General features: G+C 60.8%; 63 protein-coding genes and 2 tRNA genes. 14 read left to right on the forward strand and 51 right to left on the reverse strand.

The genetic code is table 11. The features are described from left to right. The 5 genes from PXK01_RS18075 to PXK01_RS18095 all read right to left on the reverse strand — a co-directional run bounded on the left by PXK01_RS18075 (position 1) and on the right by PXK01_RS18095 (position 3,910). Positions 1–73, reverse strand: a tRNA-Arg gene (locus tag PXK01_RS18075). A gap of 89 nt (positions 74–162) precedes the next feature. After that, positions 163–239, reverse strand: a tRNA-Arg gene (locus PXK01_RS18080). A 54-nt stretch (positions 240–293) separates the two neighbouring features. Beyond that, positions 294–1,715: a sensor histidine kinase gene (locus tag PXK01_RS18085; protein WP_274861165.1), complete on the reverse strand. Its 1,422-nt coding sequence runs from the start codon at positions 1,713–1,715 to the stop codon at positions 294–296. 15 nt (positions 1,716–1,730) lie between these two features. Continuing rightward, on the reverse strand, positions 1,731–3,149 hold the full coding sequence (locus tag PXK01_RS18090; RefSeq protein WP_274861166.1) for a dihydrolipoyl dehydrogenase family protein: 1,419 nt from the start codon (positions 3,147–3,149) through the stop codon (positions 1,731–1,733). A 2-nt stretch (positions 3,150–3,151) separates the two neighbouring features. Continuing rightward, positions 3,152–3,910 carry a TVP38/TMEM64 family protein gene (locus PXK01_RS18095; RefSeq protein WP_274861167.1) on the reverse strand — a complete coding sequence of 253 codons (759 nt, stop codon included), beginning with the start codon at positions 3,908–3,910 and terminating at the stop codon, positions 3,152–3,154. A gap of 345 nt (positions 3,911–4,255) precedes the next feature. On the opposite strand from PXK01_RS18095, the gene rpmH reads away from it, so the two are divergent. From rpmH to yidD, 3 genes are read left to right on the forward strand one after another with little or no spacing between them, the layout of a single operon-like run. Continuing rightward, the gene (rpmH, locus tag PXK01_RS18100) at positions 4,256–4,390 is read left to right on the forward strand and encodes a 50S ribosomal protein L34 (RefSeq protein WP_008554144.1); all 135 of its coding nucleotides are present in this window, start codon (positions 4,256–4,258) and stop codon (positions 4,388–4,390) included. 28 nt (positions 4,391–4,418) lie between these two features. After that, complete coding sequence (gene rnpA, locus PXK01_RS18105) at positions 4,419–4,844, forward strand: ribonuclease P protein component (RefSeq protein WP_274849464.1); 426 nt, start codon at positions 4,419–4,421, stop codon at positions 4,842–4,844. Positions 4,845–4,895: 51 nt separating this feature from the next. Further along, positions 4,896–5,144, forward strand: coding sequence for a membrane protein insertion efficiency factor YidD (yidD, locus tag PXK01_RS18110; RefSeq protein ID WP_274849463.1), 249 nt, complete (start codon positions 4,896–4,898; stop codon positions 5,142–5,144). Positions 5,145–5,169: 25 nt separating this feature from the next. Here yidD and PXK01_RS18115 read toward each other — a convergent pair whose 3' ends face one another. Next, positions 5,170–6,123: an alpha/beta fold hydrolase gene (locus PXK01_RS18115; protein WP_274849462.1), complete on the reverse strand. Its 954-nt coding sequence runs from the start codon at positions 6,121–6,123 to the stop codon at positions 5,170–5,172. A 120-nt stretch (positions 6,124–6,243) separates the two neighbouring features. On the opposite strand from PXK01_RS18115, the gene ttcA reads away from it, so the two are divergent. The 5 genes from ttcA (at position 6,244) to yihA (ending at position 12,088) form a co-directional block, all read left to right on the forward strand. After that, positions 6,244–7,131: a tRNA 2-thiocytidine(32) synthetase TtcA gene (ttcA, locus tag PXK01_RS18120; RefSeq protein WP_274849461.1), complete on the forward strand. Its 888-nt coding sequence runs from the start codon at positions 6,244–6,246 to the stop codon at positions 7,129–7,131. A 66-nt stretch (positions 7,132–7,197) separates the two neighbouring features. After that, on the forward strand, positions 7,198–8,742 hold the full coding sequence (locus PXK01_RS18125; protein WP_274861169.1) for a putative bifunctional diguanylate cyclase/phosphodiesterase: 1,545 nt from the start codon (positions 7,198–7,200) through the stop codon (positions 8,740–8,742). A 135-nt stretch (positions 8,743–8,877) separates the two neighbouring features. After that, complete coding sequence (gene yidC, locus PXK01_RS18130) at positions 8,878–10,689, forward strand: membrane protein insertase YidC (protein ID WP_274861170.1); 1,812 nt, start codon at positions 8,878–8,880, stop codon at positions 10,687–10,689. Continuing rightward, positions 10,686–11,438: an MOSC domain-containing protein gene (locus PXK01_RS18135; protein WP_274861171.1), complete on the forward strand. Its 753-nt coding sequence runs from the start codon at positions 10,686–10,688 to the stop codon at positions 11,436–11,438. Before yidC ends, PXK01_RS18135 begins: the two co-directional genes overlap by 4 nt. After that, entirely contained in the window at positions 11,438–12,088 is a 651-nt protein-coding gene (gene yihA / locus PXK01_RS18140) for a ribosome biogenesis GTP-binding protein YihA/YsxC (RefSeq protein WP_274861172.1), read from the forward strand. The genes PXK01_RS18135 and yihA overlap by 1 nt, the downstream gene beginning before the upstream one ends. A gap of 15 nt (positions 12,089–12,103) precedes the next feature. On the opposite strand, the gene PXK01_RS18145 is transcribed toward yihA, so the two are convergent. After that, positions 12,104–12,832 carry an SDR family NAD(P)-dependent oxidoreductase gene (locus tag PXK01_RS18145; RefSeq protein ID WP_274849456.1) on the reverse strand — a complete coding sequence of 243 codons (729 nt, stop codon included), beginning with the start codon at positions 12,830–12,832 and terminating at the stop codon, positions 12,104–12,106. A gap of 123 nt (positions 12,833–12,955) precedes the next feature. On the opposite strand from PXK01_RS18145, the gene argB reads away from it, so the two are divergent. The 3 genes from argB (at position 12,956) to PXK01_RS18160 (ending at position 15,094) form a co-directional block, all read left to right on the forward strand. Continuing rightward, complete coding sequence (gene argB, locus PXK01_RS18150; protein WP_274849455.1) at positions 12,956–13,816, forward strand: acetylglutamate kinase; 861 nt, start codon at positions 12,956–12,958, stop codon at positions 13,814–13,816. Between the two features lie 109 nt (positions 13,817–13,925). After that, the gene (locus PXK01_RS18155) at positions 13,926–14,600 is read left to right on the forward strand and encodes a ferredoxin (RefSeq protein ID WP_274861173.1); all 675 of its coding nucleotides are present in this window, start codon (positions 13,926–13,928) and stop codon (positions 14,598–14,600) included. After that, a complete protein-coding gene (locus PXK01_RS18160) occupies positions 14,597–15,094 on the forward strand; it encodes a SixA phosphatase family protein (RefSeq protein WP_274849453.1) in 498 nt (165 codons plus the stop codon). The genes PXK01_RS18155 and PXK01_RS18160 overlap by 4 nt, the downstream gene beginning before the upstream one ends. Before the next feature lie 70 nt (positions 15,095–15,164). Here the strand turns inward: PXK01_RS18160 and PXK01_RS18165 are convergent, their stop codons facing one another. The 8 genes from PXK01_RS18165 to crcB all read right to left on the reverse strand — a co-directional run bounded on the left by PXK01_RS18165 (position 15,165) and on the right by crcB (position 22,647). Beyond that, entirely contained in the window at positions 15,165–15,914 is a 750-nt protein-coding gene (locus PXK01_RS18165) for an amino acid ABC transporter ATP-binding protein (RefSeq protein WP_446728391.1), read from the reverse strand. Positions 15,915–15,944: 30 nt separating this feature from the next. Next, positions 15,945–17,243: an amino acid ABC transporter permease gene (locus tag PXK01_RS18170; RefSeq protein ID WP_274849451.1), complete on the reverse strand. Its 1,299-nt coding sequence runs from the start codon at positions 17,241–17,243 to the stop codon at positions 15,945–15,947. Between the two features lie 3 nt (positions 17,244–17,246). Continuing rightward, complete coding sequence (locus PXK01_RS18175; RefSeq protein ID WP_274849450.1) at positions 17,247–18,479, reverse strand: amino acid ABC transporter permease; 1,233 nt, start codon at positions 18,477–18,479, stop codon at positions 17,247–17,249. A gap of 125 nt (positions 18,480–18,604) precedes the next feature. Continuing rightward, a complete protein-coding gene (locus tag PXK01_RS18180; RefSeq protein ID WP_274849449.1) occupies positions 18,605–19,621 on the reverse strand; it encodes an amino acid ABC transporter substrate-binding protein in 1,017 nt (338 codons plus the stop codon). Positions 19,622–19,846: 225 nt separating this feature from the next. After that, positions 19,847–20,554 carry an ATP12 family chaperone protein gene (locus tag PXK01_RS18185; RefSeq protein ID WP_274849448.1) on the reverse strand — a complete coding sequence of 236 codons (708 nt, stop codon included), beginning with the start codon at positions 20,552–20,554 and terminating at the stop codon, positions 19,847–19,849. Positions 20,555–20,558: 4 nt separating this feature from the next. Further along, positions 20,559–21,227: an HAD-IA family hydrolase gene (locus tag PXK01_RS18190; protein WP_274849447.1), complete on the reverse strand. Its 669-nt coding sequence runs from the start codon at positions 21,225–21,227 to the stop codon at positions 20,559–20,561. Continuing rightward, the gene (locus PXK01_RS18195; RefSeq protein ID WP_274849446.1) at positions 21,224–22,270 is read right to left on the reverse strand and encodes an RluA family pseudouridine synthase; all 1,047 of its coding nucleotides are present in this window, start codon (positions 22,268–22,270) and stop codon (positions 21,224–21,226) included. Before PXK01_RS18195 ends, PXK01_RS18190 begins: the two co-directional genes overlap by 4 nt. Then, the gene (gene crcB, locus PXK01_RS18200) at positions 22,267–22,647 is read right to left on the reverse strand and encodes a fluoride efflux transporter CrcB (protein WP_274861175.1); all 381 of its coding nucleotides are present in this window, start codon (positions 22,645–22,647) and stop codon (positions 22,267–22,269) included. The genes PXK01_RS18195 and crcB overlap by 4 nt, the downstream gene beginning before the upstream one ends. Positions 22,648–22,810: 163 nt before the next feature. Here crcB and PXK01_RS18205 point away from each other — a divergent pair, with 163 nt between their 5' ends. After that, a complete protein-coding gene (locus tag PXK01_RS18205) occupies positions 22,811–24,184 on the forward strand; it encodes a multicopper oxidase family protein (RefSeq protein ID WP_274861176.1) in 1,374 nt (457 codons plus the stop codon). A gap of 6 nt (positions 24,185–24,190) precedes the next feature. Here PXK01_RS18205 and PXK01_RS18210 read toward each other — a convergent pair whose 3' ends face one another. The 11 genes from PXK01_RS18210 to PXK01_RS18260 all read right to left on the reverse strand — a co-directional run bounded on the left by PXK01_RS18210 (position 24,191) and on the right by PXK01_RS18260 (position 33,913). Next, a complete protein-coding gene (locus PXK01_RS18210) occupies positions 24,191–25,507 on the reverse strand; it encodes a replication-associated recombination protein A (protein WP_274849443.1) in 1,317 nt (438 codons plus the stop codon). A 3-nt stretch (positions 25,508–25,510) separates the two neighbouring features. Then, positions 25,511–26,896, reverse strand: a complete 1,386-nt coding sequence (locus PXK01_RS18215) for a trypsin-like peptidase domain-containing protein (RefSeq protein ID WP_274861177.1) — start codon at positions 26,894–26,896, stop codon at positions 25,511–25,513. 131 nt (positions 26,897–27,027) lie between these two features. After that, positions 27,028–27,888 (reverse strand): hypothetical protein, encoded by an 861-nt coding sequence (locus PXK01_RS18220; protein ID WP_274849441.1) that lies wholly within the window; start codon positions 27,886–27,888, stop codon positions 27,028–27,030. 230 nt (positions 27,889–28,118) lie between these two features. Further along, the gene (gene rplQ / locus PXK01_RS18225; RefSeq protein WP_274849440.1) at positions 28,119–28,544 is read right to left on the reverse strand and encodes a 50S ribosomal protein L17; all 426 of its coding nucleotides are present in this window, start codon (positions 28,542–28,544) and stop codon (positions 28,119–28,121) included. A gap of 138 nt (positions 28,545–28,682) precedes the next feature. Continuing rightward, positions 28,683–29,699 (reverse strand): DNA-directed RNA polymerase subunit alpha, encoded by a 1,017-nt coding sequence (locus PXK01_RS18230; protein ID WP_274849439.1) that lies wholly within the window; start codon positions 29,697–29,699, stop codon positions 28,683–28,685. Between the two features lie 115 nt (positions 29,700–29,814). After that, entirely contained in the window at positions 29,815–30,204 is a 390-nt protein-coding gene (gene rpsK, locus PXK01_RS18235) for a 30S ribosomal protein S11 (protein ID WP_192965437.1), read from the reverse strand. 15 nt (positions 30,205–30,219) lie between these two features. Next, positions 30,220–30,588, reverse strand: coding sequence for a 30S ribosomal protein S13 (gene rpsM / locus PXK01_RS18240; protein WP_274849438.1), 369 nt, complete (start codon positions 30,586–30,588; stop codon positions 30,220–30,222). 357 nt (positions 30,589–30,945) lie between these two features. Continuing rightward, positions 30,946–31,587, reverse strand: coding sequence for an adenylate kinase (locus tag PXK01_RS18245; RefSeq protein WP_274849437.1), 642 nt, complete (start codon positions 31,585–31,587; stop codon positions 30,946–30,948). Further along, the gene (gene secY / locus PXK01_RS18250; RefSeq protein ID WP_274849436.1) at positions 31,584–32,948 is read right to left on the reverse strand and encodes a preprotein translocase subunit SecY; all 1,365 of its coding nucleotides are present in this window, start codon (positions 32,946–32,948) and stop codon (positions 31,584–31,586) included. Before secY ends, PXK01_RS18245 begins: the two co-directional genes overlap by 4 nt. 110 nt (positions 32,949–33,058) lie before the next feature. After that, positions 33,059–33,529 (reverse strand): 50S ribosomal protein L15, encoded by a 471-nt coding sequence (gene rplO, locus PXK01_RS18255; protein ID WP_274849435.1) that lies wholly within the window; start codon positions 33,527–33,529, stop codon positions 33,059–33,061. 168 nt (positions 33,530–33,697) lie between these two features. Further along, positions 33,698–33,913 (reverse strand): DUF1127 domain-containing protein, encoded by a 216-nt coding sequence (locus PXK01_RS18260; protein WP_274861179.1) that lies wholly within the window; start codon positions 33,911–33,913, stop codon positions 33,698–33,700. A 299-nt stretch (positions 33,914–34,212) separates the two neighbouring features. Between PXK01_RS18260 and PXK01_RS18265 the strand changes: the two genes are divergently transcribed. After that, positions 34,213–35,952, forward strand: a complete 1,740-nt coding sequence (locus tag PXK01_RS18265) for a tetratricopeptide repeat-containing sulfotransferase family protein (RefSeq protein ID WP_274861180.1) — start codon at positions 34,213–34,215, stop codon at positions 35,950–35,952. Positions 35,953–36,067: 115 nt separating this feature from the next. On the opposite strand, the gene rpmD is transcribed toward PXK01_RS18265, so the two are convergent. The 24 genes from rpmD to rpsJ all read right to left on the reverse strand — a co-directional run bounded on the left by rpmD (position 36,068) and on the right by rpsJ (position 47,895). Beyond that, positions 36,068–36,256 (reverse strand): 50S ribosomal protein L30, encoded by a 189-nt coding sequence (gene rpmD, locus PXK01_RS18270; RefSeq protein ID WP_274849432.1) that lies wholly within the window; start codon positions 36,254–36,256, stop codon positions 36,068–36,070. A 12-nt stretch (positions 36,257–36,268) separates the two neighbouring features. Beyond that, complete coding sequence (gene rpsE / locus PXK01_RS18275; RefSeq protein WP_274849431.1) at positions 36,269–36,838, reverse strand: 30S ribosomal protein S5; 570 nt, start codon at positions 36,836–36,838, stop codon at positions 36,269–36,271. A gap of 123 nt (positions 36,839–36,961) precedes the next feature. Next, entirely contained in the window at positions 36,962–37,321 is a 360-nt protein-coding gene (rplR, locus tag PXK01_RS18280; protein WP_274849430.1) for a 50S ribosomal protein L18, read from the reverse strand. An 11-nt stretch (positions 37,322–37,332) separates the two neighbouring features. Then, positions 37,333–37,866, reverse strand: coding sequence for a 50S ribosomal protein L6 (gene rplF / locus PXK01_RS18285; RefSeq protein WP_274849429.1), 534 nt, complete (start codon positions 37,864–37,866; stop codon positions 37,333–37,335). A 12-nt stretch (positions 37,867–37,878) separates the two neighbouring features. Then, positions 37,879–38,271: a 30S ribosomal protein S8 gene (gene rpsH / locus PXK01_RS18290; RefSeq protein WP_008554600.1), complete on the reverse strand. Its 393-nt coding sequence runs from the start codon at positions 38,269–38,271 to the stop codon at positions 37,879–37,881. A gap of 13 nt (positions 38,272–38,284) precedes the next feature. Then, the gene (rpsN, locus tag PXK01_RS18295; protein ID WP_065271461.1) at positions 38,285–38,590 is read right to left on the reverse strand and encodes a 30S ribosomal protein S14; all 306 of its coding nucleotides are present in this window, start codon (positions 38,588–38,590) and stop codon (positions 38,285–38,287) included. 18 nt (positions 38,591–38,608) lie between these two features. Further along, positions 38,609–39,172, reverse strand: a complete 564-nt coding sequence (gene rplE, locus PXK01_RS18300) for a 50S ribosomal protein L5 (protein ID WP_274849428.1) — start codon at positions 39,170–39,172, stop codon at positions 38,609–38,611. Next, positions 39,165–39,476 (reverse strand): 50S ribosomal protein L24, encoded by a 312-nt coding sequence (rplX, locus tag PXK01_RS18305; protein WP_274849427.1) that lies wholly within the window; start codon positions 39,474–39,476, stop codon positions 39,165–39,167. Before rplX ends, rplE begins: the two co-directional genes overlap by 8 nt. 2 nt (positions 39,477–39,478) lie before the next feature. Continuing rightward, on the reverse strand, positions 39,479–39,847 hold the full coding sequence (rplN, locus tag PXK01_RS18310) for a 50S ribosomal protein L14 (protein WP_005621870.1): 369 nt from the start codon (positions 39,845–39,847) through the stop codon (positions 39,479–39,481). Between the two features lie 100 nt (positions 39,848–39,947). After that, positions 39,948–40,178: a 30S ribosomal protein S17 gene (gene rpsQ / locus PXK01_RS18315; RefSeq protein ID WP_008555996.1), complete on the reverse strand. Its 231-nt coding sequence runs from the start codon at positions 40,176–40,178 to the stop codon at positions 39,948–39,950. 12 nt (positions 40,179–40,190) lie between these two features. Further along, positions 40,191–40,391, reverse strand: coding sequence for a 50S ribosomal protein L29 (gene rpmC / locus PXK01_RS18320; RefSeq protein WP_274849426.1), 201 nt, complete (start codon positions 40,389–40,391; stop codon positions 40,191–40,193). A gap of 217 nt (positions 40,392–40,608) precedes the next feature. After that, the gene (locus tag PXK01_RS22030) at positions 40,609–40,971 is read right to left on the reverse strand and encodes a type II toxin-antitoxin system death-on-curing family toxin (RefSeq protein WP_446728463.1); all 363 of its coding nucleotides are present in this window, start codon (positions 40,969–40,971) and stop codon (positions 40,609–40,611) included. 13 nt (positions 40,972–40,984) lie between these two features. Further along, positions 40,985–41,170, reverse strand: a complete 186-nt coding sequence (locus PXK01_RS18325) for a hypothetical protein (protein WP_274861182.1) — start codon at positions 41,168–41,170, stop codon at positions 40,985–40,987. An 81-nt stretch (positions 41,171–41,251) separates the two neighbouring features. Further along, complete coding sequence (locus PXK01_RS18330) at positions 41,252–41,872, reverse strand: TIGR02466 family protein (RefSeq protein WP_274861184.1); 621 nt, start codon at positions 41,870–41,872, stop codon at positions 41,252–41,254. Positions 41,873–41,985: 113 nt separating this feature from the next. Beyond that, on the reverse strand, positions 41,986–42,399 hold the full coding sequence (rplP, locus tag PXK01_RS18335; RefSeq protein ID WP_192965371.1) for a 50S ribosomal protein L16: 414 nt from the start codon (positions 42,397–42,399) through the stop codon (positions 41,986–41,988). A gap of 12 nt (positions 42,400–42,411) precedes the next feature. Beyond that, complete coding sequence (gene rpsC / locus PXK01_RS18340) at positions 42,412–43,122, reverse strand: 30S ribosomal protein S3 (protein ID WP_274849423.1); 711 nt, start codon at positions 43,120–43,122, stop codon at positions 42,412–42,414. Then, positions 43,122–43,502 carry a 50S ribosomal protein L22 gene (rplV, locus tag PXK01_RS18345; RefSeq protein WP_274849422.1) on the reverse strand — a complete coding sequence of 127 codons (381 nt, stop codon included), beginning with the start codon at positions 43,500–43,502 and terminating at the stop codon, positions 43,122–43,124. The genes rpsC and rplV overlap by 1 nt, the downstream gene beginning before the upstream one ends. 3 nt (positions 43,503–43,505) lie before the next feature. After that, a complete protein-coding gene (gene rpsS / locus PXK01_RS18350) occupies positions 43,506–43,784 on the reverse strand; it encodes a 30S ribosomal protein S19 (protein ID WP_058335693.1) in 279 nt (92 codons plus the stop codon). A 3-nt stretch (positions 43,785–43,787) separates the two neighbouring features. Then, positions 43,788–44,630, reverse strand: a complete 843-nt coding sequence (rplB, locus tag PXK01_RS18355) for a 50S ribosomal protein L2 (protein ID WP_274861185.1) — start codon at positions 44,628–44,630, stop codon at positions 43,788–43,790. Between the two features lie 298 nt (positions 44,631–44,928). Next, entirely contained in the window at positions 44,929–45,765 is an 837-nt protein-coding gene (locus tag PXK01_RS18360) for a hypothetical protein (protein ID WP_274861186.1), read from the reverse strand. Positions 45,766–45,929: 164 nt separating this feature from the next. Continuing rightward, positions 45,930–46,226, reverse strand: a complete 297-nt coding sequence (locus tag PXK01_RS18365; RefSeq protein WP_192965366.1) for a 50S ribosomal protein L23 — start codon at positions 46,224–46,226, stop codon at positions 45,930–45,932. After that, positions 46,223–46,840: a 50S ribosomal protein L4 gene (gene rplD / locus PXK01_RS18370; RefSeq protein WP_274849419.1), complete on the reverse strand. Its 618-nt coding sequence runs from the start codon at positions 46,838–46,840 to the stop codon at positions 46,223–46,225. Before rplD ends, PXK01_RS18365 begins: the two co-directional genes overlap by 4 nt. Beyond that, positions 46,837–47,562: a 50S ribosomal protein L3 gene (rplC, locus tag PXK01_RS18375; protein ID WP_274861191.1), complete on the reverse strand. Its 726-nt coding sequence runs from the start codon at positions 47,560–47,562 to the stop codon at positions 46,837–46,839. Before rplC ends, rplD begins: the two co-directional genes overlap by 4 nt. A gap of 18 nt (positions 47,563–47,580) precedes the next feature. After that, positions 47,581–47,895 carry a 30S ribosomal protein S10 gene (gene rpsJ, locus PXK01_RS18380; RefSeq protein ID WP_058289455.1) on the reverse strand — a complete coding sequence of 105 codons (315 nt, stop codon included), beginning with the start codon at positions 47,893–47,895 and terminating at the stop codon, positions 47,581–47,583. A 357-nt stretch (positions 47,896–48,252) separates the two neighbouring features. Between rpsJ and PXK01_RS18385 the strand changes: the two genes are divergently transcribed. Then, positions 48,253–48,888, forward strand: a complete 636-nt coding sequence (locus PXK01_RS18385; protein WP_274861187.1) for a hypothetical protein — start codon at positions 48,253–48,255, stop codon at positions 48,886–48,888. A 231-nt stretch (positions 48,889–49,119) separates the two neighbouring features. Here PXK01_RS18385 and PXK01_RS18390 read toward each other — a convergent pair. Continuing rightward, a partial coding sequence (locus PXK01_RS18390; protein WP_274861189.1) for an EF-Tu C-terminal domain-related protein occupies positions 49,120–49,776 on the reverse strand: 657 nt, incomplete at its 5' end.

Raw genomic sequence — 49,776 nt, forward strand, 5'->3', positions numbered from 1 at the left:
GGACCGAGGAGGATTCGAACCCCCGACCCCTTGATTCGTAGTCAAGTACTCTATCCAGCTGAGCTATCGGTCCACTGCTGCGGGATTAAGGCTCCCGGCGTGGCCTGCATTTCGCGTGCCACCTGGCCTATCCGAACCTGCCGCGACCGGCGGTTCGTGTAGTGGCGGACCGAGGAGGATTCGAACCCCCGACCCCTTGATTCGTAGTCAAGTACTCTATCCAGCTGAGCTATCGGTCCACTGGAGGCGGGGTTTAATCCTACCCGGTGAGACGCGCAACCCCAAAAACGAATTTAGTTCACAGCCGCCCGGCGCGGTGAAGAAGTTCCCATATAGGTGCCGTCACCTTTTGGCAGGCAGATCTCGAAAACCGTGCCCGACGGCCCGGTTTGCCGCATGTAGACCGCACCGCCATGGCCGCGCGCCAGCTCCTGGGCAATGGCAAGGCCAAGGCCGCTGCCCCCCTTGCGCGCCCCGCCCTGAAAGGGCGTAAAGAGATTGTCCTGCGCCTTCTTGGGCAGGCCCGGCCCGGTATCCTCGATTCGGATCAGCCAGGATTCCTCCTCGTCGCGCGCGGTGATGGTGATCAGCCCCGGCTTACCGGTGGCCGCAATGGCCTGGCGCGCGTTGCGAACCAGGTTCATCACGATCCGGAACAGCTGCTCGTGATCGGCACGCACCATCATGTCGCTTGGAACCGCAGCCGCGATTTCAACCTCGGTTCCACTGGCGGCCAGTGTTTCACTTTCGGCCACATCGCTCGCGATTTCATGCAGAGCCACCCTGGAAAAGGTCGGCGCCGGTTCTTCGGCGCGGCCAAAGGCAAGGGTGCCCTCGCACAAGGACACCGCGCGGGTGATCGAGTTCACCAGCTTGGGCGCCAGCCTGCGCACCAGGGGATCCTCGCTGGTTTCAATGCGGTCGGTGAACAACTGCGCCGAAGTCAGGATATTGCGCAGATCGTGGCTGACCTTGGCCACGGCGCCCCCAAGCTGCGCCAGCCGTTCCTTTTGCTTCAGCGCATGAGTCAATTCGGTCTGCAGCTGCATCAGCGCCTCTTCGGCCTCGCGCAGCTCGGTCACGCCGGCATTGGGCTGGATGATACCACGGGCATCCTCGGGCGCGGCTGCATAGCGCTGCATATAGCCCACGACCCCCTTGATCGGGCGCACCAGGAACACCCGCACCGCCATGAACAAGAGCAGCGCCGTGAAGACCGAGATCACCGCCGACAGCACCAGGATGCGCAGGCCATAATCGATCATCGCCGCGCGCAAGGGGGCCGTCTCCATGGTGATCTCGATCAGCAACCCCGCCTCGCGCACCGGCGCGCCGATCACACGGATGATGCGGTTGCCCGGTGTCACCATGCGTTTCATCGCATCGGCAATCAGGGTAAACGGCCCCGCCATGCGCAGATCGAAGGTGGCCTCGATGGGCTGCGGAATCGGGGAAGACAGCACCAGCTGCCGCATTTCATCCCGGCGCAGAACCACGTTGAAGACCCCGGCATTCTCCAGCAGCTCGGCCTCCAATTCCGTCTCCAGCATATCGTCGGCCAGTAGCGCAAGCGAGGCGATCTGCGCCCGCTCCAGCCGGTCCGCCAGGTAATCGAGGCGGAAACGGGAGACGGAGGGCACAAAGATCATGACTTCGGCCAGCATCACGAAAATCGTGGTCAGAACCAGGAATCTGCCCGACAGCGTATTCAGCATTGCGCCCCTTTCGGACTAGGGGATCCAGCGTTGCACGAACCGGACCACGCGTTCAACCTTGGGATTATCAAATAGACGGGGAGAGAAATAGGCACCGGCCGCCCGTTTGTTAACCTCTCCGATCGTCGGATAGGGCGGGACCATCGCCGCGACCTGGCTCATCTTCATCCTATTGGCCAGAACCAGGGACCAAAGATTGATCAGCTCCCCCGCTTGATGGCCCACGATTGTCACCCCGACAGGGCGCCCCTTGAGCACCATCACCTTGATGAACCCCTTGGCCTTGCGCTCGGCCAGGGCGCGGTCGTTGTGGCTGAAATCGAACCGCGTGACCTCAAGCCGTTCGCCATGTTGCGCGCGCGCTTCGGCCTCGCTCAGGCCGACCTGTGCCAGTTCCGGATCGGTATAGGTGGCGCGGGGGATATGGGCGGTCCTGGCCTTTGACGGTAGGCCAAACAGGCTGGAGCGGATAATCACCCCGGCATGATAGCCCGCCACATGGGTGAACTGCAGCCCGCCCGCCACATCGCCAATGGCATAGACCCTGCGATTGGTGGTGCGCAGGCTGTCATCGACCTTGATGCCGGTCTTGGTCCGGTCGATCCCGGCCTTCGTGAGATCCAAGCGTTCTACGTTGGCCTTGCGCCCGACCGCGACCAGAAGATGCGTCCCCTTGAAGAGGCGCCCATCCCTGGTTTCCACCTCAAGCGCACCCGCCTGCCCGCGCACCTCGGCGGCAAGGGCCTGCTCGGCAATCTCGACACCTTCGCCGCGCAGATGATCCAGCACGACCTTGGCGGCTTCGGGATCATCCCGGCCCAGCGCGGCGCCGCCTTCAATCACGGTGACCTTGCAGCCGAGCCGCACATGGGCCTGCGCCATCTCCATGCCGATGGGACCACCGCCAATGATCAGCAGATGATCCGGGCGCTCGCGCAGGTCGAACAGGGTTTCGTTTGTCTCATAAGGCACCTGATCGAGGCCGGGAATCGGCGGCACCAGCGGCGCGGATCCCGTTGCGATCACCACCCTCCGCGCTTTGATAACATGGTCGCCCGCTTCCACTTCGCGCGGAGAGATGAACCGGCCGAATTCCCGGATCACCCGCACGCCGAAGCCCTCGAACCGCTCCTGGCTGTCCACCGGAGCAATGGTTTCGATGACGTCGCGCACGTGATCTTTGGCGGCCGCGTAGTCCACCTGCGGCAGCTGATCGGCAACTCCAAAGGCGCTGGACTGCGCCTGACCATAGGCCGCCTTACCACTGGCCAAGAGCGCCTTGGAGGGCACGCAGCCATAGTTCAGGCAATCGCCACCCATCTTGTGCCCTTCCAGCAGGACCACATCAGCCCCCATCTGGCTGGCCCCGGCGGCGACGGACAGCCCCCCGGACCCGGCGCCGATCACCAGAAGATCACATGTGATACGGCTCATGATCAGGCCTCCGGCGTGTTGCGAGGCGGTTTGCCGCGCAGGGATTTCACGATGATCGGCATGGCGGCCAGCACGCAGAGGCCCAAAATCGGGCCGATCACATGCGGCTCCCACAGCAGCGACAGGTCCGGGTCTTCGCCGCGATCAAAGACCGCGCCGACGCCGACGCCGATCCAGGTAAAGACGATGGCGCCCGGAATGATCCCCACCGCAGTGGTCCACAGGAAGTTGCCGAACTTCACCCCCACCATGGCGGGCAGCAGATTCGCCACGAAGAACGGCACCGCAGGCACCAACCGCAACAGCAACAGCACTTCGACCTCGTTCTGGCGCAGCGCGTTCTTCAGCATCTGCACCCGGCCTTCGGCGGCCTCGAACCGGGCCGAGAGCATCTCTCCCAATCCCCAGCGCGCCGCCAGGAAGATCCCAGCCGCTCCGATGGTGGCCGAGACGACATTCAGCGCGGTGCCCGTGGCGAGACCAAAGAGGAAGCCCCCGGTCACCGAGGCAACCGCGGCCCCCGGCAGCGAGAAGACGACCATCACGATGTAGATGACGGCAAAGGCTGCAGCGAGGCCCAGCAAGTTCTGATCACGGAACCCCAGCAGCGCCTCGCGATTGTCGCGCAGCGTGTCAAAGGTCACATAGTCTTTCAGCGTCGCCGCACCGATGACGGCAACGATGACCACAAGGATCAGGGGCAAATGCCGGGCCAGGCCGGTCTTCTGCACGCCGGTTTGTGGATCATTGTCGTTGCTCATGGCCTTGCCCTTGTTGTCTCGTCTCGTTTCATAGGGCCAATATGGCGCCTGTGCACGTCCGAGGCATAGCAGTTCACGCCCGCTTGATCACCGGGCATCGTTTTTGTGAGGTTTTCCGCCATTGGCGCCGCTGTTCTGAAATATTCTGTGCCACCGCCGCCCGGCGCGGGCTATGCCCGGAGGCTTTTTTGACATAAATATTGCAATCGGGTGCGAAAAGCCGCGAAAAACCCGGCCAATGGGTTTGACTTGCCGCCCGATCCCTCCTAAAGACCGGGCTTCGAGATTTGACCCCGGCAGGCGATTCCGCGCCGCGCCCGATGACATGATGTGGAGACCGGAGCGATGAAACGCACCTATCAGCCTTCGAACCTGGTTCGCAAACGCCGCCACGGCTTCCGTGCGCGCATGGCCACCAAAGCAGGCCGCAAGATCCTGAACGCACGCCGCGCACGCGGTCGCAAAGAGCTGAGCGCATAATAGCGCCACACAAGCTCGCGTTGACGGAATGACACCGCCGAAGGCCCCCAATGTTGGTTCTGCCGACAAGAGGGATATGCCTTCGGCGGTTTCCGTTTGCCCGGATCAATCCGGCTCCCTCCCCGACATCAAGGTTCTGACCAAGCGCCGCGACTTCCTTGCGGCCGCCCGCGCACGCCGCCAGGGCAGCAAGGGCATGATGGTGCAGGGCAGCAATCGCCGTGATGAAGGCGGGATTCGCGTCGGCTTCACCTGTTCCAAGAAGGTCGGAAATGCGGTCGCCCGCAACCGTGCCAAACGCCGCCTGCGCGAAGTGGCCCGGATGGTGCTGCCCACCCATGGCCGCCCCGGCTGGGACTACGTGCTGATCGGCCGCGCCGAAGATACCGCCCAGCGCCCGTTCGAAGAGCTGAAACGTGATCTGATCTACGCGCTGCGGAAAATTCACGGCTAAGCGGCGCCGCGCGGGCTTTTGCTCTGCCAGCGCCACACCTATCTAAGCGTCATGTCGCCCTTTGCCCGCCTCCTTGCCCTGCCCGTGCGCGCCTATCGGCTGCTGTTCAGCCCCTGGGTTGGGCACAACTGCCGTTATCAGCCCACCTGTTCGGCCTATGCGCTGGAAGCGCTGGAAAAACACGGCGCCATCAAGGGCGGCTGGCTGACGCTGCGCCGAATCGGGCGATGCCACCCCTTGGGCGGCGATGGCTATGACCCGGTGCCGGGCAGTGATCCCGAGCACGACAGCAAGACCTGATACGCAGCACCAGTCCGCCATCTCCTTACCACAGCGCCAAACCTCCCGAGGTGGTGGGCGCGCGGGTCGGGATCACATGCCGGTCCAGCTTGCCCAACAAGGTATGATAGAGATCCTCGTAGAACCGAGGGCTGTCGAAATGCCAGCGATGGGCAATGCCCGGATCCTCTCCGAAATCGTCGCGGTTCACCTTGTAATACTCGCCACAATAAAGGTTCACGGCCTTGTCCGGCGTATCCTCGGGAAGCCCCACCCGCCCCAGACGTCGGGACAGGCCCACGCGTTTGACCTCGGAAATCGACAGCACATCGTCGAACGGGCTGAAATAGCTGGTGATCCTGACGGATCTGCGGAACAGGGACGAGGTCGACGGGCTGCCCGTTTTCATCGATTTCTGCGAGATATCGGCCGCCACCATCGCGACCTGGCTGACAATCCAGGCGTTCTGCGCCGTGGCGTGATCGTCATCGGCATAGTCAAACGCCTCCCGCAACAGGAAGCAGCCCATCGAATGGGCCAGCGCATGGATGTTGTAGGCGCAATCGGGCCGCTGCAGTCGCGACAGCGGCCTGATCCCATGGGTGAACAACTTGTCCGCTGCAAGGCGCGCATCGCGGCGGTCCGAGCAATAGCCCAGGACCGATCCGTCGCTCGGCCAATCATAGCTGATCAATGTCCCTTGAAACCCATGCGCTTCCAGCCCGGCCCGGATTTTCCGGTGACGCTCCAGCATGTCGAATTGATCGGTATTGAACCCGTGTACGAAGACGACGATATGCCCCTTTTCAACCAGCTCCCCCGCGTCGTTGCGGATGGCCCCCGCACTCTCCTGCACCGCAGCCATCCAGGCTGCGGACCTGATCTCGTGATCGCGATGCAGCTTGTCTGCACCCGCAGGCACCGCCAGATATTTGACGCCGCCAAGGGCATTTGAATAGGCATCGCCATTGCGTCCGCGCACCGAAAGCAAATAATCCATCAATCATTCTCCCTGAAAATGCGCATAGGGTAGCACAATTTTAACGTGCGGCCGAGCCTGCGGTGCACTCACGCTTGCTTTTTCCTTGGCAAAACCACCTTCACAGGCTAGGGGGCCATCATGCTGGACACTGATCTTGACGAAATCCACCCGCTGTTTGCCGGTGCCCCATCCACCACCGAGTTCAAGAAGCTGCGCAAGCGCATCGTGCGCTACGCGCGCGAGGCGATTGACCAATACGGTATGGTGGAGCGTCGCGCCGATGGCAGCACACCGCGCTGGCTGGTCTGCCTGTCGGGCGGCAAGGACAGCTACACGCTGCTGGCGGTTCTTTACGAGCTGAAGTGGCGCGGGCTGTTGCCGGTGGACCTTCTGGCCTGCAACCTGGATCAGGGCCAGCCGGGGTTTCCGGCAACCGTGCTGCCGGAATTCCTGGAAAAGATGGGGGTACCGCACCGGATCGAATACCAGGACACCTACAGTATCGTCGTCGACAAAGTGCCGCAGGGGCGCACCTATTGTGCGCTCTGTTCCCGTCTGCGACGCGGCAACCTCTACCGGATTGCCCGCGAGGAAGGCTGCTCGGCTGTGGTACTGGGACACCACCGCGACGACATTCTGGAAACCTTTTTCATGAACCTGTTCCACGGCGGCCGCCTCGCGACCATGCCGCCCAAGCTGGTCAATGAAGAGGGAGATCTCTTCGTGTTTCGCCCGCTTGCCCATGTGGCCGAAGCCGATTGTGAAAAGTTCGCGAAAGCAATGAATTACCCGATCATTCCCTGCGATCTTTGCGGCAGCCAGGATGGCCTGCAGCGCCAGCAGGTGAAACAGATCCTCGACCAGTGGGAATCAAACAGCCCCGGTCGCCGTCAGGTGATGTTCCGGGCGCTGATGAATGCCCGCCCCTCCCACCTTCTGGACCCGAAGCTGTTCGATTTTGCGGGGTTGGACCTGAAAAACCCCCGTGAAACCGCAGAATCCGACGAAATTCCCTTGCTGCGTTAACTCCGCGGTCAGAAGCAGCCCCTAATCTCAGCCTGCACACCCGTGCTGAAGGTGAAAGGTCTGCTCATGCCCAATATCCACTCAGGTCTGCTGGCCCGTATGCGGAGAAAGATTGCACCGGCGCTGTTTACGCCTCCCGTGCTGGCCTTTCTCCCTGCGTTGACGCTTGCGACCTTCTGGCTTGGCGGTGAAGCGGCCCTGCTCTGGGTTGCCTTGGGTCTTCCGGTCCTGTTTGCCGCACTTGGTGGCTTTGATCGCTCCCGCAGCCTCGGCACGCCCCGCGACAGCATCACCGGCATGATCCTGCGCGAAGGCTTTGAACATGAGGTCTCCCAGGTGTTCGAGGACACCGCCGATACCGGGTTGCGCTCGGTTCTCTACCTGGTCGAAATCGACGATTTCAAGGATCTGGTGGATCGCTACGGCCAGGAAGCCGGGGATCAGATCATTCAGCGCTGCGGTGATCGCATTGCCAGCACCCTGCGCAACAAGGACACCGTGGCGCGGATCGGCGACAGCAAGTTCGGGATCTGCCTGACACCGGTGTTGCAGCTTGATCTGGAATCCTGCGTGCAGCTGTCCGGCCGCATGCAATCCGCCGTGGAAGAGCCGATTTCGCTCGACGGCACCTCTGTCTACGTGTCCTGCTCCATCGGCTTCTGCCTGCGCAGCCGCGCCCCCGGTGCCAAACCTGCAGATTGGACCGCTGCCGCCGCAACCGCGCTGGCCGATGCACAGCAGAACGGTCCTTCGGGTATCCGGGTCTATTCGGCCGATATCTATCACCGCAACAAGGCGCGCTGCAATCTGCGCGACGAGGCGGCAGAGGCCCTGGAAAGCGGCCAGATCGTGCCCTGGTTCCAGCCGCAGATCTCGACCGATACCGGCCGCGTGTCGGGGTTCGAGGCGCTGGCCCGCTGGATGCACCCGGTACGCGGGCTGATCCCGCCGAACAGCTTCATGCCTGCGCTGGAAGAAGCCGGGCTGATGGAGCGGCTGAGCCAGGTCATGCTGTTTCACTCGCTGACCGCGATCAAGGCCTGGGATGCGGCGGGCGTCGAAGTCCCCTCGGTTGGCGTGAACTTTGCCACCCAAGAACTGCGCAACCCCGGTCTCGCCGACAATATCCGCTGGGAGCTCGAGCGATTTGACCTTGCCCCCGACCGCCTGTCGGTGGAGGTACTGGAAACCGTGATGACCGACCAGCCCGACGATGTGGTGACCCGCAATATCGCCGCGCTCAGCGCCATGGGATGCCGCATCGAACTGGACGACTTTGGCACCGGCCATGCCTCGATCTCGGCAGTGCGGCGCTTCAATATCTCGCGGATCAAGATCGACCGTTCCTTCGTGATGAAATCGGACCGCGACCCCGAACAGCAAAAGCTGATCGCAGCGATCCTGACCATGGCCGAGCGGCTGGAGCTGGAAACCCTGGCCGAAGGTGTAGAGACCGTGGGCGAACATGCGCTCCTGTCGCAACTGGGTTGCGATCACGTTCAGGGCTTCGGGATCGGGCGACCGATGCCCTTTGAGCAGACCCTGGACTGGATCACCGCGCATCAGGCAAAACTGCAGGACGCCCCGGTGATCGGACGCCAAAACCCCTGATCCACAGGAAATCTGGGTGAATCCCCGCGTCGGCGGCGCTATGACGCCGCCGATTTTCCCGATTCCACTTGACCTTTGGGGTCCACCCCTGTTGAACCACACCCTGTCATTCCATGCACGAGGTGGCGGTCCCCAATGGACGATCAGAACAAGAATCTCATTCTCGCAACAGCGCTCAGCTTCCTGGTGATTCTGGGTTGGTACAGTTTCTTCCCGCCGCCCGAGCCGGAGCAGACGCCGGAACCGGTCGCAACTGAGACCGCGCCCGCCAGCGCTGCCGCCCCCGCGGCAGGTATCGCGCAAGGCGACAACACCGTCCCCGCGCAGGCGAGCGAAGAGGCCACGGCCCCACGTGCCGCACGCCTTGCGATCGACACCCCCCGCCTGGCCGGCAGCATTTCGCTCCAGGGTGGGCGCATCGACGACCTGGCGCTGAAGGACTACCGGGTCTCGCTGGAAGAGAATGCGGATATCGTTCACATCCTGTCCCCCGTGGGGGAACCGGAAGCCTTCTATGCGCTTTACGGCTGGGCACCGGGCACCGGGCTTGGCTTTGATGACGTGCCGGGCGCCAATACCATCTGGTCTGCAGATGAGGGCCAGACCCTGACGCCGGACAGCCCCGTCACCCTGACCTGGGACAACGGCAAGGGCCTGACCTTCGCCCGGACCATTTCGGTGGATGAGGATTACCTGTTTTCCGTCACCCAGTCGGTTCAGAACGCCAGCGGCGCCACCGTGGCGCTTGCCCCCTATGGAACGCTGGCGCGCCATGGCGAACCGTCCAGTCTGAAGAACTTCTTCATCCTGCATGAAGGCGTCGTCGGCATGGCCGATGGCGAGCTGGCCGAGATCGACTATGACGACATGGTGGATTTCGAGCCCGATCCCCGCGACGGATCCCGTGCGCAGATCAAGCAGATCGAAACCAACGGCTGGATCGGCTTCACCGACCACTACTGGATGTCGACGCTGGTGCCCGCACCCGGTCAGGGCTTCCGCTCCATCGCAAAATATGACGAGCGCCGCGAGATCTACCAGACCGACATCGTGCTGCCGACGCAGACGCTGGCCGATGGTCAGTCCGCCGAAGTCACCACCATGCTGTTCTCCGGCGCCAAGGAATGGGCCACCATCCGCGGCTACCAGAAGGACGGGATCGAAGGCTTCCTGGACAGCATCGACTGGGGCTGGTTCTTCTTCCTGACCAAACCGATCTTTGCGGTTCTGCACTGGCTCAACGCGATGATCGGCAACATGGGCTGGGCCATCATCGGCCTGACCATCTTCATCAAGATCCTCGTCTTCCCGCTGGCCTATAAATCCTACGCCTCGATGGCGAAGATGAAGGAACTGCAGCCGGAGATGGAGAAACTGAAGGAGCGTGCAGGCGACGACCGCCAGAAGCTTCAGAAGGAGATGATGGAGCTTTACAAGAAGGAGAAGGTCAACCCCGCCGCGGGCTGTCTGCCGATCCTGATCCAGATCCCGATCTTCTTCTCGCTCTACAAGGTGATCTTCGTCACGCTGGAGCTGCGTCACGCGGCCTTCTTCGGTCCGTTCCAGGATCTGAGCGCGCCGGACCCGACCTCTTTCATGAACCTCTTTGGCCTGCTGCCCCTGTCTGGCCCCGAGCCGGGCAGCCTGCTGGCAACCGTCTTCATCGGCATCCTGCCGATCCTCTTGGGGGTCTCCATGTGGCTGCAGCAAAAGCTGAACCCCGCGCCCACCGATCCGACGCAAAAGATGATCTTTGCCTGGATGCCTTGGGTCTTCATGTTCATGCTGGGCGGTTTTGCCTCCGGTCTGGTGGTCTACTGGATCGCGAACAACACCATCACCTTTACCCAGCAGTATCTGATCATGCGCAGCCACGGCTATAAGCCCGACGTTTTTGGCAACATCAAATCAAGCCTGAAGCGTGGCCCAAAAGCGGATGAGAAATGACGCAGACCGTCACTGAAATCTGGCGCCACCCGATCAAATCACATGGACGGGAGGCGCTGGAGAGCGTCAAGCTGACCGCCGGGCAGACCATGCCCGGCGATCGCGTTTGGGCGGTAGCCCATGAGGCGTCATCGGCCGATGGCTCCGAATGGGTGCCCTGCTCGAACTTCAGTCGCGTCGCCAAGGCCCCGCAATTGATGGCCATCACAGCGCAGTATGATGCGGATGCAGGTACGGTGTCCTTGAGCTACCCAGAGCGTGGCGCGCTGTCGTTCAATCCCGATGCGCCCGAAGACCTGCCCCGTTTCCTGGACTGGGTGCGCCCGCTGATGCCCGAGGATCGTGCAGCCTCGGCCCGGATCCTGCGTGTGCCGGGGCGCGGCATGACGGATACCGATTTTCCCTCGGTGACCTTATGCAACCTCGCCTCCCACCGCGCGGTGGAGGCCGCGATGGGGCAGGATCTGTCCCCCTTGCGCTGGCGCGGCAATATCTGGTTCGATCTGGGCGAGGCCTGGTCCGAACACGACTGGCTGGGCCGCGAGGTGCAGATCGGCGATGCGGTTTTCGCGGTACGCGAGCGCACGCGGCGCTGCCTGGCAACGACGGCGAACCCGAATACGGGCCTGCGTGACGCCGACACATTGAAGACCCTGAACGGCGCCTTTGGCCATCAGGATTTCTCGGTCTATGCAGAGGTCGTGCGGGGCGGTGATATCCGTCTTGGCGATCCGGTAAAGGTGCTCTGATGCAAATGCAATTTCCCCTGGCCGAGGCGCCGGATGATCTGTCCTCCGAAAAGGGCCGCAAGCTCTTTGCCGGGCAATCGGAATTCCTGAAAGGCGTTGTCGCCATGTCCGGCCTGCCCGATCCTGACCGGGTCGAGGTCTGTTTTGCCGGTCGCTCCAACGTGGGCAAATCGAGCCTGATCAACGCGCTGACCGGCACCAAGGGGCTTGCGCGCGCCTCCAACACGCCGGGGCGGACGCAGGAGATCAACTTTTTCACCCAAGGGCCCGACCTCTACCTCGTGGACCTTCCCGGCTATGGCTATGCCAATGCGCCCCTCGCGGTGGTGGAGAAATGGCAGAAGCTGCTGAAGCGCTACCTCAGCGGTCGCCAGACCCTGCGCCGCGCCTTTGTGCTGATCGACAGCCGCCATGGCATCAAGAAGGTCGATGAAGAGATCATGGCGCTTCTGGACAGCGCCGCGGTGACCTTCCAATGCGTGATGACCAAGGCGGACAAGGTCAAGGCCAAGGATCTCGACAAGGTGCTGGATCAGGTGCGCGGCGCGCTCTCGAAGCACCCCGCAGCCTACCCGGAAATCGTCCTCACCTCCTCGGAGAAGGGCGACGGGATCGCCACCTTGCGGTCTATCATCGCGGGTATCGACTAAAGCGGTCGGCGCCCGTCAGACATGCTGGGCGCCATTCACCTCGATCTCGGCCCCCGAGATATAGGAACTGCCCCCTGAGCACAGGAAGTAGATCGCGGCCGCGACCTCTTCCGGCTGGCCCAGGCGCTGCATCGGCAGCTTTTCCACGATCTGCTCGGTACCCGGTGACAGGATCGCCGTTTCCACCTCGCCCGGCGCGATGGCATTGACACGCACCCCCAGCGGGCCGAAGTCATGGGCCATTTCCCGCGTCAGCGCCGCCAGGGCCGCCTTGGAGGTGGCATAGGCCGCGCCTGCAAAGGGATGCACCCGGCTGCCCGCGATCGAGGTCACGTTGACCACCGAACCCTTGGCGGCGGCCAGCTCATCCTTCAGCCCGCGCGCCAGCACCACCGAAGCAAAGAAGTTCACATGGAACACCTTGCCCCAGGTCATCAGATCCGTGTCCAGCGTGTTCAGCCGCTCGCCGTTCGGCCCCTTGGGCGAAATTCCCGCATTGTTGACCAGCGCATCGAGACGCCCGTTCAGGCGCTCCTGGATCACCCCCACCGCGTTGATGGTGTCACTGGGATCCGACAGATCCAGTTGCACATGGTTTTCCTCCCCGCCGCCCCAGGGGCATTCGCGCGGAAAGGGCTGGCGTGAGCAGGTGATGACCCGCCAGCCTTCGGCATTAAAATGGCGCACGGTGGCATGACCAATGCCACGGCTGGCTCCGGTGAGCAAAAGCGTCTTCTGGCCCATGGGCTGTGTTCCGACCTGATGGAATGGATGCTGCGACCCTATCATTCCCATCCCTCGCTGCAACGGCACACTTGGCAGAAGGCGCAGAACCGCGTAACACGCTTTGCCAAAGGGATCCCAGCAATGAAGAAACAAGATATGAACCGCGATTGGATTGCCACCGCCGAGACTTTGTCCAGCGCCCTGCCCTATATGCAGCGCTACGACGATGCCATCGTCGTCATCAAGCTGGGCGGTCACGCCATGGGCAGCGACGAGGCGATGGAGACCTTTGCCCGCGATGTGGTGCTGCTGCGCCAGGTCGGGGTAAACCCGGTGATCGTGCATGGTGGCGGCCCGATGATCAACGCGATGCTGGAGAAGCTGCAGATCCAGTCGGAGTTCGTGAACGGCAAGCGTGTGACCGATAAGGCCACCATGGACGTGGTGGAGATGGTGCTGTCCGGCCTGGTGAACAAGCGCATCGTGCAGGCGATCAACGCGCAAGGCGGCATGGCCGTGGGCCTGTCGGGCAAGGATGCCAACCTGATCACCTGCGAGGTCACCAACCCGGACCTCGGCTTTGTCGGAACCCCGGTCGAGATGAACCCGACGGTGCTGCGTCATCTCTTTGAAAAAGAGATCATCCCCGTGATTGCCCCCATCGGCGCTGGCCGCGACGGGGAGACCTTCAATATCAATGGCGACACTGCCGCCGGGGCGGTTGCCGAATCGCTCAATGCCGACCGCCTGTTGCTTCTGACCGATGTCTCGGGCGTGAAAAACGCCGATGGAGAGGTGGTGACCGAACTCAAGGCCGCCGATGTCGAGGCGATGACCCAATCGGGCGTGATCGCGGGTGGGATGATCCCCAAGACGGAAACCGCCCTGTCGGCGGTGCGCAACGGGGTGCGGGCCTGTACCATCGTCGATGGGCGGGTGCCCAATGCGGTGCTGCTGGAGCTGTTCACCGATCACGGTGCAGGATCGATGATCCGCGCCTGAGCCAAGCCGAAATGGCGACTGACCAGAAATGCCGCCCCCCGGGGCGGTTTTTCTTTTGCCGGATCCCAAGGCGGCGCTAGGCTAAAACACCTGCAAGCAAGGACAGGCGATGACGGCTTCCCCCCGGTTCCAGGACATACTGAGCGCCGCACAGGACGCGGATCTGGACGTTTTGGGCACCGTGCATCCAGGGCGCGTACGGGTTCAGGGGCTGGCGGGTGGCACGCTGATCCTGCTGGGCCTCAAGGGAACGCCCACATGGCGCCGCATCGCCGCTGCGCCGGAATTCGCGGACAGCGCCCCCGATCCGCTGGACCGCTGGTCCCGCCGCGTGGTTGACGGGCTTGCGCGCCGGTTTGACGCCGAGGCGCACTACCCCTTTGGCGGGCCACCCTATGCGCCATTCGTGAACTGGGCGCTGGCCTCGGGGCGGGCCTTCACATCCCCGTCGCAAATGATGGTCCATGATACGGTTGGCATGCTGATCTCATATCGCGGAGCGCTCCATTTGCGGCAGGACATTGAAACGCCAACGCCGAGCTTGCGACGGTCTCCCTGCGAGAGCTGTGCGCAGAGGCCCTGCCTGAGCGCCTGCCCGGCACACGCATTGATTGACGGAGGCCCCTATGACCTGTCAGCCTGCCACAGTCACCTGGCGGCCCCGGACGGGGTCCCTTGCCTTTCAAACGGCTGCCTTGCCCGGCTTGCCTGCCCCCTCAGCCGGGGCGCAGAGCGCGATCCTGCACAGTCAGCCCATCACATGAGCTATTTCCATATCACATGACCTGCACCTTGATCCTGACCCGTCACGCCAAATCCGCCTGGGATACCAGCGCCCCCAGCGATCACGCCCGCCCGCTGAACAAGCGCGGGCGCGCCTCGGCCAAGGCGCTGGGAGACTGGCTGGGGGATATCGACCAGGTGCCGCAGCAGGTGCTGTCCTCCTCGTCGCAGCGGACGCGGGAAACCTATGAGCTGATGGATCTGCAGGCCCCGGCCGTCTTTACCGAGCGGCTGTATCACGCCAGCTCGGACATCATCTTTCAGGTCCTGCGCGAGGCGACACACCCCAAGACGATGATCCTGAGCCACAATCCCGGCATCGCCGCCTTTGCCCATGCCATCGTGAACCATCCCCCCGACCATTCGCGCTTTGACGACTACCCAACCGGCGCCACCCTGATTGCGCGCTTTGACATCGACAGCTGGGCGGATCTGACCTGGAGCAGCGGCAAGGTGGTGGAGTTCACCGTCCCGCGCGAACTTTTGGGCGCTTGATCCCCGACACAACGAAAAGACCCGCCGGATGATACCGGCGGGCCATTACTCTTCTCAGTGATCCCGGGCGTCAGTGGCCGAGGATCTGGCTCAGGAACAGCTGGGTCCGCTCGCTCTGCGGGTTGTTGAAGAAGGCCTCAGGCTCGTTCTGTTCGACGATCTGGCCCGCATCCATGAAGATCACCCGGTTCGCCACCTGGCGGGCAAAGCCCATCTCATGGGTCACGCAGAGCATGGTCATACCCTCTTCGGCCAGTTCGATCATGGTGTCGAGCACCTCCTTGATCATCTCGGGGTCGAGCGCCGATGTGGGTTCATCGAACAGCATGATGCGCGGCATCATGCACAGGCTGCGCGCGATGGCCACACGCTGCTGCTGACCGCCCGACAGCTGACCGGGGTACTTGTTGGCCTGATCCGGGATCTTGACCTTCTCAAGGAAGTGCATCGCGCGTTCTTCGGCTTCCTTCTTGGGCGTCTTGCGCACCCAGATCGGCGCCAGCGTGCAGTTCTCCAGGATGGTCAGATGCGGGAACAGGTTGAAGTGCTGGAAGCACATGCCAACCTCGGAGCGGATCTTGTCGACATTCTTCAGATCCGACGACAACAGCGTCCCATCCACGGTGATCGTGCCCTGCTGGTGTTCCTCCAGCGCGTTGATGCAGCGGATCAGCGTCGATTTACCCGAACCGGAGGGGCCGCAGATCACGATCCGCTCGCCCTGGTAGACGGTCAGGTTGATGTCGCGCAGCACGTGAAAGGAGCCGTACCACTTGTTCATTCCGTCGATGGTGATCGCAACCTCGTCGGATACTTGCATTTGTGAAGTGCCAGTCATGTCTTGGCCTCCTTATCGATGATCGGTCGCAAGGCGGCGTTCCAGCCATTGCGAGTATTGAGAGATGCCGTAGCAGACGATGAAGAACAGGAAGGCCGCAAAGCCCAGGAGTTCCCAGTAGACGCCGTTCCATTCGGTCGAAGCCAGGATCGGCCCGCGGATCATGCCCACAAGGTCGAACATCGAGATGACCGAAACCAGCGTGGTGTCCTTGAACAGGCCCACGGCCACGTTCACGATACCGGGGATCGAGATCTTCAACGCCTGCGGTAGGATGATCAGGCGCATCGCCTGCGGGTAATCCAGACCCAGCGAATCCGCCGCCTCGTACTGCCCCTTGGGCAGGGCTGCCAGACCACCCCGGATCACCTCGGCGATATAGGCCGCCGAGAAGAGGGTGATCATGATCACCACCCGCAGGAACAGGTCCACGGTGGCATCAGGCGGGAAGAAATAGGCCAGCATCACCGAGGCCACGAACAGCAGCGTAATCAGCGGCACGCCCCGCACGAACTCGATGAAGACCACGCAGATCCACTTGATCAGCGGCATGTCGGACTGTCGGCCCAGCGCCAGGGCAATGCCCAGCGGCAGGGACAGGGACACACAGGTCACCCCCAGCATCAGGTTCAGCATAAAGCCGCCCAGATCCCGCGAGGGCACGGCCTGCAGCATGGCATTGTCCGAAGCGCCTTCCGGGATCAGCATCCCGCCCAGCGTCCAGACGATCAATGCCGTCGCAATGCCTCCGAAGAACCCCAGGGCAAAGGATCCGCGACCATAGATCTGGAACACCGCGCCAGCGGCCACGAAACCCACGAGGGCAACGATCGGCGCCATGATGGTGCCGCCCCAAATCAGCCAGAAGGCGATGAAGGGGTAAAGGCCGGTGAAGATCAACAGCTTGCGCGGCAGGTCGAAGAACAGCACCGGCGCGGCGGCGACCAGCAGAAGCACCAGCGCCAGGTTCGGGCGCCAGTATTGATCAGCGGGGTATTTGAACCCGTAAAGCAGCTGATGCCAGCGTTCGGTCAAGACCGAGAAACAGGCGCCGACCCTGCCATCCAGCACCTCGCGGCATTCGTTCAGCGAGGAGGTCGTCCAGACGCCGTTCACCAGCCAGGGCACGGTTTTCTGCAACAGCAGATAGATCACTGCCAGCGCCACCAGGGTCAGAACCCCGTTGGGAACGCTGGAGAACAGGTTGTCCCGCACCCACTTGACCACACCGGCCTGGCTGGCCGGGGGCGGTGCGGGCGGAATGGTGCCCTTGGCGACAAAGGCAATCGGATTGGTTGTCTTGTCACTCATGGCTCAGCGCTCCTTCAGCTTCACGGAGGCGTTGTAGACGTTCATCACCATCGAGATGACCAGCGATGCGGTCAGGTAGAACAGCATCAGCAAGAGCACGCATTCAATCGCGCGACCGGTCTGGTTCAGGGTGATGCCGCCCAGGGTCGCGGTGATATCCGCATAGCCCACGGCAATCGCCAGCGAGGAGTTCTTGGTGATGTTGAGATACTGCGAGATCAGCGGCGGGATGATCACCCGCAGCGCCTGCGGCAGCACCACCAGGTTCATGATCCGGCCCGGACGCAGGCCCAGCGCGGCCGCGGCCTCGGTCTGACCTTTTGAGATCGCCTGGATACCGGCCCGCACGTTCTCCGCGATGAAGGCACCGGTGTAGATCGACAGCGCAAACCACAGGGCGATCAGCGGCCCGCCGATCTTGATGCCGCCCTGGAAGTTGAAACCCTTCAGCGCGGGCACTTCCCAGGACAGGCCCATGATGACCATCAACAGCAGGAACGGCACCAGCCAGACGCCCAGCACCATGAACAGGGTCTTGGGGCGGACACCGGTCTCTTCCTGCTTGTGGCTCGCCCAGGCCTCGATCTTGCGGGTGGCCACGAAGGAGCCCACCAGAACCGCCAGAACCAGCAGCCAGTTCAGGGCGGCGGATGCAAAGATGCCGCTCTCGAACCAGGGCATCGGGATGTAGACACCCCGGTTGGTAAAGGCAAAGAGATCCAGCACCATGGTCGAGGCGGGGTCATCGCCGCGGAAGGCCCGCGGACCCGGCAGCGCCGCCGTCATGATGGTGAAGATGATGATGATCCAGATCAGCACCGGGATGTTGCGGAAGATCTCCACGTAGACGGCCATCAGCTTGGAGACCAGCCAGTTGTTGGAGAGCCGCAGAACACCGGCGATCACCCCGAATATGGTGGCGGTGATACAGGCCAGGAAGGCGACCAGAAGCGTGTTCAGGATACCGACAAGTGCTGCACGCCCGTGGCTGTCCTGGTTGTCATATTCGACAAGGCGCTGGTTGATATCGTAGCCAGCCGGATTGCCGAGAAAGTCATAAGAGATATTGAGACCTGCCGCACGCAGGTTCTGGATCAGGTTGTTGCCCAGATACCAAATCGACAAGGCTAGCAGGAGCGCGGCAATGGCCTGGAAGGTCAACGAGCGATAGCGGGTATCGTTGACCAACATGGACAGCCGAAACTGCTCCTGTGGAGGGTCGGAAAGAGTTGACATGTAAAGAGATCCCCGAGGCAGCGGATTTCATCCCGGCGGGGTTCTTCCCCGCTCCGCAAGATCCGAAGCTTTAAGATGGTTAGGAAAAGGGCGCGGGGTGATCCCGCGCCCTCTCCTTGATGTGTTTAGCGGAAGGGCGGCGAGTACAGCAGGCCACCTTCGGTCCACTGTGCGTTCAGGCCGCGTGCCAGACCGATCGGAGTGTCTTCGCCGATGTTCTTGGCAAAGACTTCGCCGTAGTTGCCGCCGCTGGCGATTGCGTTTTTCGCCCAGTCAGCCGACAGACCCAGCATTTCGCCCAGGGTGCCTTCGGTACCCAGCAGGCGGTTGATTTCCGGGTTGTTGGTGCCTGCGGACATTTCCGCCAGGTTGGCAGAGGTCACGCCCAGTTCTTCGGCGGTGATCAGCGCGTTCAGAGTCCAGCGCACAACGTCACCCCACTCGTGGTCGCCGTGACGGACCAGCGGGCCGAGCGGCTCTTTCGAGATGATCTCGGGCAGCAGCACGTGGCCTGCCGGATCGTCGAAGGTGGCGCGGGTTGCTGCCAGGCCGGAGGCGTCGGTGGTGTAGACGTCACAGGCGCCAGCCAGGTACTGCTGCTGCGCTTCGGCGTTGGTTTCGATCGGAACCGGCTCGTAGGAGATGTTGTTGGAGCGGAAGAAGTCCGCCAGGTTCAGCTCGGTGGTGGTGCCGGTCTGGATACAAACGGTAGCGCCGTCCAGTTCCTTGGCCGAAGACACACCCAGGTCCTTGGGAACCATGAAGCCCTGACCGTCGTAGTAGTTGACGCCGGTGAATTCAAACTTCAGGTCAACATCGCGCGAGAAGGTCCAGGTGGTGTTGCGCGCCAGCATGTCGATCTCGCCCGAGGCCAGAGCCGTGAAGCGGGTCTTACCGGTGGTCGGCACGAATTCAACAGCGGTCGAATCGCCCAGAACGGCCGCAGCAACGGCACGGCAGACGGCGACGTCAAAACCTTCCCATTCCCCGTTCGCATTCGGAGCAGCAAAACCGACCAGGCCGGTGGTGACGCCGCAGTTCAGTTTGCCGCGGGCTTTCACGTCGTCCAGCGTGCCGGCAGCAGCTGCGCCAGCTGCGATGCCAGCAACGGTCAGCGCGCCCAAAAATACGGATTTGTTCATTTTTACCTCTTCCTGATGTTCCGCCTATTGTGGCGGTTTTATTACCGGCAGCGATTGCACCGGAATAGCGTGACCTAGGGAAAACTCCTAAATCGTAAGGGATTTTGGGCGGATTCATAAACAAACGTCAAGGGCACGATCACCAAATTCGATGGACGCATAGCGAACACGCGGGACGATTGGTAAAATTTTTCGCTTTCCGGCAGGCTGCGGCGGTTTTTCGTCTCAAGATGAAAACACGTAGAACTGCTGAGCATGCATGAAGGCAGCGCGCTTCACCTCGGACGATTCCCGGGCTTCCTCATCGACGCCCCACTGCTCTTCCTGCCAGCGCTCATCCAGGCGCGACATCTGCCAGATATCGGCCGCATCACGCCACCCATGGGCCGCCGCAAATCCCAGGATCAAGGATCCGGACATGCAAACGAGATCGTGAAAAGCCGCCATCTGAAAAGGGGTTAGCCCGTGAACACGGCTCCGCAACCCAGCCAGCACCTGCGGATCCTGAGGCGCATGCAGGATACCGCTGCGCAGCTGCAACCGTGCGCCCAGCACCTCATCCGCCCAGTCCAGAGCGGGATCCCATTCCTGCGCTTGCCGGGTCACCAGTTCCTTGGGGCTGTCGGCCCGATAGCACAGCAGATCCGCATCGCCGTAATCCGCCAGCATATCGGCGACTTCGCTGTGCTGATGTGTCACCTTGTCAATTGCCGCATTGGCAGAGCGCGTGAACGGCATGGTCCCGGGATCAACTGATTCGGTCTGTGCCTCCCACTCTGCCGCCACCGCTTCGGCCATCTGCCGGGAGGGCACCACCAGGGCCGCCTTTGCCGGGGTCCGCACGCGCCGCCCGTCCAGCTCCACCGTATAGCCGTCGTCGAGTTCAGCGACAGTGGTTGTCTTCCAGAACCGTTTCGGTGCCCATTCGCTCATACCGTCATACCTTCCAGATCTGTTGCAGCAGCGGGGCCAGTTCCGAGAAACTGCCAATCCTGTGATCCGCCGCCAGCCGTTCCGCCGGGTGATAGCCCCACTCCACGGCAATTGTGGTCACGCCCGCAGCCCGCCCCATGTCCATGTCAAAGCTGGTGTCACCGATCATCACCGCATGCTGCGGCTCCACCCCGGTTTCAGCCAGCGCCGTTAGCACCATCGAGGGATGCGGCTTGGAGGGGTGATGATCCGCCACCTGGCGGGTCACGAAACAGTCCAACCCATGCGCCGCAATCAGCGCATCCAGCCCGCGCTGGGATTTCCCTGTGGCCACGCCCAGCAGGTAGTCCGGCACCGCATGAAGCGCCTCCAGCGCCTCCCGGGCTCCGGGAAACAGCGGCGAATGCCCGGCACCGGACTGTTCACGCGCGGATTTATAGGCCTGTTTATAGCCTTCAACCAGCGCCGCCTGAACCCCAGCGCCCGCCTGCGGAGCCAGCTCTGCCATCGCCTGCGGCAAGGACAGGCCCACGATCGACAGGATCGCCGCGCGGGAGGGCAAGGGCAGCTCCACGCCCGCAAATGCTGCGGCCATGGCGCCGGTTATGGCGCCCTGACTGTCCGCCAGGGTGCCATCCACATCAAAAAGCACCAGCCGCAGGGGCGCGCTCATAGCAGCCCCTCGAAGGGATCCTCCGCCGCCAGATCCTCGGTCCAGCCGAAGGTCTCCCAGCTGTCCTTCATGTGATCGGGCAGATCGGCGGTCACCGAAATCGTCTTCTTCGTCGTGGGGTGTTCGAACGCCATGCGGCGGCAATGCAGGTGCAGCTTCTTGCTGATGATGCCGCCCAGCTGGGCACCCCAACCATCGCCGAGGTTCTCCTGCCCCGAGCCACCGTATTTGCCATCGCCCACGATGGGATGGCCGATCTCTGCCATATGCGCGCGCAGCTGGTGGGTACGGCCGGTGACCGGCTCCATCGCCACCCAGGAGGCACGCCCCGCCACCCGGTACAGCGTCGCATAAAGCGTATGCGCGCGTTTGGCGCCGGGGGTGCTGTCGATCTCGGAGGGGTGAATGGCGATCATCTTCTCGCCTTCGCCGCTGCGGCCATGGCCGCCTGCCTTCACCAGGCCCGCCTTGATCTCTCCCAGGTAGGGGGTGGGCACGCCGGCGACCAGCGCCCAGTAGATCTTGCGGGTGTTGCGGTGGCGAAAGGCCGCCGTCAGCGCCTGCGCCGCTGCGCGGGTACGCGCCAGCACCAGCACGCCCGAGGTGTCCTTGTCCAGCCGGTGCACCAGGCGCGGTTTCTCGTCATAGTCAAAGCGCAGCGCCTCGGCCAATCCATCCACATGTTTCGTGGTACCGCTGCCGCCCTGCACCGCCAGCCCATGCGGCTTGTTCAGGACGATCACATCGTCGTCCTTGTAGATCACGCAAGAGCGAATCATCTTGGCATCCGCATCCGAGACGCGCCGCTTTTCCGGTTGCGGCGGCTGATGGTCGGCAGAGGGCAGCGGCGGCACCCGCACCGATTGCCCGACCTCGACCCGCGTGCTGGCCTTGACGCGGCCGCCATCAATGCGCAACTCGCCCTTACGGCACATCTTCTCGATCCGGCCCTGGCTCACATGCGGGAACAGGCGGCGCAGCCAGCGATCCACCCGCTGACCTGCGTCCTCTTCGGAAACGGTAATGGTCTGAACGCCGCTCATGCGAATACTCCTCTGGCGGCCATCAGGCCAAGAAACAGACCGCCGACAGACAGCCCCACAGACAGCAAAATATAGAGAGCCGCCTGTCCCACTGCACCCCGTTCGACGAGGTTCGCCGTCTCCAGCGAAAAGGCCGAGAAGGTGGTGAACCCGCCCAGCACGCCGGTCATCACGAAGGGGCTGAGATGGGTCAGCCCCTTATGCGCCGCAGCCGTCGCGAAGACCCCCATCAGGAAGGAGCCCACCACGTTCACGGTGATGATCGCGAGCGGAAACTCTCCATGCCCGAACAGGCGCACCACGCCCAGCCCGGCAAGATAGCGCAAGGCAGCGCCGATAGCCCCGCCAAGGGCAACGTATAAGACGGTTGGATACATGGGCGGTCTGTCGCGCGGCTGGCACGGGATGTCAAGTTTTCCACGTCCTGCCGCGTGCAGGGCCGTACTGCGCAGGAAACATGGCAACCTTCCAGTGGGTAGAAATCTTGTCATGGGCAAAGGGCTCTCTACCTTGATCTGAACACCACCCACAGGAGAGACCATGCCGACCCGTAGATCCCTGCTTGCCGGACTTGCCACTCTGCCGCTACTGCCGCGCATGGGCCTGTCCGCCTCTGCCCCTCACCGCCTGCGACTGGCGCCCGCGCCAATTCAGATTGCGCCTGCGCAATATGGAAAGACGGATCTCTGGGGGGTGAACGGAAGCGTCCCCGGCCCCGCCCTGCGCGCCCGCCGGGGCGAACGGCTGCGGGTGGAGATCGACAACGCCCTGCCCCAGGCCACCTCGATGCATTGGCACGGCATTCGGATCGAAAACGCGATGGATGGGGTCCCGGGCCTGACGCAGGATCCCATCGCAACCGGAGAGGTCTTCACCTACGACTTTGCCCTGCCCGATGCGGGCACCTATTGGTATCACTCCCATGCTCAATCCGTCGAACAGGTGGAGCGCGGGCTGCAAGGCCCCTTGATCATCGCAGAGGACGAGGCGCCCGATGTGGATCAGGACCTTGTGTTGATGCTGGACGACATCCGCCTTGCTGGTGATGCCAGCGTCGATGCGCAGTTCACCCACCCCCATGACCGATCCCACGCCGGGCGGCTTGGCAACGTGATGCTGACCAATGGGCAGATGGAGGCCAGCTTTCCTGTGACCCAGGGCGAGCGGCTTCGCCTGCGCCTGATCAACAGCGCCAATGCCCGCATCTTTGCCCTCGGCCTGCAGGGGCTGACCGGCTGGATCATGGCCTATGACGGGATGCCGCTCCCCACGCCCGAGGCGATCCCCGAGCGGATGCTGCTGGCGCCCGCGCAACGGATCGATCTGATTGTCGATGTGAGTGCCAGCGCCGGAGAGGACGCGTTCCTGATCCAGTTCGAACGCGACGGCGGCTATGCCCAGGCCATCTTCCCGGTCTCTGCCGGAACCTCAACCACGCGTGGCACACCCGCGCCGCTGCCGCCCAACCCGGACCACCCGATCGAGCTCAGCGATGCGGACACGGTCACCCTGCGTATGGAGGGCGGCGCCATGGGCGGGATGCAGTCGGCGCAATGGCAGGGAAAGGCGCAAGGCATGCGTGCCCTGGCGCAGGCCGGGCAGTTCTGGGCCTTCAACGGCGTTGTCGGTCGCCCGGACAAGCCCTTGGTGCGGGCATCGCTGGGGCAGACCGTCAAGATCGCCATGGTCAATGACACTTCATTCCCCCACGCCATGCACCTGCACGGGATGCATTTTGCCGAAGTCCTGCCAGATGGCAGCCTTGGCCCCCTGCGCGACACGCTGTTGATGATGCGCGGCGAGACGCGCACCGTGGCCTTCAACGCCCATAACCCCGGTAAATGGCTCCTGCATTGCCATATGCTGTCGCACCACGCGGCAGGCATGGGCACCTGGGTCGAGGTCGTCGCCTGAAAGGGCTCAGCTGCCCCGCTGAAGGCGCAGCTTGGCAAAGAACTCGGTCCGCCGTTTCAGCTCGCGCTCGAACCCGCGTTCGACCGGCTGATACAGAACCGGCCGTTTGACACCTTCGGGGAAGTAGTTCTGCCCCGAAAACCCGTCTTCGGCGTCATGGTCATAGGCATAGCCTTCGCCATAGCCCTGCTCGGACATCAGCTTGGTCGGGGCGTTGAGGATATGTTTGGGCGGCGGCGCGCTTCCGGTTTCCTTGGCCAGGCGCCGGGCCGCCTTGTAGGCCATGTAGCCCGCGTTGGTCTTGGGCGCGAGGGCAAGGTAGATCACCGCCTGCGCCAGCGCCAACTCGCCTTCGGGGCTGCCGATACGCTCATAGGTCTCCCAGGCCTGCAGGCACACCGCCTGCGCCTGCGGGTCGGCCAGGGCAATATCCTCCACCGCCATGCGGGTCAGCCGCCGGGCCAGGTAGCGCGGATCTTCGCCGCCCTCCAGCATGCGGGCAAACCAGTAAAGTGCTGCATCCGGGTCCGAACCGCGCACCGATTTGTGCAGGGCCGAAATCAGGTTGTAATGTTCATCGCCCGATTTGTCGTATTTCGCCGCCCGCCGCATCAGCCGTGTCGCCAGCGCCTCGCGGCCCAAGGGGGTCTCCACCTTCCAGGCTGAGACCTGTTCGATCAGATTGAGGAGTGCCCGCCCGTCGCCATCGGCCATCTCCTGCAAGGCATCGCGGGCATCCCCCGTCAGGGGTAAGGCGCGGCCCAGTTCCTTTTCGGCGCGTTGGGTCAGCAACTCCAGATCCGAAAGCGGCAGACGTTCCAAGACCAGCACCTGAGCGCGGGATAAAAGAGCGGCGTTCAGCTCGAAACTGGGGTTCTCCGTGGTGGCGCCGACCAGGAGGATGGTGCCATCCTCCATATGGGGCAGAAACCCATCCTGCTGAGCCTTGTTGAAACGGTGGATCTCATCCACGAACAAGAGCGTCCCCTGCCCGTTGGCACGGCGATGCCTGGCGGCTTCGAACACCTTCTTGAGATCCGGCACACCGGTGAAGATCGCCGAAATCTGGACGAAATGCAGATCCGTTTCCTTGGCCAGAAGCCGCGCGATGGTGGTCTTTCCCACCCCCGGCGGCCCCCAGAACACCAGTGACGACAACGAGCCGGAGGCCAGCATGACGCCCAGCGGCGCCTCGGGGCCCAGAACCTGGCTCTGGCCGATCACCTCGGACAGCGATTTCGGACGCAGCCGGTCGGCTAGGGGCCGGTTCGGCTCTGGCCCCTTATCCGCCTGCGGCGCGTCGCTGTCGAAAAGATCCGCCATGGGTCAGAGCCGTGCCCGCAGGCTGACGCGCTGACCCCGGCGCAGAAGGTCAAGCGCCATCCAGCGACCGCTTTCTTTCAGGATCTCCGCAACATCCGCTGGCTGCATGACCACATCCCCGTTGATCGCCAACAGGACATCGCCGCGTTGCAGACCGACACGGGCGCCATAGGGGCCGGGATCGGCAACCGCCACCCCTTCGGCCGACAGGGGCAACTGCAGTTCGGTGATCGTCTTTGGATTGATCCGCGCGACCGTCAGCCCCGGCAGACGGCTCTTCTCGCCCAGTTGGACAGGCTCTGCGGCAGGCTCGTCCGGGGCGCTGTACATCGCAACCGCGATCACCTCGCGCTTGCCATCACGCAGGCGCACCACCTCGGAGGTGTCGCCAAGCCCGGCGATGGTCATGCGAAACACCATTTCCGAGGGCGAATTCACCGGCTCGCCATCCACCGCGATCACCACGTCGCCGACACGGAACCCGGCCTTGGCAAAGGGGCTTTCGGGATGCAGTTCGGAGATCACCATACCTTCGGGCAGGTCCATCCCAAGGGAGGCCGCCAGGTCGCCATCCAGCGGCTGACCGCTCATCCCCGCCCAGGGACGCTGGAACGCCTCGGCACCATCGCGCGCCTGGTGCAGGAACTCCCGCACAAGATTGGCGGGGATCGCAAAACCGATCCCGTTGGAGCCGCCCGAGCGGCTGAGGATCCGCGTGTTGATGCCGATGAGATCGCCATTCACGTCGATCAGCGCCCCGCCGGAATTGCCCGGATTGATCGGCGCATCGGTCTGGATGTAATAGCCGAAGCCTTCACCGGTGCCGGTACCGGTACGCGCCAACCCAGAGATGATGCCAGAGCTGACGGTCTGCCCCACACCAAAAGGGTTGCCGATGGCCAGAGCCAGTTCCCCGACCTCGACCTCATCGCTGTCGCGCAGGTTCAGATAGGGGAGATCCTCTGCCCCCTCCAGCCGCAGGATCGCCAAGTCGCTGGCCTGATCGGCCAGGACCACCTGAGCGCCATATTCGCGCCGGTCGGTTGTCACCACCCGGATTTCGGTCGCCATGCCGACCACGTGATAGTTGGACACCACGATCCCATCCGCAGAAAGGATCACCCCCGAACCGAGCGAGTTCTGCACGCGCGGGCGTGGATTGGCAAAGTTCCGAAAGAAATCATCAAAGAAGGGATCGTTGGAAAAGGGCGTTCTGGCGCGGGCCTGGGTGACGATCTTGGCATAGATATTGACCACTGCCGGGGCCGCCTGTTTGACCAGCGGCGCAAACCCCAAAGAGATCTCTGCCTGCGACTGTGGCACCCGGGTTTCGGCCGTGGCCTGGCTGCCCAGAACCAGGGTCAATGCAATCAAGACTGCGCGGATCATGTTGCCTCCGTATCCGTTCTGAAACAGGATATGCGAAGGCAGGCGGCGGAATGCAAGCATTGCGCAAGCCCCGCAGATAGGCAGCAGCCGCCAGACCACGCCAGGCGACTGCCTTTGGCTCAGCTAGAGGGTCAACTGGTCAGCAACAGGGCTTGATCTCGCGTCACGCCTTCGATCTGGACGCGGGATTCCGTCAGGAAGGACTTGGCGTCGGCCGAGATGGCGACTGCAATCTGCGCCGGGCTGAGATTGGGGTTCTCAACACCCACGGCGACAAAGAAGTCCGACAGCATCGTGTAGGCGGCGTCCATCGGGATATCGAAAATGGTGCCATCGGGCCGTCCGTCGCCGTCCAGATCGACCGTGGCGATGATGCCAGACGATTTCTTGCCTCCAAAAAGCTTTTTGAAGAATTTCACAACCGATTTTGCACCTTTGGCCACGCCCTTCGCGACCGTGGCGGCCACGTTTGCAAAGAGGTCGGAAAAGACCGCAACCGTGTTGATCACCGCGGCCGTGATCCGGTGAATCGCATCACCAAACCGCTCTACCAGGCCCTGGATCTTCTCCAACGTGGTGGCTAGCTTTTCCAGCACGTTGACAACTTTCTCGAATAGCTCGGCGAAGTCGGTCAGAATCTCATGAGCTTTGGTCAGGGTATCCAGGATATCCCGGCCAAGCTTGCGCACCTTGTCATAGGTTTCAGCCCCCGGCATACCCGTGCCGCCAACCATCATGGCATAGCCCTGCGGCATCACCAGGGGTTTGGCCCCCAAAAGCCCGCCCATCGGATCCGAGCCGAGGCTCACCTTGAAGCCGCTTGCGCCCGCGTTCTTCAAGTTCGCATCGATCAGACCGGCGGTGAGCTTCATCACATCGGGATCACCGGGGTGAACACCTGCGGCCTGTGCCCGCGCAATCATGGGAAAGAAAGGAGAGACAAGAAGGGAAGACAAAGAGGCCGCAAGGGCCTGGCGTCGTGACATGGACATAATCGTATCCTTTTAAAATTGACATAGCGGACACCGCTCCACCTCTGTTGTGGATCTCCTCGGGCCGCACCCGGATCGGTCAAAAACGCACCGATCAAACAGCTGGCAACACAATCCTGAATTGCCAGCTGCGGGAAAGCATCACCCCAATGGGGTATGCGCGCAAAAAAAGACCCCCGCCTGTTTCCAAGCGGGGGCCAAATCACCAGACCTTGCGGTCTGCAGTCTTCTTATTCTTCGTCAGCTGCCGCTTCGGCTTCGGCAACGCGTGCCTTATCGGCAGCGCCCTTGGCGTTCACGTCACGATCAACGAATTCGATGATCGCCATCGGGGCCATGTCGCCATAGCGGAAACCGGCCTTCAGGATGCGAATGTAGCCGCCCTGACGGTCCTTGTAGCGGGGACCCAGCACGTCGAACAGTTTGGTGACATACTGGTCTTCCTTCAGACGCGACGCAGCGTTGCGGCGCGAATGCAGGTCGCCTTTTTTCGCCAGGGTGATCAGTTTTTCAACGATCGGGCGCAGTTCTTTTGCCTTGGGCAGAGTGGTTTTGATCTGCTCATGCTCGATGAGCGAGCCCGCCATGTTTGCAAACAGAGCCTTGCGGTGCTCATGGGTGCGGTTCAGGCGGCGGTATCCACGTGCGTGACGCATTTTCTAGTTCCTTCTAAAGGTTTTGCTTTGTCTGGCGGCCGATGCGTGTCAGCCGCTCTCCTTGGGGCGGATCTGCCCGGGTTTCCCCACCAACGTGGGCATTTGTGGCTGGGGAGGGCCGTGGCCCTCCCCCAATTCTCAGAACGAGTCTTCGAATTTCTTGGCCAGATCTTCGATGTTGTCCGGCGGCCAGTCCTCGACGTCCATGCCCAGGTGCAGGCCCATGCCCGACAGCACTTCCTTGATCTCGTTCAGGGACTTGCGGCCGAAGTTCGGGGTGCGCAGCATTTCTGCTTCGGTTTTCTGGATCAGATCGCCGATGTAAACGATGTTGTCGTTCTTCAGGCAGTTTGCCGAACGCACGGACAGTTCCAGCTCGTCCACTTTCTTCAACAGAAGCGGGTTGAACTCGAGACCGTCGTCTTCGTCCTGGCGGCCAGCGGATTCGGGCTCTTCGAAGTTCACGAAGATCGACAGCTGGTCTTGCAGGATGCGCGCGGCATAGGCCACGGCGTCATCCGGGGTGACGGAGCCGTCGGTTTCCACTTTCATGGTCAGCTTGTCATAGTCCAGAACCTGACCTTCACGGGTCGGCTGCACGTCATAGGAGACCTTCTTGACCGGCGAATAGATCGCATCGATCGGGATCAGGCCGATGGGTGCATCTTCCGGCTTGTTCTTCTCGGCAGAGACGTAGCCCTTGCCGGTGTTGACGGTCAGCTCCATGAACAGGTCGGCGCCATCGTCCAGGTGGCAGATGACGTGATCGCGGTTCAGAACCTCGATGCCCGCGGATTCGGAAATGTCGCCAGCGGTGACAACAGCCGGACCCTTGGCATTGATCGACAGGCGCTTGGGACCTTCGACTTCCATGCGCAGGGACACGCCTTTGAGGTTCAGGATGATGTCGGTCACGTCTTCACGCACACCGGCAACGCTGGAGAATTCATGCAGAACGTTGTCGATCTGAACGCTGGTGATGGCGGCGCCTTGCAGCGAGCTCATCAGAACGCGACGCAGCGCGTTGCCCAGTGTCAGGCCAAAGCCACGCTCCAGCGGTTCGGCAACGATGGTTGCCTGACGCGCGGGATCATTGCCCGGCTTCACTTCAAGCTGTGTCGGCTTGATCAGCTCTGCCCAGTTTTTATGGATCATGCAGTCCCTCCATTCCTGTCTGTACCCCATGTCCTAAGGTGCAGACGCCCGAGGTTTAAAATGACGGACTGGGGCCCGACAAATCAAGCGGGGCCCCAGCGATAGTCTGAAAAAATTAGACGCGGCGACGCTTCGGCGGGCGGCAGCCGTTGTGGGCGATCGGGGTCACGTCACGGATCGAGGTGATGTTGAAACCGATTGCAGCCAGGGCGCGCAGCGCGGATTCACGGCCCGAACCGGGACCTTGAACTTCGACCTCAAGGGTCTTCACGCCGTGTTCCTGAGCTTTCTTGCCTGCGTCTTCGGCGGCCATCTGAGCTGCATAGGGCGTGGACTTACGGGAGCCCTTGAAGCCCATGGTGCCGGCAGAGGACCAGGAGATCGCATTGCCCTGAACGTCGGAGATCAGGATCTTGGTGTTGTTGAACGAGGAGTTCACATGCGCAACACCGGAAGCGATGTTCTTGCGCTCTTTGCGCTTAATGCGGGATTTATCGCGTGCCATGTTCCGGATCCTCCCTTATTTCTTCTTACCGGCAATGGCCTTTGCGGGGCCTTTGCGGGTGCGTGCGTTGGTGTGGGTCCGCTGACCGCGAACCGGCAGGTTGCGGCGGTGGCGCAGGCCACGGTAGCAGCCCAGGTCCATCAGACGCTTGATGTTCATCTGCACTTCACGACGCAGGTCACCTTCAACGGTGTAGTTCGCATCGATGTGCTCGCGGATGGCCAGAACTTCGGAGTCGGACAGCTCGTTGACGCGACGGGTTGCGTCGATGCCCACTGCTTCGCAGATGGCCTGAGCGGAGGTTGTGCCGATACCGGTGATATAGGTGAGGGCGATGGGGACCCGTTTGGCAGTCGGGATGTTAACGCCGGCAATACGTGCCACGTGTCACTTTCCTTTTCGTTGCGGTTCCGTAGCTCCAGAACCTTTTTTCACAACGCTTGACACTGGCGGGATCGCCGGATCGTCAAGCTTGTCTCGAGGTGATCAAACGACGGACGAATCCTGTCGTCTGGATTGATTCCCATTGGGGATGGGCTTCCCTATTGAGATTTGGACAATGCGTCAACCCGGCCCCGGCAGAAACATCAAAGTTTAGCCACGCATGAGAAGGATCTGTTCGACTTGGCCGTGATCGCGACCGTTTTAAACCCGGTTACGACCCAAGAAACGCCCATCCCTGAAACGCAAGAAGCCGGGACCAGGCCCGGCTTCTCATCTCATAAACTCGCTTGGTCGCGCTTAGCCCAGCACCTTGGCGATTTCGGCCTGTACATCGGTGATCGAGGCCAGACCGTCGACCTTCTCCAGCTTGCCCTTGGCATAGTAGTAGCCAATCAGCGGCGAGGTCTTCTTGTAGTACTCCATCAGACGGGTCTTGAGGCTTTCCTCATTGTCGTCCGCACGGCGCTTGATCTCGGTGCTGCCGCAGTTGCTGCACTTACCGTCCGCAGGCCAAGGTTTTGTTTCGTCGTGATAGACTTCGCCGCAGTCGCCACAGGTCGAGCGACCGGTGATCCGCGCCACCAGTGCCGCATCGTCCACCGCCATCTCGATCACCGCATCAAGGCTCTGCCCCATGTCGGACAGCAGCACCGTCAGCGCATCGGCCTGGGCCAGAGTGCGCGGGAAACCGTCGAAGATGAAACCACCCTCGGCACCTTCGGCGATCTTTTCGCGGATCAGGCCGATCACGATCTCATCCGTGACCAACTCGCCACGGGCGATCACCTCGGCAACCTTCTTGCCCATCTCGCTGCCGCTTGCTTGCGCGTCGCGCAACATGTCACCGGTGCTGAGCTGCACCATTCCACGGGTTTCGACCAGATGGCGGGCCTGAGTGCCCTTACCGGCGCCCGGCGGGCCCAAGAGAATAATATTCATCGACGAGCAGGTCCCCGTTTCGTGCGTTTCTTGCCGCGACCGCGCAGCTGGCTTTTCTCGATCAGACCCTCATACTGATGGGCCAGAAGATGGCTTTGCGCCTGCTGGATCGTATCCATCGTCACCGAGACGACGATCAGAACCGAGGTGCCGCCAAAATAGACTGGAATGGCGAACTGGCCGCGCAGGATCTCGGGCAGGAGGCAGACAGCCGCCAGATAGGCCGAGCCGAGAACCAGGATACGGTTCACCACATACTCGATATATTCCGCTGTCTTCTTGCCGGGGCGGATACCCGGAACAAACCCGTTCTGGTTCTTCAGGTTGTTCGCCACTTCCTCAGGCTTGAAGGAGACGTTGAACGTGTAGAAATAGGCGAAGAACACGATCATGGCGACGAAGAACAGCAGGTAAAGCGGCTGGCCGGGGCCAAAGTTGGCCAGAAGCCAGGACATCACCGGACCCGTTGTTGCACCCGCAGAGAAGGTGGAGATCGTCACCGGCAGCAGCAGCAGCGAGCTGGCAAAGATCGCCGGGATCACGCTGGCCGGGTTCACTTTCACCGGCAGGTGCGAGGAACCGCCGTCATAGACCTTCATGCCCACCTGGCGGCGGGGATACTGGATGTGGATCTTGCGCAGTGCGCGTTCCATGAAGACCACGAACATAATCACCGCAATCACCATCACGATGACACCGATCAGCACCGCGGGGCTGATGGCACCCGAACGGCCCGAGGCGAAGAACTGCGCGATGGCAGCGGGAACCTCAGCAATGATGCCGACGAAGATGATCAGGGAGATACCGTTGCCGATGCCGCGCTGGGTGATCTGCTCGCCCAGCCACATCAGGAACATGGTGCCGCCCACCAGGGTGATCATGCAGGCGAGGCGGAAATACATGCCGGGATCGGTCGCCAGATCGCCGGACTCCAGCGACACCGCCAGACCATAGGCCTGCGCCGTTGCCAGCGCGACGGTGCCATAGCGGGTGTACTGGTTGATCTTCTTGCGGCCCTGCTCGCCTTCTTTCTTCAGCTGCTCAAGCGCCGGAACCATCGAGGTCAACAGCTGCACGATGATCGAGGCCGAGATATAGGGCATGATCCCGAGGGCAAAGATCCCCATCCGGCCAAGCGCGCCACCGGTGAACATCGACACCATGCCGCCAATGCCCTGCCCTGCCGAATCCATGAATTCGCGCAACGCCGAAGCGTCAATGCCCGGAACCGGAATGAAGGTGCCAAGGCGGTAGACGATCAATAGGCCGAGGGTGAACAGGATGCGATTGCGCAGATCCGTGGCCTTGCCAAGCGCGGACCAACTGGTGTTCGCCGCCATTTGTTCTGCTGCTGATACCATGAAATGGGTCTCTTCTTGCGAAAACGCCGCCCGGAACCGTTTTCCGGCTCGGACGGCGTATTGGAAAACTGATGACCTATGTAAGCGGCATCGTCGCCGCTCACAAGGCGTTACTCAGCAGCAGCTGCAGTTGCCACGGTCAGGGTGCCGCCCGCTTTTTCAACTGCCTCGACAGCAGCCTTGGAGGCGCCGGTGACAGTGATGTTGGACTTCGCGGAGAACTCACCCTTGGCCAGGATGCGCACACCATCCTTCTTGCGGCGCAGCAGGCCCGATTCGACCAGGCTGTCTTCGGTGATGGTTGCGGCGTCCAGCTTGCCCGCGTCGATGAACTTCTGGATCAGGCCCAGGTTCACAACGGCATATGCCTTGCGGTTCGGCTTGTTGAAGCCACGCTTGGGCAGACGCTGGTAGAGCGGCATCTGGCCGCCTTCGTAGCCATTGATGGCCACACCCGAACGGGATTTCTGACCTTTGATACCACGGCCACCCATCTTACCCTTGCCGGAGCCGGGGCCACGGCCAACACGGGTGCGTTTCTTGGCGGCGCCAGGATTGTCGCGCAGTTCGTTGAGTTTCATATCGCTTCTCCTTGCCGGATGTGACCCCTGAAGCGTAAACGGGCCAACCACGGCGTTTCTTGGTTTTGATTCTGTGGCACGGAATGCCACCGGGGGCGTATAGCCCTAGAGAGCAGCCGTTTCAACCCCGCTGAAAAGGTCTAAACGCATGCCGGTCAATTCAGCTTTTCATAGGCAAGTGACATTGCAACGGGCAACCCGCGCGATGTCGCAGCGGTTGAGACCGATATCGGCGAGTTCCCGATTGCTGAGGTTCTGCAAGGCACGGTAGGTGCGGCGATACTCGGCCCGTTGTTTCATCCTCTGCCGCAGCGTCTGGAGGATCTGGCGCAGGCGCCCAAGGCCGGGGGCCGCGTGTTCGGTTGTCAAAGTGGTATAGGCCATCGGTGTCGTCTTTCTTTCAGCACAACCGAGAACCCTTCCCGGCGCATCGCAATTCGTTTCAGAGCGGCTGAAATAGGGTGCGCGCCCGGGACCAACAACTGACGCTTCTGACATGCTGCTATGCGTTTTTGGAATGCTTGCAGTTTGTGCATCCCTGCATATCCGAGAGGCGTTCTGCCCCAGCCCTTAAGAAAATCACATTGAGACTTACGTTGTGTGACGTAGTTCACATTGCATCTTCGCGCGTTGTCATATCAGCGTTTCTAATTGAAACAGTTTTATGACAAGGCGGGTGCCGGATGATTGCGTCTCATGACTTCAGGGCGGCAACGTCCTACCTCAACTCCGGCGCCTACAAATCGGCGCTGAAAATGGCGAAACGCCTGCAGAGCGCATATCCGCGCGACCCTGCGCCGTGGAACATTGCCGGCATCTGCCTATCGGCGATGAACAAGTTTCCCGCCTCGATTAGTCAATTCCAGCGTGCCCTGAAAATCGACCCCGGCTTTGTCGATGCGCGCCATAATCTGGCGCAAACCCTGATTCTGGCAGGGCGTTTCGAGCACGCCATCCGCATCGTCTCCCCGTTGCGCGAAACCGATCCCAAGGCCTGCTACTTTCTGGCCCAGGCCCAGTCCCAGCTTGGTGCTTTGGATGATGCTGAGGCATCGATTGGCCGGGCGCTGGAATTGCAGCCACGCTTTGCGCCTGCGCTGAACCTGCGAGGGCTTATCCTCACCAGCCTTGGCCGGGAAAACGATGCGCTCATCTGCTATGAGAAAGCGCTGACACTCGATCCTGACAATGTCGAGACCCTTGTGAATATCAGCCTTCCGCTGGCCCGGCAGAACCGACACGCCGAGGGCCACCAGATGGTTCAACGCGCCGTCGATCTGGCGCCGAACCACGTCGGGGCGAGGCTGCGGCTGGGAACCTCCTTCATCGAGGCCGGTGACTACACCCGCGCCAAGGCGCAGTTTCACGAGGTTCTCAAACTGGCCCCGGGGAACTCTCAGGCCTTTGATCAACTGACCCGACTGGCGGATCGTCAGGACATGATCGCGCTGGAAGACCCGGTGAAAAGAGCGTTGAAAAAGGTCGACGCGGAATCCATCGCCGCCGCAGAGCTGCATTTCGCAGCGTCACGGATTCACGAGGCTGCCGCGCATTACGACGCCGCCGCGACCTCCAGGCACCGGGCAAATGGCATCCTCGCACAGATCTTTCCCTATGACGCCGCAGGGGATGCCGAAGAGACCGCCCGGATTCTTGGCCGGTTTCCGACAGCCCCCTTGGCGCAGACCGCGGCAACCACAGGCCCCTGCCCGATCTATGTCCTGGGCCTTCCGCGCTCAGGCACATCGCTGGTCGAAGCCATGTTGAGCCGCCTGCCAGATGTTGCCCCGCTCGGAGAACGCACGGCGACCGGTGTGCTTGTTCAAGACATCCTGGCCAGCGATCTGCCGTTTGATGATAAAGCCGCCCGGAGCTTTGCCCGCCACGACCAGGCCCTGTTGCCCGATCTTCCGGGCAGCACCCTGGCCTATGTTGACAAGATGCCGGAAAACTATCGCTACATCGGCTTTCTGTGCACCGCCTACCCGCAATGCAAGATCGTGCATGTCAGGCGCGACCCGCGCGATGTGGCGCTGTCGATGTGGCGCACCCTGTTTTCTGGCCGCGCCCTGGCCTATACCTATGATCTCACCGCGATGGCGCAGCGCTTTGGGTTATACGCCCGCCTCATGGCGCACTGGGAAAAGCTATTCCCGGAGCAGATCCTGACCATCGACTATGAGGCCATCGTCGCTGAACCGGTTGCTGCAAGCCAATCGATCGCTGGATTTTGCGGGCTGGAATGGACCCCTGACATGAGCGCCCCAGAGGCAAGCGATGCGCCGACGCTGACGGCAAGTGCGTCGCAAATTCGCCAACCGGTCCATCAACGGTCGGTGGGCGCCTGGCGCCAGAACGCGGATGAACTCGCGGAATTCCTGGGGGCTCTTGATAGGGCCTATTGGCCGGGCCTTCAGGACTAGGCTCAGGCGCCATTCGACCCTGTGTCGGTTTTCGGCCAGGCCCTAAACACCCATGCCCCAAACGAAAAACGCCCCCGCATTGCGGAGGCGTTTGTCAGACTATGCCGCTGAGGGCTTAGTCTTTTTCTTCGATGATCTCGACCATGTGGGGGATCTTGTTGATCATGCCACGCACGGAAGGGGTATCTTCCAGCTCACGGGTCTTGTGCATCTTGTTCAGGCCCAGGCCGATCAGCGTCTGGCGCTGTTTGGCGGGGCGGCGGATCGGGGAGCCGATCTGCTTTACGACGATGGTCTTGGCCATGTGTCCGTCTCCTTACGCTTCAGCGGCTTCGGCAGCCGGTGCTTCGTCCCGCTTGGGCAGGATGTCGGCAACCTTTTTGCCACGACGCTGGGCAACCGAACGCGGGCTCTGCTCTTTGGTCAGGCCGTTGATGGTTGCGCGGATCATGTTGTAGGGGTTCTGCGAACCGATCGACTTCGAGACAACGTCCTTGACGCCCAGCATCTCGAAAACGGCACGCATCGGACCACCGGCGATGATACCGGTACCTTCCGGTGCGGTGCGCATGACGACCTTGCCGGCACCGTGACGACCGTTCATGTCGTGGTGCAGGGTACGGCCCTCTTTCAGCGGCACGCGGATCATCTGACGCTTGGCCTGCTCGGTTGCCTTGCGGATGGCCTCGGGCACTTCTTTCGCCTTACCCTTGCCAAAGCCGACGCGGCCTTTCTGATCGCCAACGACGACGAGCGCGGCAAAGCCAAAGCGCTTACCGCCTTTAACGGTTTTCGACACGCGGTTGATCGCGACCAGGCGATCTGCGAATTCCGGTGTTTCCTCTTCGCGGCGGCCACGGCCACGGCGGTTTTCACGTTCTGCCATGAGGCATTCCTTTCTGACTGGCGCGTCCAATAGGCAGGGGCGCCTGTTATCTCAATCCTGGTGAGAGGTCCCGGACGGGACCCTCCCGGATCATCGGGGCGGCGCGAACGCCGCCCGCAGGTCTTAGATCTTCAGACCACCTTCACGCGCAGCGTCGGCCAGAGCCTTCACCTTGCCGTGGAACAGGAAGCCACCACGATCGAAATAGGCCTCGGAGACGCCAGCCGCCTTGGCACGCTCGGCGATCACCGAACCCACTTTGGTGGCGGCTTCGATGTTGTTCTTGCCAACAAAGCCGAGATCTTTTTCCAGGGTCGAGGCCGCTGCCAGGGTCTTGCCCGCAACATCGTCGATCAGCTGAACCGAGATGTTCTTGTTCGAGCGGTGCACGGAAAGACGCACACGACCGGCGTTGACCTTGCGAAGCTTGTTCCGGACGCGCAGGCGACGCTTCAGAAACAGGGTACGTTTGCTGTTTGCCATTTTGCTGGTCCTTACTTCTTCTTGCCTTCCTTGCGGAAGATAAACTCGCCCTTGTAGCGGATACCCTTGCCTTTGTAGGGCTCGGGACGGCGCCAATCGCGGATTTTCGCCGCAACTTCGCCAACCTGCTGCTGGTCGTTACCTTCCACAACGATTTCGGTCTGCTTCGGAGCGGTGATGGTGACACCTTCCGGAGCAACGAAGTCGACGTCGTGGCTATAGCCCAGGTTCAGCTTCAGGGTGTTGCCCTGCATGCTTGCCCGGTAACCCACACCCTGGATCTCCAGCTCTTTCTTGAAGCCGGTGGTCACGCCTGCAACCAGGTTTGCAACCATGGTGCGGGACATGCCCCACTGCTGACGGGCACGTTTGGACTTGCCGCGCGGCTCGACCTTAACAACGTTGTCCTCGACAGTCAGGGTGACGTCGTCGGTGGCGGTGAAGCTACGGGTCCCCTTGGGGCCTTTCACTTCGACGGTCTGGCCGGACACGCTTGCGGAAACACCGCTGGGCAGTTCGACCGGTTTCTTACCAATACGGGACATCTGATAGCCTCCTTAGAAGACGGTGCAGAGCACTTCGCCGCCGACGTTGGCTGCGCGTGCGTTTGCGTCCGACATCACACCCTTGGGGGTGGAGACAATCGACACGCCCAGGCCCTGACGGACCGACGGAATGTCATTGACGCCCATGTAAACGCGACGACCGGGTTTGGAGACCCGCTTCAGTTCGCGAATGACGGGTTCGCCATCGAAGTACTTGAGGCTGATTTCGATGGCCGGGTGGCCATTTTCACCAGTGGTTTTCTCATAGCCGCGGATGTAACCCTCGTCCGCCAGCACATCCAGAACCCATGCCCGCAGCTTGGAAGCCGGGGTCATGACGGTGGATTTGCCGCGCATCTGCGAGTTACGGATACGGGTGAGCATATCGCCGATAGGATCGTTCATATCTGTCTCTCCCTTACCAGCTCGATTTCACCATGCCGGGGATCTGGCCATTGGAGCCCAGTTCCCGCAGAGCGATACGGCTGATCTTCAGCTTACGATAGTAAGCGTGCGGACGGCCGGTCAGCTGGCAGCGGTTGTGCAGACGGGTTGCCGACGAGTTGCGCGGCAGTTTCGCCAGTTTCAGACGCGCCTTGAAGCGCTCTTCCATCGGGCGGTTTTCGTCATTTGCGATTTCTTTCAGCTCGGCGCGCTTTGCGGCATACTGAGCCACCAGGCGCTCGCGCTTCTTCTCGCGTTCGATCATGCTTTTCTTAGCCATGTCTCTTCCTTCCCGCGCTTAGCTGTTGAAGGGCATGTTGAAAGCTTTCAACAGCGCCTTTGCTTCCGCGTCGGTGTTCGCGGTGGTGGCAATCACAATGTCCATGCCCCAGGGTTCGTCGATCTTGTCGAAGTCGATCTCGGGGAACACCATGTGTTCTTTCAGGCCCATGGCGTAGTTGCCACGACCGTCGAACGAGTTACCCGACACACCGCGGAAGTCGCGGATACGGGGCATTGCGATGGTGATCAGACGATCCAGGAATTCGTACATCCGGTCGCCGCGCAGGGTCACCTTGGCGCCCATCGGCATGCCTTCGCGAACGCGGAAGCCGGCGATGGAGTTCTTGGCGACGGTGGTCAGCGCCTTCTGGCCCGCGATCGCGGTCAGGTCGGCCTGAGCGGACTTGGCTTTCTTGCTGTCTTTGACGGCAGCACGGCCACAGCCGATGTTCAGAACGATCTTGTCCAGCTTGGGGATCATCATCTCGTTCTTGTAGCTGAATTCCTCTTTCAGGGCGCCACGGATGGTGTCCTTGTAGAGATCCTTCAGACGCGGGGTGTAGTTTGCGGAATCAAGCATCGATCACGTCCCCCGTGGTCTTGGCAAAACGCACTTTCTTGTCGCCTTCCATGCGGAAGCCAACGCGGGTTGCTTTGCCGTTTGCGTCCAGCAGAGCCAGGTTCGACAGGTCGATCGGCAGGGCCTTGGGCAGGCGGCCGCCTTGGCTTGTCTGGCTCTGACGGGTGTGGCGGATCGCCATGTTCACGCCGTCGACAACAGCTTTACCGGCTTTGGGGTCAACGGAGGCGATGGTGCCTTCCTTGCCCTTGTCCTTACCGGCCAGCACGACGACCTTGTCGCCTTTGCGGAGTTTAGCAGCCATGATTACAGCACCTCCGGAGCGAGCGAGATGATTTTCATGAAGTTCTTCGCGCGCAGTTCACGAACAACCGGGCCAAAGATACGGGTACCGACCGGCTCGTTGTTGTTGTTCAGGATGACGGCGGCGTTGCGATCGAAACGGATCGCGGTACCGTCTTCGCGGCGGACTTCTTTGGCGGTGCGCACGACGACGGCCTTACGGACGTCACCTTTCTTTACGCGACCGCGCGGGATGGCTTCCTTGACCGAGACGACGATGATGTCGCCAACGGATGCGTATTTACGCTTGGAACCACCCAGAACCTTGATGCACTGAACTCGGCGCGCGCCGGAGTTGTCAGCAACATCCAGATTGGTTTGCATCTGGATCATGTGGTTTCTCCCGACCTTTGGGGCAGCGATGCGTGCTGGTATCCCCCAGGGTTTCGACTGTGCTAAAAAGCCTAGTCGCCAGGAGCCTTGTTACAGGCTCTTAGGCTTCCAGAACTTCCCAGCGTTTCGTTTTCGATTTCGGCGCGCATTCGATGATGCGTACGGTGTCGCCGACCTTGAAAGCGTTCTTTTCATCGTGAGCCCGGTATTTCTTGGACTTACGGATGGTTTTCTTCAGAACCGGATGCGTAAAGCGGCGCTCTACGGAGACAGTCACGGTCTGTGCGTTTGCGTCGGAGGTCACGACGCCTTGCAGGATACGTTTGGGCATCTGAGTAGCTCCTTATTCAGCCGCTGCGGCGGCTTTTTCGTTCAGGATGGTTTTCACCTTGGCTGCGTTACGGCGCGCGTTGCGCACTGCAGCGGTGTTTTCCAGCTGACCGGTTGCCTGCTGAAAGCGCAGGTTGAAGCTCTCTTTTTTCATGGATGCAAGCAGATCGCGGAGTTCGTCCACGGTCTTTTCGCGCAGATCATTGGCGTTCATCGCCTTTGTTCCTTTTCCTTGGCACCAGAGGGCCCCTTTTGTTGGGTCACCCTTGGGTCTGGTGGGTTATGTCGCCCGTGCCCGGAAGGATCCGGACACGAAAAATGGATCACCGCGACTCATCACTGAGCGCGGCGATGGGTCCATATAGGAGAGATGGCGGATGGGGGCAAGGGAAAGATTAGGGACTACTCGCCGGAACCGCCCCCCCTTACGACTATCGAGCCGTCTTCAAGCGGAGCCGAAACCATTCAGACGTTTGGTCGAATGAGCAACTTCCGTCAGCGACACCGACAACCAGATCATCGATCGGTTCATCGTCGGGGATATCCAAGTAATATCCGCTTCTCTCGATAAGGATCTCAGTAACCAGCCACGCGGTTCGCTTGTTGCCATCTACGAACCCATGATTTGCAACCATGCTTTCGAGCAAGGCTGCAGCCTTTCGGTAGATCCTCAAATGATATCCAGAATATGGGCGTCCAAGGGCAGACTCGATCAAATCCAGACTGCTTATGCCAGAACGCCCACCGTAGCTGAGCGCCTCGTCATGCGCGGTAATCGCATCAGCAAGCGTCACCCGGTAGTGCCGCCTACCGATTGACCAAACGCTTCATCGCCTCTTTTCGTTTTGACGAAGCCCCCTTCACCACACTTTCGGTAAGCGGACTGGCTTTGTCGTCGCCTCGGGCAGTAGACACCATCACGAAGCGCCCGGTCTTGGCGCTGCGACCAATCTTACCACCCTTGACCGTTTCGTGTTTCAATTTTTCCGCCACAGCCTTTGCCCTTATGATCCGATGGTTGGTACTCTAGACCTCAGATAGTATCTTAGATGGTACATTGGAAGTGTGAGGAAATCACTCCCACTTATAGTTGAAGCTCACCGAAATCCGCTCGTCCTCGGCCATGTTCAGCGGCACCTCGTGGCGGATGAAGCTTTCCCACAAGAGCACATCGCCCACCTTGGGGGACTGGTAGACGAAGGTCTTCAGCTCCTGGCGGCAGTCCTTGCGGCGCGGGGGATGGGCCATCATCATCGCGTGGCGCGGATCTTCCAGCTTCAGCGCGCTGGCGCCTTCGGGCATCGACACATAGGTGGTACCCGAGATCACCGAATGGGGATGAATGTGGCTGGCGTGGGTGCCGCCTTCGGGCAGGATGTTGATCCAGAGATCCTCCAGCACCAGCTTGCGGTCATCCAGCTCCAACTCCAGGTCCTCGGCAAAGGCCGCCACATGGGCATCCAGCGATTTCACCAGATCGGCGAAGATCGGGAACCGCCAGGGCAAATCCGTCAGCGAGGCATAGGAGGTATAGCCGGGATAGCCATTCTCCTCGCACCAGTCCTGGCCGGCCTCGTCATCCTCCGCGATGACAAGGCAGGAGTTTTCAAGTTCGCCCGTGTCGATCTTTGGTCCGTGTTCGGACAGTTCAGCGCGATAGAGACGGGTTACGAAGAGAGAGTCGATCTGTGCCATGGTCCCGTTCATACTCCAGTCAAGGCGAGAGGGCGAGAGGGCACGCGGCCCAAAAGAAAAAACCCCCGCCGATTGCTCGGCGGGGGTTTCTATTTCTTGCGACAAAACCGGGCTTACCAGTCTTCGCGGACCACGACGCGGGTCTTGATCGGCAGCTTCATCGCGGCCAGGCGCAGGGCCTCGCGGGCGATGTCGTCATTGACGCCGTCGATTTCGAACATCACGCGACCGGGCTTTACCTTGCAGGCCCAGAAATCCACGGAGCCCTTACCTTTACCCATACGAACTTCGACGGGCTTGGAGGTCACAGGGGTGTCCGGGAAGATGCGGATCCAGACGCGGCCCTGACGCTTCATGTGACGCGTCATGGCACGACGTGCAGCTTCGATCTGGCGCGCGGTAACGCGCTCGGGCTCAAGAGCCTTCAGACCGTAGGTGCCGAAGTTCAGATCGGAACCACCCTTGGCCAGACCCTTGATCCGGCCCTTCTGCATCTTGCGGAATTTCGTACGCTTGGGTTGAAGCATCTCATACCCTCCTTAGCGACGACCGCCACCAGCACCACGGGGTGCAGGGCCGTCCTGGATTTCCTGAGACTTACGATCACGCGCCTGCGGGTCATGCTCCATGATCTCGCCTTTGAAGATCCAGACCTTGATCCCGATGATCCCATAGGGGGTCATGGCTTCGGAGTGAGCGTAATCGATGTCGGCGCGCAGGGTGTGCAGCGGCACACGGCCTTCACGGTACCATTCGGTACGGGCGATTTCGGCACCACCCAGACGACCCGCGACGTTCACCCGGATACCCAGGGCGCCCATGCGCATTGCGTTCTGAACGGCACGCTTCATCGCGCGACGGAAGGAGACACGACGTTCCAGCTGCTGGGCGATGCTCTCGCCGACCAGCTGAGCGTCCATCTCGGGCTTGCGGACTTCAACGATGTTGAGGTGCAGTTCCGACTCGGTCATCGCGGCGATCTTCTTGCGAAGAACCTCGATGTCGGCGCCTTTCTTGCCGATGATCACGCCCGGACGCGCGGTGTGAATGGTCACACGGCACTTCTTGTGGGGGCGTTCGATGATCACGCGGGCAACACCTGCCTGCTTGCACTCTTCCTTGATGAACTCGCGGATTTTCAGATCTTCCAGCAGAAGATCACCGTAGTCCTTGGTGTCGGCGTACCAACGGCTGTCCCAGGTGCGGTTGACCTGAAGGCGCATGCCGACCGGATTGACTTTATGTCCCATTAGGCTTGCTCCTCAACTTGACGCACCTTGATGGTGATCTCGGCGAACGGCTTCAGGATCTTGCCGAAGCGACCACGGGCCCGCGGACGACCGCGCTTCATGGTCATGTTCTTGCCGACCCATGCCTCGGCGACGATCAGTTCATCGACGTCCAGGTTGTGGTTGTTCTCGGCGTTGGCGATGGCGGACTGAAGGCATTTCTTCACGTCCTGCGCGATCCGCTTGTTGGAGAAAGTCAGGTCCGTCAGGGCCTTGTCCACTTTCTTGCCACGGATCATCTGAGCCACCAGGTTCAGTTTCTGCGGGCTGGTGCGAAGCATGCGGGTTTTCGCCATTGCTTCGTTGTCGGCCACGCGGCGGGGATTCTTTTCCTTACCCATGACTTACTTCCGCTTCGCTTTCTTGTCCGCAGCATGACCATAGTAGGTCCGGGTCGGCGAATACTCACCGAACTTCTGACCGATCATGTCTTCCGAGACGTTGACAGGGATGTGCTTCTGGCCGTTGTAGACACCAAAGGTCAGACCCACGAACTGGGGCAGGATGGTGCTGCGACGCGACCAGATCTTGATCACTTCATTGCGGCCCGATTCACGTGCAGCTTCGGCTTTCTTAAGCACGTAGCTGTCAACGAAAGGACCTTTCCATACAGAGCGAGACATAGATTAACGCCCCTTCTTCTTGGCGTGACGCGAGCGGATGATAAGCTTTTGCGACGCTTTGTTTTTGTTGCGGGTACGCTTACCCTTGGTCGGCTTACCCCAGGGGGTCACCGGGTGACGACCACCAGAGGTACGACCTTCACCACCACCGTGCGGGTGATCGATCGGGTTCATGACCACACCACGCACCGAAGGACGCTTGCCCTTGTGGCGCATACGGCCAGCTTTACCGTAGTTCTGGTTGCTGTTGTCGGGGTTGGAAACCGCACCAACGGTTGCCATGCATTCCTGACGGACCATGCGAAGTTCACCCGAGGACAGGCGGATCTGCGCGTAGCCACCGTCACGACCAACGAACTGAGCGTAGGTACCGGCTGCACGGGCGATCTGGCCGCCTTTGCCGGGCTTCATTTCGATGTTGTGGATGATGGTACCGATCGGCATGCCCGAGAACGGCATCGCGTTGCCCGGCTTGATGTCTGCCTTTGCGGAGGCGATGACCTTGTCACCAACTGCCAGACGCTGAGGGGCCAGGATATAGGCCTGCTCGCCGTCGTCGTACTTCACCAGGGCGATGAAGGCAGTCCGGTTGGGGTCATATTCAATGCGCTCGACGGTTGCGGCGACATCAAATTTGTTCCGTTTGAAGTCAACGATCCGGTAAAGACGCTTTGCGCCACCACCACGGCGGCGAGAAGTGATCCGTCCGGTGTTGTTCCGGCCGCCCGATTTGGTCAGACCCTCAGTGAGAGACTTGACCGGACGCCCTTTCCAAAGCTCCGAACGGTCGATCAGAACCAGCCCACGCTGGCCCGGCGTCGTCGGTTTATACGACTTAAGTGCCATGCTTTCTGTCTTCCGTTTAGCGTGCCGGGTCTTAGGTTCTTGTCTTTGACCCAGCTATGTTAAAGCCCCCTGATGTGCCGCATGCGGCGGGTCAGGTGACCGATCTGAAGGGCCCCGAAGGTCCCAGGTTATTCAGTATCCCGACAAAAGAGACAGCCCCGGACGAATCCGAGGCCTTCAGGATTGGTGCCGTTTAGCAGAGGTTCGTGGGGGTGGCAATGGGGAAGACGGCATCCGCCGCCCAATTGACTGGTTCGCTACCCCGTGAGGATTTAACCCAAACAGGGAGATGAACTACTCACAGACTGCGCAGCGCCTCCGACAGCTCGCTCTGACTAAACCCATCGTCAATTCTCCAACCCATCTTACCGTTCTCTTGGATATAGGGATCGTAAACAATCGCTTCAGTAAAACAAACTGGACGCGCCTCAGAACCTTCAGACGATGAACATCCAGCCTTGCTATATGCATCAGCGGATACGGTTACAATTTCATTGTCTCCCAGTTTGACTTCAAACTTTGCGATGCCTCCCGTGTCCTCAGAAGTCCCGCCAGCGTATACTTCGACTTTACCAGACCTCTCTTCAGCAATGAAGATAACCACACGATAGTTTGGATCTTTGGGTCGGAATAGATCTAGAATATCTGCTTCAGTAGACCCCAACTCGGTCTTCTGCTGCAGGACAAACTTGCTCAAGGCAGACTTCGAGTTATAGTAACCTTGCCGAACACTATTTGAAACGGTGGTCCTGATATGCCCACCAATGCTCGCTTCAACAATTTTTACATCGTTTATTGGCAAGCCTGATACACCAAATCCCGCCATATTGCGCGCTTCAATATCTCGCGGAGCACTAGCGGTTCCCGGCGTCAATGCAACTTGTCCCAACGGCGTTAACCTATTCGCACTGACATTCCAGAGGTAGAATGTTCCAGCTGGCGTTGCACGAGGATCCAACATCCCCGTCCGACTTGGTTTGGCATAAGAGTAGTCAACCCGCGCTGTATTTAGTCCGTTGTGGTGACAGTTAGCCAACACAAAAACGCACCCAAACGCCAACATCGACCGCACAATCATATTCCCCTCCTCACAAAATACACCACCAATAATTCTGGTGACAAAGTAGTTGTCCAAAACGCGCAATTCAATTTTCTCGTGTATACAACAACACCGTTACAATCCAAAGTGCTTTTTACACGCCCAAAGGAAAGCTACCGCCTAGTTGGCCTCCATACTGACGCCAACGAAAAAGGCCCCCGCTTTCGCGAGGGCCTTCGATCTTCTCAAAGAAACAGATCTCAGAGTCCGGTGGACACGTCGATGGTGTTGCCTTCTTCCAGGGTCACATAGGCTTTCTTGACGTCCTTGCGACGGCCGATCTGGCCGCGGAAACGCTTGACCTTACCCTTGGTGATGGTGGTGTTGACCGCTTTGACCTTCACACCAAAGAGCGCCTCGACGGCCTCCTTGATCTGGGGCTTGTTGCTGTCGATCGCCACTTCGAAAACCACTGCACCGGCTTCCGATGCCATGGTGGATTTCTCGGTGATGATCGGCTTGCGGATCACGTCGTAGTGTTCTGCCTTCGCGCTCATTTCAGTCGAGCCTCCAGTGCTTCGACACCCGCCTTGGTGATCACCAGGGTGTCACGCTTGAGGATGTCATAGACGTTTGCACCCATCGTCGGCAGGATATCCAGACCTTCGATGTTGCGCGATGCTTTGAGGAAACCCTCGTTCACCGAGGCACCGTCGATGACCAGCGCGCGCTTCCAGCCCAGGTTCTTCACCTGCTTGGCCAGCAGTGCGGTCTTGCCTTCTGCGGTTGCGTCCTCGATCACGACCAGCTCACCGGCTTTCGCCTTGGCGGACAGCGCGTGGCGCAGGCCCAGCTTGCGGAACTTCTTGGTCAGCTCGTGGCCGTGGCTGCGCGGGGTCGGACCCTTGTAGATACCACCCTTGCGGAAGATCGGCGCGTTACGGTCACCATGGCGTGCGCCACCGGTGCCCTTTTGGCGGTAGATCTTCTTGGTCGAGTAGGAGGTCTCCGAGCGGGTCTTGACCTTGTGGGTACCGGCCTGCGCGTTGTTGCGCTGCCAGCGGACCACACGGTGCAGGATGTCCGCACGCGGCTCCAGACCGAACAGGTCTTCGGACAGTTCGATATCGCCTGCCTTGCCGCCGTCGAGTTTGATCACATCAAGTTTCATGCTTCACCACCTTCCGCGGGCGCTTCTTCCGCCGGTGCTTCGGTTGCTGCTGCCTTCAGAGCGGCCGGGAAGGGCAGACCTTCGGGCGCTTTCTTCTTGACGGCATCCTTGACGGTTACCCAACCGGATTTCGGACCGGGCACGGCGCCTTTGATGAACACCAGGCCACGCTCGGCGTCGGTTTTCACGACTTCGAGGTTCTGGGTGGTCACGCGGGCAGCACCCATGTGGCCGGCCATCTTCTTGCCTTTGAAGACCTTGCCGGGATCCTGACACTGGCCGGTGGAGCCGTGCGAACGGTGGGAGATCGACACACCGTGCGAGGCGCGCAGACCACCAAAGTTCCAGCGCTTCATGGCGCCTGCGAAACCTTTACCGATCGAGGTGCCGGTCACGTCCACTTTCTGACCTTCCAGGAAGTGCTCGGCCGAGATTTCGGCGCCGACTTCGATCAGGGCATCCGCGGGGACGCGGAATTCGACCAGCTTCCGCTTGGGTTCAACCTTTGCAGCGGCAAAGTGACCGCGCATCGCCTTGGAGACGCGCTTTACCTTGGCCGAGCCTGCGCCCAGCTGAACGGCGGTGTAGCCGTCTTTGTCTTCGGTGCGTTGCGACACCACCTGCAGACCGTCCAAGTGAAGAACGGTAACAGGGATCTGCTTGCCGTCTTCCATGAACAGCCGGGTCATGCCGACTTTCTTTGCGATAATACCAGAGCGCATATTCATTACCCTCCGATCTTACGACTGCAGCTTGATCTCGACGTCCACGCCAGCCGCCAGGTCGAGCTTCATCAGCGCGTCCACGGTCTGGGGGGTCGGATCAACGATATCCAGCATACGCTTGTGCGTACGGATCTCGAACTGGTCACGGGATTTCTTGTCGACGTGGGGACCACGCAGAACGGTGAATTTCTCGATCTTGTTCGGAAGCGGGATCGGGCCACGAACCTGCGCGCCGGTGCGCTTTGCAGTGTTCACGATTTCCTGGGTGCTGGCATCCAGCACGCGGTAATCAAAAGCCTTCAGCCGAATGCGAATGTTTTGACTTTGCATTTCGTCAGCCTTTTGTAGGCGTTGGAGTTGAGAGGAGGGCCCACGACCACCGCACACCCTCATCGAACCCAAAGGGCGGGAATCACCCCGCCCTGTTCCCGACATGCGGGATGGGGCCTGTTACACCCGTTGAGCTGAGGTGGCAAGATGTTTCGCGCGCGAAACGGTTGCGGGTGGGGCGGGCGGTAGATTTGGGGATTGTTTGGGCGTGCCGACAAAATGGCTTAAATGGATACGTTCAACAGAAATCAACCAAAAGCTTAAGGGAGCTGGCAGCTTGCACGACTAGATGGCGCTGGAATAAATGACTATCGTTTCAATAATAACACCCTATTTCCTCACACATCGGAGGCTCGTTTGTCCTCAATTATCTTTGATTTCAATGAAGAAACAGCGCTTCTCGCGGTAGATACTCTTGCGACTACGCCCAACGGGACGCCAAGTTTTTTCACTGCAAAAGCGCAATATGTGCCACATCTCAAGACGATTATCGCAGGAACCGGTTGCGCTGGCTTCGCAGCGGATTGGGCTACATACATCAACAATAGAATGCTCCTCACTGGTATCGAAAACCTAGACTACCACACACCAAGTTCGCTTGAGCGTCGGTGGGACGAAATTAGGTCAATCGAGAAGATACCGAGCGATGTCACTACTACTGTCTACCATATTGGATACAGTACCCACGACCAATGTATGAAAGGGTTTGCCTATCGTTCTGCAAACGGATTTATCTCCGAAAGGCTGGATTATGGCCTACGTTTCAAACCAGAATGCACCCCTCCCAATAGAGAAACCTTCATTGAGTGGCTTCCAAAGGCTATGAACGAGCAACGTGCCATTCAAGAGCGCAAACCGGTTGAAAAGCAGGTATTCATTGGAGGCGAATGCATCCTCTTCGCTCTTGATGCCACGACATGCCTAACATCGACGGTATTTGAGTTTTCTGATTTTTGTGAGCAAATGGAAACTGCCCTTCAGCAATGCCCGTAATAGCGGTATTGGCCCGGACGCCCGGCGTTCGGGCCACGCCCGACCAGGCCGGAGGGCGGGCGCGCTTTGCGCACCCGAGGCTCTCGCCTCCTGCTGGCCTCATAAGCTCCACCCGAGCTTTTGCAAGACGGCCTTCGGCCCCTGGTCGGACCCTGCCCTGCTCAACCGGTACCGCATAGAAAAAGGGCGCCGCAAGGGCGCCCTTTCCGTTTGATCATTCGCAAGTGCGAATTATTCAATGATTTTGGAAACGACGCCGGCGCCGACGGTGCGGCCGCCTTCGCGGATGGCGAAGCGCAGGCCGTCTTCCATCGCGATCGGTGCGATCAGCTCAACCGAGAACTTCAGGTTGTCGCCCGGCATCACCATCTCGGTACCTTCCGGCAGGGTCACGGTGCCAGTGACGTCGGTGGTACGGAAGTAGAACTGCGGACGATAGTTCGCAAAGAACGGGGTGTGACGGCCGCCTTCTTCCTTGGTCAGGATATAGGCTTCGGCTTCGAACTTGGTGTGCGGGGTCACGGAACCCGGCTTACACAGAACCTGGCCACGCTCGACCGACTCACGGTCGATACCACGCAGCAGCGCGCCGATGTTGTCGCCTGCTTCACCGCGGTCCAGCAGCTTGCGGAACATTTCAACGCCGGTGCAGGTGGTCTTGGTGGTGTCTTTGATGCCGACGATTTCGATTTCGTCGCCAACGTTGATCACGCCACGCTCAACACGACCGGTCACAACGGTACCACGGCCCGAGATCGAGAACACGTCTTCGATCGGCATCAGGAACGGCTGGTCAACAGCACGCTCAGGCGTCGGGATGTACTCGTCCACGGCCGCCATCAGTTCCTTGATCTTGTTCTCGCCGATTTCCGGGTCACGGCCTTCCAT

It is taken from the genome of Phaeobacter sp. PT47_59, from assembly GCF_028890025.1.
Taxonomy (GTDB): Bacteria; Pseudomonadota; Alphaproteobacteria; order Rhodobacterales; family Rhodobacteraceae; genus Phycobacter.

Bases quoted from the DNA above. Each gene is read 5' to 3' on its own strand.
- PXK01_RS18085 (WP_274861165.1), bottom strand. From the start codon at position 1,715: ATGCTGAATACGCTGTCGGGCAGATTCCTGGTTCTGACCACGATTTTC.
- PXK01_RS18090 (WP_274861166.1), bottom strand. From the start codon at position 3,149: ATGAGCCGTATCACATGTGATCTTCTGGTGATCGGCGCCGGGTCCGGG.
- PXK01_RS18095 (WP_274861167.1), bottom strand. From the start codon at position 3,910: ATGAGCAACGACAATGATCCACAAACCGGCGTGCAGAAGACCGGCCTG.
- rpmH (WP_008554144.1), top strand. From the start codon at position 4,256: ATGAAACGCACCTATCAGCCTTCGAACCTGGTTCGCAAACGCCGCCAC.
- rnpA (WP_274849464.1), top strand. From the start codon at position 4,419: ATGACACCGCCGAAGGCCCCCAATGTTGGTTCTGCCGACAAGAGGGAT.
- yidD (WP_274849463.1), top strand. From the start codon at position 4,896: ATGTCGCCCTTTGCCCGCCTCCTTGCCCTGCCCGTGCGCGCCTATCGG.
- PXK01_RS18115 (WP_274849462.1), bottom strand. From the start codon at position 6,123: ATGGATTATTTGCTTTCGGTGCGCGGACGCAATGGCGATGCCTATTCA.
- ttcA (WP_274849461.1), top strand. From the start codon at position 6,244: ATGCTGGACACTGATCTTGACGAAATCCACCCGCTGTTTGCCGGTGCC.
- PXK01_RS18125 (WP_274861169.1), top strand. From the start codon at position 7,198: ATGCCCAATATCCACTCAGGTCTGCTGGCCCGTATGCGGAGAAAGATT.
- yidC (WP_274861170.1), top strand. From the start codon at position 8,878: ATGGACGATCAGAACAAGAATCTCATTCTCGCAACAGCGCTCAGCTTC.
- PXK01_RS18135 (WP_274861171.1), top strand. From the start codon at position 10,686: ATGACGCAGACCGTCACTGAAATCTGGCGCCACCCGATCAAATCACAT.
- yihA (WP_274861172.1), top strand. From the start codon at position 11,438: ATGCAAATGCAATTTCCCCTGGCCGAGGCGCCGGATGATCTGTCCTCC.
- PXK01_RS18145 (WP_274849456.1), bottom strand. From the start codon at position 12,832: ATGGGCCAGAAGACGCTTTTGCTCACCGGAGCCAGCCGTGGCATTGGT.
- argB (WP_274849455.1), top strand. From the start codon at position 12,956: ATGAAGAAACAAGATATGAACCGCGATTGGATTGCCACCGCCGAGACT.
- PXK01_RS18155 (WP_274861173.1), top strand. From the start codon at position 13,926: ATGACGGCTTCCCCCCGGTTCCAGGACATACTGAGCGCCGCACAGGAC.
- PXK01_RS18160 (WP_274849453.1), top strand. From the start codon at position 14,597: ATGACCTGCACCTTGATCCTGACCCGTCACGCCAAATCCGCCTGGGAT.
- PXK01_RS18165 (WP_446728391.1), bottom strand. From the start codon at position 15,914: ATGCAAGTATCCGACGAGGTTGCGATCACCATCGACGGAATGAACAAG.
- PXK01_RS18170 (WP_274849451.1), bottom strand. From the start codon at position 17,243: ATGAGTGACAAGACAACCAATCCGATTGCCTTTGTCGCCAAGGGCACC.
- PXK01_RS18175 (WP_274849450.1), bottom strand. From the start codon at position 18,479: ATGTCAACTCTTTCCGACCCTCCACAGGAGCAGTTTCGGCTGTCCATG.
- PXK01_RS18180 (WP_274849449.1), bottom strand. From the start codon at position 19,621: ATGAACAAATCCGTATTTTTGGGCGCGCTGACCGTTGCTGGCATCGCA.
- PXK01_RS18185 (WP_274849448.1), bottom strand. From the start codon at position 20,554: ATGAGCGAATGGGCACCGAAACGGTTCTGGAAGACAACCACTGTCGCT.
- PXK01_RS18190 (WP_274849447.1), bottom strand. From the start codon at position 21,227: ATGAGCGCGCCCCTGCGGCTGGTGCTTTTTGATGTGGATGGCACCCTG.
- PXK01_RS18195 (WP_274849446.1), bottom strand. From the start codon at position 22,270: ATGAGCGGCGTTCAGACCATTACCGTTTCCGAAGAGGACGCAGGTCAG.
- crcB (WP_274861175.1), bottom strand. From the start codon at position 22,647: ATGTATCCAACCGTCTTATACGTTGCCCTTGGCGGGGCTATCGGCGCT.
- PXK01_RS18205 (WP_274861176.1), top strand. From the start codon at position 22,811: ATGCCGACCCGTAGATCCCTGCTTGCCGGACTTGCCACTCTGCCGCTA.
- PXK01_RS18210 (WP_274849443.1), bottom strand. From the start codon at position 25,507: ATGGCGGATCTTTTCGACAGCGACGCGCCGCAGGCGGATAAGGGGCCA.
- PXK01_RS18215 (WP_274861177.1), bottom strand. From the start codon at position 26,896: ATGATCCGCGCAGTCTTGATTGCATTGACCCTGGTTCTGGGCAGCCAG.
- PXK01_RS18220 (WP_274849441.1), bottom strand. From the start codon at position 27,888: ATGTCCATGTCACGACGCCAGGCCCTTGCGGCCTCTTTGTCTTCCCTT.
- rplQ (WP_274849440.1), bottom strand. From the start codon at position 28,544: ATGCGTCACGCACGTGGATACCGCCGCCTGAACCGCACCCATGAGCAC.
- PXK01_RS18230 (WP_274849439.1), bottom strand. From the start codon at position 29,699: ATGATCCATAAAAACTGGGCAGAGCTGATCAAGCCGACACAGCTTGAA.
- rpsK (WP_192965437.1), bottom strand. From the start codon at position 30,204: ATGGCACGCGATAAATCCCGCATTAAGCGCAAAGAGCGCAAGAACATC.
- PXK01_RS18245 (WP_274849437.1), bottom strand. From the start codon at position 31,587: ATGAATATTATTCTCTTGGGCCCGCCGGGCGCCGGTAAGGGCACTCAG.
- secY (WP_274849436.1), bottom strand. From the start codon at position 32,948: ATGGTATCAGCAGCAGAACAAATGGCGGCGAACACCAGTTGGTCCGCG.
- rplO (WP_274849435.1), bottom strand. From the start codon at position 33,529: ATGAAACTCAACGAACTGCGCGACAATCCTGGCGCCGCCAAGAAACGC.
- PXK01_RS18260 (WP_274861179.1), bottom strand. From the start codon at position 33,913: ATGGCCTATACCACTTTGACAACCGAACACGCGGCCCCCGGCCTTGGG.
- PXK01_RS18265 (WP_274861180.1), top strand. From the start codon at position 34,213: ATGATTGCGTCTCATGACTTCAGGGCGGCAACGTCCTACCTCAACTCC.
- rpmD (WP_274849432.1), bottom strand. From the start codon at position 36,256: ATGGCCAAGACCATCGTCGTAAAGCAGATCGGCTCCCCGATCCGCCGC.
- rpsE (WP_274849431.1), bottom strand. From the start codon at position 36,838: ATGGCAGAACGTGAAAACCGCCGTGGCCGTGGCCGCCGCGAAGAGGAA.
- rplR (WP_274849430.1), bottom strand. From the start codon at position 37,321: ATGGCAAACAGCAAACGTACCCTGTTTCTGAAGCGTCGCCTGCGCGTC.
- rplF (WP_274849429.1), bottom strand. From the start codon at position 37,866: ATGTCCCGTATTGGTAAGAAACCGGTCGAACTGCCCAGCGGTGTTTCC.
- rpsH (WP_008554600.1), bottom strand. From the start codon at position 38,271: ATGAACGATCCTATCGGCGATATGCTCACCCGTATCCGTAACTCGCAG.
- rpsN (WP_065271461.1), bottom strand. From the start codon at position 38,590: ATGGCTAAGAAAAGCATGATCGAACGCGAGAAGAAGCGCGAGCGCCTG.
- rplE (WP_274849428.1), bottom strand. From the start codon at position 39,172: ATGCTTGATTCCGCAAACTACACCCCGCGTCTGAAGGATCTCTACAAG.
- rplX (WP_274849427.1), bottom strand. From the start codon at position 39,476: ATGGCTGCTAAACTCCGCAAAGGCGACAAGGTCGTCGTGCTGGCCGGT.
- rplN (WP_005621870.1), bottom strand. From the start codon at position 39,847: ATGATCCAGATGCAAACCAATCTGGATGTTGCTGACAACTCCGGCGCG.
- rpsQ (WP_008555996.1), bottom strand. From the start codon at position 40,178: ATGCCCAAACGTATCCTGCAAGGCGTCGTGACCTCCGACGCAAACGCA.
- rpmC (WP_274849426.1), bottom strand. From the start codon at position 40,391: ATGAACGCCAATGATCTGCGCGAAAAGACCGTGGACGAACTCCGCGAT.
- PXK01_RS18330 (WP_274861184.1), bottom strand. From the start codon at position 41,872: ATGGCACAGATCGACTCTCTCTTCGTAACCCGTCTCTATCGCGCTGAA.
- rplP (WP_192965371.1), bottom strand. From the start codon at position 42,399: ATGCTTCAACCCAAGCGTACGAAATTCCGCAAGATGCAGAAGGGCCGG.
- rpsC (WP_274849423.1), bottom strand. From the start codon at position 43,122: ATGGGACATAAAGTCAATCCGGTCGGCATGCGCCTTCAGGTCAACCGC.
- rplV (WP_274849422.1), bottom strand. From the start codon at position 43,502: ATGGGTAAGGAAAAGAATCCCCGCCGCGTGGCCGACAACGAAGCAATG.
- rpsS (WP_058335693.1), bottom strand. From the start codon at position 43,784: ATGTCTCGCTCTGTATGGAAAGGTCCTTTCGTTGACAGCTACGTGCTT.
- rplB (WP_274861185.1), bottom strand. From the start codon at position 44,630: ATGGCACTTAAGTCGTATAAACCGACGACGCCGGGCCAGCGTGGGCTG.
- PXK01_RS18365 (WP_192965366.1), bottom strand. From the start codon at position 46,226: ATGAGCGCGAAGGCAGAACACTACGACGTGATCCGCAAGCCGATCATC.
- rplD (WP_274849419.1), bottom strand. From the start codon at position 46,840: ATGAAACTTGATGTGATCAAACTCGACGGCGGCAAGGCAGGCGATATC.
- rplC (WP_274861191.1), bottom strand. From the start codon at position 47,562: ATGCGCTCTGGTATTATCGCAAAGAAAGTCGGCATGACCCGGCTGTTC.
- rpsJ (WP_058289455.1), bottom strand. From the start codon at position 47,895: ATGCAAAGTCAAAACATTCGCATTCGGCTGAAGGCTTTTGATTACCGC.